Origin of the sequence: Formosa agariphila KMM 3901, assembly GCF_000723205.1 — a bacterium.
Taxonomy (GTDB): Bacteria; Bacteroidota; Bacteroidia; order Flavobacteriales; family Flavobacteriaceae; genus Formosa; species Formosa agariphila.
The window spans coordinates 1,533,407-1,591,077 of record NZ_HG315671.1 but is presented as its reverse complement, the minus strand read 5'-3'; the positions used below and the strand labels follow the sequence as shown (position 1 = coordinate 1,591,077).

Genomic DNA, 57,671 nt, shown 5'->3' with positions numbered 1-57,671 from the left:
TGCCATTTGCACGAATAAACCATTCGGATTTATAGAACCTATTTTAGATACATTAAAGATTAAACAGTTCTTTACCCTTTGGATTGGAGAAGATTCTTTAGATCAGAAAAAACCCGAAGCTGCTCCCCTACTGCATTTGGTGAAGACATTAGATACAACCATAGAAAAATCTATAATGGTAGGAGATTCTAAAAATGATATTCTAGCTGCACAAAACGCGAACATGCAAAGTATTGGTGTAAGCTACGGATATAATTATAACGAAAACATTTCAGATTACAATCCAACACAAGTTGTTGATGATTTTTCAGAACTTCAAGACCTCTTTTAATATGTCAGAAATATATAGTGTTGGTATTATTGGTGGTGGAGTTTCTGGAGTGGTGTCTGCATTACAATTGGCGGAACACAATATCGATTCTATATTATTCGAACAAGAAAATAGTGTTGTAAACGGCCCTCCGTTTTGTCATTTACATGCTGGAGGAAACTTATATCCAGACATTTCTTACGAGCAGTGTAAACTCCTCATGAAGCAATCTATTGAAATGGCTAGGCTGTTCCCTCAATCGATAGACGAACGACCTACATTTATAAGTATTCCTAAAACTGAAAAATACGAAGTCGATAAAATTGAGCAACGTCTAAACTTATTAGTAGATTATTACCAAACGCTAATAGACGAAGATCCTGAAAATGCTATTCTTGGGGATCCTAAAGACTATTACAAAACATATAACAACGACGATTTACAATTTTTAGCAACGCAACCTACTGTGAAGCATCCAAAGACTGCGGACGAATGGATGACCAATGCGATAAAACTTATCGATTACACAAAATTAAAAACGCCAATTATTCTAGTTCAAGAATATGGATGGAACCTCTTTAGATTAGGTGCACAAGCCCAATTGGCTTTAAATAAAACGGAGTATTGTAATTTAAAAACGAATACCGATGTTTTAAGTATTACAGATGTTAGAGATCAAAATTTAGGATACAACTGGAAAATACAGACTAAAGACAACACCTATAAAGTGAATTATTTAGTGAATTCATGTGGTTTTAAAACAGGTAAGTTCGATGAATCGTTACATTTAACCACAGAACGTTTAATAGAGTTTAAAGCAGCTTATGTATCTAAATGGCAACCTATTCCTGGATTAATTCCAGAACTCATTTTTCATGGCGAACGTGGTACTCCGCATGGTATGGTACAGCTTACACCCTATTGCGACGATTACTACCAAATTCATGGTATGACTAACGACATTACATTATTTGAAAACGGATTAGTACAGTCTAAAGACAATAAGTCTCAACCAGAATTTAACGAAGGCATCACAAAAAAATTGAATCATGGTTGGGATAATGATGACATAAAAACCAGAACAGAAAATGCAATCGATTCTGTTGTAAAATTTGTGCCTTCGTTTGAGTCAGCTTCAGTCGGTGGACCGCCATTATTTGGTGCGCAACAAATTCCGGGAGATGACCCTAATTTAAGAGTTGGAGAAGTGAGTTTTCCTTGTAAATCGTATGCTAGAAGTGAAATTGTTAAAGCATCTTCTGCTCTTACGGTAGCAAATCAGATTATAAATAGAATGTTAGAAGAAAGTGTGGTCTCTAAAATTGATACGTCTTTACAACAAAAGACATTACTAGATGCTGTTTCTAAAAATGATATTGATGAATTGGCTCGTGAACTGGCTGTACAACGTGGCTATCCCGAAGCCTTATCTCGATTAGTGATTGAAAAATATTAGTGAAGATTAATTCTTTTAGTAAATCCATGCTAAATTAAATCTTATTTCCATTCATTTTCAATGTAGCTTTACCATATCCTATATCCTTTACATAGGTATTTGTAGTATCATCGTAAACAATATATCCTAAATTTTCATTAAAATTAAGATTAAATAAGGCTGTAGACGTATATAATCCTGGAGTCGCAGCACTTGTTGTAAAAACATTTACCTGACCCTCTTCATTCGGATTTATAATATTAGATGCAGTGGTTAAGGTTGAACTAAAAATATTATTTGCATCCGTTTCAGGTGTGTTTACATCAACATATTCTGTAGTTCTATACGTAAGTCTAATAGGGTAATTTCCAACATTTTTCCAAGTGTCTATATTTAAACCATTGTAATTACTATCCGTTGGAGAGTCTGGAATGGTAATTTCAGAATTGTTAAATAAAATAGGTTGTTCAGTATCAACAATAATCCTATACACTTTAGATTCTGAATCGTTTAATGCTGAGATTTTAAAATCTACAATATTTGGATAACTAAAGTCAATGTTTTCCCCTTCAGATGCCGAGTATTCAATGAATGCTTCGTTATTGATTCGATATAAAATGCTTGAACCTTCAAAATCAACTATTGGACTTATGTTCGCATAGTCTACAGGTGTAGGAAAAAGACACACCACTAATGAATCTACGGAAAAGACATCGGACTGTATTACAGAAAACGTATGGTCTTTCGCTAACATATCGAAACGTGTTAAAGCCACTTTCTCTTCAGTTGGTTGTTCAACATCATCCGTATTAGAATCGTCGGAACTACACCCTAAACATAAAATAAAGATGAAAAGCAAAACGCTAATCGGTGAAAATTTTTCTAAGTATCTCATATCACATACATACTGTGAATAAATAGATATACAAGGTTAATACAATCCCCTTCGCGCTACATTTGAATACACATTACCTAGATTTTAGTATTATATTTACACCCATTACTGACATCTGGATCTATGACTAAACACTCTTCTCATACAAACAAAGCGAAAACACCGTGGCCTACAAAAGCAGCCATGGAACAAGTTTACGAAATGAAACTTTGGGGAGAAAATCAATCTGAATTTTATTCGGGCGATGGATCTCACTTAGACGATTTAGTTCACCCTTATATTGACGTCATTACTTCATTTTTAACTCAATTACCGTCGCCTCCAATAGTCTGCGATTTGGGCTGTGGAGATTTTAATATTGGAAAGCAATTAGTAAAATATACTCAGAAATATATAGCAATAGATATTGTACCAAATCTTATTGCCTACAATAAAGAAAACTTTAATACTGATAATTTAGAATTTCACTGTTTAGATTTAGCTGCAGATCCATTACCAAAGGGAGATTGTGCTATACTCAGACAAGTGCTTCAACATTTGTCTAATTCCGAGATTCAAAATATCTTAAATAAGTTAACGGCGTATAAATATGTTATTATAACAGAACATATTCCGAATAGTGACTTTATCCCAAATGCTGATATTATTTCAGGACAAGGTATTCGTTTAAAGAAACACAGTGGTGTTAACGTATTAGCTACACCATTCAATTTAAAAGCAAAAGATATACATCAATTATTAAGCTTGCCTTTAAATAACGGTAAAGAAGTTATAGTTACCACCTCTTACACCCTTTATTAGAGGTTTAAATTTGAATACTTACCTGAAGACTAATATCAATTGAATATTCCTGAGTGTTATACCTTATATATTTTCTGAAAACAAAAAGGTTGCCAACACCCACAATATAACAGATAATACACCGCCTATAATTGCAAAATGGCGGAAAGAATAAATCCCGAGTCCGTAGATAATTGTATTGGTTTGATAGCCCATTGGGGTGAAAAAGCTAAAGTTTGCAGCAAATAAGACTGATAAAATAAAAAATTTAGGATCTAAATTTAAACCTGCAGCAACAGAAAGTGCAATAGGCGTCATTATAATTGCTGTTGCGTTATTAGAAATAACACCACTAAAAAGCATGGTAATTCCGAACAACGAAGCAATGACAAGCATCGGACTTTGACCTTGGAGCATACCAATTAAATTTTCTGAAAGCCAAGTTTCTGCTCCTGTATTTTTCATGGCAATACCAATAGGAATTAAACACGCTAATAAAAAAATAACTTCCCAATTAATATCTTTATAAACCGTATTTAATTTTAGGCAATTGAATACAAGTAAGAGAAATACGCCAATAATCGTACTTTTAACAATAGGAAATAATCCACTCGCTGCCAACCCGATTGTAATTAATAAAATCGTTAGCGATATATACTTTTTACGGGCATTTGGAAATGTGCTACTCGACAATTGTTGCATAACCACCACATGTTCTATACCTTCTAACTTATCTATATCATCTTCGTCGATTTGAATTAATAAGCGATCGCTTACTTTTAGCCTGATTTTATCCTCACGTTTTCTTATAAGACGTTCCTTGGTATTTCGCATATTAATCCGTTTTTTAATAGCTAGCGGATTGGCTTCCATAATCATGGCCGGTTTAATATCTCCTAGTCTCAACCCCAATAAATTGGAATTTGGGAGTATTAAGAGCTCTACAATGTGAGTGTCTTTATTTACTTCCTGTTTTACCTCTTCTGAATTGTCTTCATCTTCATGTTCTTCCGCTACAACTTCATTAAATAGAGTAATACCTTCTGTTTCCTTGGCTTTTAACAAATTATCCATACTCGCGTTTACCAGCAAAATATCACCCTCTTTTAATGTAATGTATTTTCCTGGCGCGTTTGTAGTGATGCCATCCCGTGTCATTTTTAGCAATTGCACATTTTGATTGGTAAATAAGAATGTTTCGCCTATAGTCTTACCAATTAACGAAGACTCCTTATTAATACATAGCTTTGTTATAAAATCTTGAAGTTCTTTTTGAAAATCTTTCGTCTTTTTAGAATCGTAAGGTAAAACAAACGACAAGGCTGTTACCACCACCACGCCTACTCCTAGAAAAATAAGTCCGTAATTAGTAAACTCGAAAAACGACAATTTTGGCACACCGCTTTGCTCGGCAATGGCATTTACAATTAAGTTGGTAGACGTTCCCATTAAGGTACAACTACCACCCAATATTCCTGCAAAAGAAATAGGCAGTAGTAATTTAGATTGAGAAATCCCATAACGTTGATGTAATTCGTTGGTAAGCTTTACAAATACAATAACCACTGCGGTAGTACTAATAAACGCAGATATACCCGCTACAATAAACATAATAACAGGGATAAGTAGTAATAGAGGCATACCTTTTAACTTGGTCATGGATTTAGATAGCATATTAATTACACCGTTTTGCTCCATAGCTATAGCAATAATCATGAGCATAAGAATGGTAATTGTGGCTGTGTTACTAAATCCAGTAAGTGCTTCTTCTGGCGAAAGAAAACCAGCTAGCAATAGAGAGGCCAATACAAAAATGGAAATTTTGTCTATAGAGAACAGCTCGAGCGCAAAAAAAATAAGGCTTAATCCCAAAATAACAAATATGATAACAATTTCGATGGTCATAAGCTCAATGGTTTTTCATTAAAAAAACTCCGTTCAAAATTTTATAAAAGGCATTCTAAATAAATTAGCCTGTAATCAAGTGTTCAAAGTAGATCGTTTTTTTCTTCAATTTCAAGAATATTTAGTCTACATAACATCTTAAAATAAGAAATTCAATTTTTAACATGTTTTGATACAATCTAAATTAAGTAAAATTTAGATACAGAAATTTCTTTTTATTAACTCAGAAGAAATTTAGGTCTGCTATAATTTTTCTGTTATTCTGAAATATTTACAAATTACAGCGAATTAAAACTTCTTAATATGGAGAATTTACAGCTATTAGATACAAATATTTTTTTTTACGGCAACAGTAACAATCTATGAAGTAAAACAAACACATTTAGTTTGTAGTTATTTGATAAACCGTTAAGTCCCTATTTGGAATCTAAACGGCTTTTAGAGAACAGGAATTTTTTAGTTTAATCAAAAAAAAATCTCTAGAAGAGATTTTTTAGTTTTTATATGGCTTTTATAAGCAACTCCGCTGTAGCTGGATTTGTTGCTAGTGGCACATCGTGCACGTCGCAAATCCGCATTAGCATAAATATATCCGGTTCATGAGGATGTTTTTCTAAAGGATCCCTAAAAAACAAAACCATATGGCATAACCCTTCTGCTACGCGAGCAGCGATTTGAGCATCTCCACCTAGAGGTCCTGATAAATAAGGTGTAACTTGAAACCCTGCTTTTTCTACTTTTGTACCTGTGGTTCCTGTAGAAATTAACGCGATTTGTTTCTGATCTAATACATCGCGGTGTTCGTTTAAAAACTGAACCATTTCAGCTTTTTTACCGTCGTGTGCTATAATTGCTATTTCCATTATTCTATATCCTGAGTATGAAATTTCGCTAAACCTTCTATTGGGCGTCTTGCAAAATTACCTACAGTAAAATTCAATTCTTTTCCAACAGCTAAAATTTCATCTTTAGCAAAATATGCTATCGAACCTGCAAAATGTACTGGCACTGTTTTTAATTCTTCTTTATACTGTAAAATCATGTTTTTAGCAAACAATCTAATACCTTCTTTAATTAAGTTCTGAATGTATTCAGAGTCTTTATTTAAAAACATAAATTCGGCAAAAGACGCCAAAAAGGCATTCGGGTTAGGTTGTTTGTAAATGTTGTATTTTATATAATCTGCTTCCAAATTATACTTATCTGCCATGGCAACTCGAATTGTTTCTGGCATATTATTAAAGTAGTAATCTCTAATTAATTGTTTTCCGTAGTAGTTTCCACTTGCATCGTCCATAAGACTCCAACCCAAAGATTTTACACGTTGGTGAATTTGTGTCCCATCAAAATAACTACAGTTAGAACCTGTACCTAAAATACAAACTACAGCAGCTTCTGTTGGCGTATTAATTGTAGAATACACAGCAGCCATTGTATCTTCGTCTACTGATACTTCAGCATTCTCAAAAAAATCTTCTAATACTGTTGTTAATAGTTTTTTAGGGTTTTCTGTTCCACAACCTGCACCATAAAAGAATACGTGAGTAACTTCTTTTTTATGCTTTTTTAAAACTTTACTGCCTTTAATAATTTTTCTTAATTTCTTTTCAGGAAGTATTGCCGGATTTAAACCGTTTGTTCTAACTTTTTCGAGAAGTTGGTTCCCTTTTTTATCTACCGCAATCCAGTCGGATTTTGTAGACCCACTATCAACTATTAAAATCATATGTTAGTTTTAGATAAAAAAACTCCACAGGATACTGTGCTTTATACACAATAACTCTGTGGAGTTATTATTAATTTGTATAAATTATTTTACAGATGCGATATGTTGTGCTAAGTCAACTAATTTAGTTGAATAACCAAACTCATTATCATACCAAGAAACTAATTTAACAAAACCATCATTTAAAGCCATACTTGCGTTAGCATCGAATGTACTTGTTTTTGGTTCTGATACGAAATCTTGAGATACTACACCTTCTTCAGTATAACCTAATATACCATTTAATTCTCCTTCAGAAGCTTCTTTTAAAGCTGCTTTAATTTCAGCCCATGGTGCTGGTTTTTCAAGACGACAAGTTAAATCTACAACAGATACATCTACAGTTGGTACTCTAAATGCCATACCTGTTAATTTTCCGTTTAATTCAGGAATTACTTTTCCTACAGCTTTAGCAGCTCCAGTTGAAGCAGGTACGATGTTGTTTAAAGATGCACGACCTAATCTGTAATCTTTTTTAGATACACCATCTACAGTAGATTGTGTAGCTGTAGCAGCGTGTACAGTTGTCATTAATCCTTCTGCAATACCAAATTTATCGTTAATTACTTTAGCTAAAGGTGCTAAACAGTTTGTAGTACAAGATGCGTTAGAAACAATAGTATCTGCAGCAGTTACTTGTTTGTGGTTTACACCCATTACAAACATTGGTGCATCTGCTGATGGTGCAGAAATTGCAACTTTTTTAGCTCCAGCAGTAATGTGCTTTTGTGCGCCTTCTAATGTTGTGAAGATACCTGTACAGTCTAAAACAACTTCAGCCTCTACTTCATCCCATTTTAAATCTTCTGGATTACGTTCTGCGGTAATTCTAATAGCATTTCCATTAACTATTAATTTTCCTTCTTCTGTTGAAATTGTTCCATCAAACTGTCCGTGTACAGAATCATACTTTAATAAGTAAGCTAAGTGCTCTACATCTAATAAATCGTTAATACCTACTATTTGAATATCTGGTCTAGCTACCGCTACTCTAAAAGCAATTCTACCTATTCTACCAAATCCGTTAATTCCAATTTTTAATTTTGACATAATCTTATTCTAAATTTAATGTTTAAGTGGTCATGATATCTGACACACGTAATAATTCTAAGTTAATTTTTGATTGACCTTTTATGGCTTGATCTAAAGGTGTTAAAGACATGACATCGTTTAATAAACCGACCATGTAATTAGACTTTCCTTCTAACAAGCTCTCTACTGCTTTTACTCCCATACGACTTGCCAACACTCTGTCAAAGCACGATGGTGAACCTCCACGTTGCATATGTCCTAAAACAGATACACGTACTTCATATTCCGACATATGCTCATCGACATAGTCCTTTAATTCAAATACGTTTTTACCAATTTTATCGCCTTCTGCAACGATTACTATACTTGACGATTTACCAGAATTTTTACTTCTATGTAAAGATTCTAATAATCGATCTAATCCTAAATTTTCTTCTGGTATTAATATTTCTTCTGCACCACCGGCTACACCAACGTTAAGCGCAATATGCCCAACATCTCGCCCCATAACTTCTATAAAGAATAAACGGTCATGAGAACTGGCTGTATCTCTAATTTTATCGATTACTTCTACTACTGTATTTAAAGCAGTATCGTAACCTAAAGTATGTGTAGTTCCAAAAATATCGTTGTCTATTGTTCCTGGTATTCCCATGACAGGCATATCGAATTCTGAGCTAAAAACCATAGCCCCAGTAAAACTACCGTCACCACCAATTACAACTAAAGCATCGACACCTTCTTTTTTTAAATTATCGTAAGCTTTCTTGCGACCTTCTGGCGTTCTGAAGTCTTTAGATCTCGCAGTTTTTAAAATGGTACCTCCTTTATTAATAATACCTTTTACACTACGGGCATCCATAGGGATAAATTCACCACGAATCATACCTTGATAGCCTTGAACAATACCCACACATTCAATATTATGAAAAGCACATGTTCTAACTACCGCACGAATCCCGGCATTCATTCCTGGAGAATCTCCTCCTGATGTTAAAACACCTATTTTTTTAATGGTTTTTGACATGTTCTATTGATTTGCTAGTAAATCTACTAAAGAAAATCAACATATAAAACAGCTTTGAGGACTTTTTAACAGAGGTTTTAAACTATAACGTTTGAATTTGAAAAAAAGTTAAAAACTTATTTATTAATTGAATAAATGCACGTTAACTGCGGAATTATTCCTCTGAAATATCTGTTTTCATAATAATATATGCAGGAAGTGTGCCTGTGGGTTTTGGTGTTTCATTTTCAGAATTTTCACCTTCTGATTTGTTCATTTCACCATAGAATATTTTCTGAATCAATTCTCTAAAAGTATCGAAATCTATATTATAAGAAATTCCTACTCCTTGAGTGTATCCTACCTTATCACCAAAATCTTGTATACTGTTTTCTCTATTAAATACATTTGCTGTTAGCGTCCCTTCTTCATTCAATAAGAAATTAACTTCAATATCTCCTGCTATTACTGTTTGGCTTACACCTCCAACAGGTACGTCTACATTTCCGTTAATCATAACACGTTCGCTAATCTTGGTTTGTAACGTTACACCAAAGCGATCGTCTGTTTGATAATCTGGATTGTTTTCACCCAATTCGTAGTTTAACCCTATATTTAACTTATTATCGCTTTCAGAAAATAAGCCGTTTACAATACCGTTTAAACGTTCGGTTAATGTTCCGTAAGGGTTTAAACTTGTTAAGCCACTAGAAAACGACCCTGTAGTTAATAGGTATAAGGCTTGGTTGTCGCGATCCTCTTTAGATTCTAATCTGTATGTTAACTCAGATTTCACCGTTGAATTTACATTCGGGAATTCGAAACCAAAGTTCACTTCAGGTTTTTCTAATTGTTCGGTTAATTCGATTTCAACATTTACCGGAATACTCTTATTAATTGGGTTATCTAATAAAGGAGAAGGATTTGCTTGTGTTTTATAAATGGCTTTAAGATCTATTCGTGCTCCTAACGGATCTCCATCCCAAGCTAACGTCCCTCCTGGTTCTACCGTAAATTCTTTCTGTACGATTCCACCATACATAAAGTTATACACACCTTGAAATACAGAGAAATCTCCGTAAATATTAAATTTACCATTGGTATTAATTTCGATTAGTAAACCTCCAATTCCACGACCTTTAATGGTACTTCCAGAATCACGGTCCATAACAATTTCAATTTCAGCATTCTTATTAACTTCTAAGTCGAAATCTAATTCTAAACCTTTTATGTCTTTAATAAATAGTTCTTTCCCTTCTAACTTTGCCTGTTTTTCTTCTGGGCTTAAAAAATGAATAAATGTATTGTCTCCAAACGATTCTGAATCATTCATCGGAATTTTAAAAACAGTTCCCGGTTTGGTTTCACCAATTACAGAAATAGAAAGTTCTTCTGTAGGTCCTTTAATAGAAGCCGAGCCACCTATATATCCTGTTCCGTAATAAAGCGCATCTTCTACATAGGGTGTATTTAATACTAAAAGACGGTCTGTTTTAATATCTAACCCTAATACCCACTCAGAAAAATTATTATGTTTAATAAATCCGCCAAGAACACCTTTAGTATTAAAAGCATTATCGGTAATTTTAATATCATCGAAAGTAAACTCTTGATTTTTTAGAAGTACTCGCGAACCATTATCAAAATTAAAATTTGTGTTTAACAAGGGAACCAACAGTCCTGCTTCATTTAAATTCAGGACACCTTCATAAGCCGGTTTATTTAAATCTCCAATTAGTTTGGCATTTCCAGATACAAATCCTCGTATATCACTAATTACATCTTTTCCTAGCGGACTAAATGGTTTTAAGTCGAAATTATCGAATAGTAAATCGACATCGATATACGACTGATTATTTAGAGCATCGATATAACCAATTGCAGAGAATGAATTTGTGGAATCGTTTTTAATTTTCGCATTTACAAAATATCGTGTTAAGTTTTCGTTTCCTGTAATGTTTCCTGAAAACGAACCTAATCTAAAGCCATTTACTTCAAGAAAATCTATAGAAACATCTGAACTTGGAATATAGTTTCCGTTTTTCTGAACAATATCGACTTTACCATTTAATATACCTCCTAAGTTTAAACTGTCGAACTTAGGCGTAACCTTTTCTAAATCGACTTTATCGAACGTTAGTTTTAAATCTTTCGATGTTGAATCTACTAAAAAACCTTCTAAAGAAATCAATTCATCATCTAGAGACATTGCCAGTTTATCTATGCTTATATTTTGTAAATCTCTAGAAAATTCAATTTTATTAAGTGTATCGCGGTCTGCATTAATTAACCACGTATTGTTTTTAAATGTAACGTCGGATTTTTTAAATCCAAACACCGAATTATTTTCGGCATTAATAGTATGGTAAAAGTTTAAGTTAAACACATCGTCATCTCGCGTTCCTCCTTGAAATTCTGTACGCATAAATAAGGTGTCGTTAATTGTTTTGTTTACTAGAGAAAACCTAGACACATCGTAAAACTTAGTGTAAATACTATCAATCTCTATATAGGTATTAAATAAAGGATTGGTATTATTAATATCGATTTCTATATCACTCGCAAAATAATCGTACAGCTTAATCTCTGGCGATTTAAACTTAAAGTTAACAGACTCTTGATTACTTTGTACATGACCGCTTATAAATGTGTTTTTTCCAAGCGCTATATTGGGATAAAAGACTTCTACAATCTTATTATAAATGGTAAAGTTAAAATCTAGATATTGATTTTTTTGTACTGGATAAGAATCGAAATTACTGTAAATTGTTCCAATAGAATTTCTAAACATGGTTTCTATATCTCTAAACCTAAACACACCACTCATTTCTCCTTCTACAATATCTGGAGAATCTACTGTTACATGTCTAATAGAATCTCTAAAAACAGACGTTACCGTAAAATCGTCGAAAATGTAATTGTCGTGTTCGTTTAAATAATTTGCATCAGAAATACTTATTAATCCTTCTACATCGTTTATAGATGTACCTATGGCACGAATTTCAACAATACCTTTAAACATCGATAAGGTATCGCGTTTAACAAAATTAAGCGCTTTTAAATCGGCATATTGTACATCTGCAACGAAATCTACCATTTTGGTGCGGTTAGAAAAATCGGCTGCACCGTTAAAGTCGAGTTTAAAATTAGGGTCGTTACTCACTAAATTCCCATTATATATACTGCTCTTAAAATTCCCTAAAACATTAATATCGTGATACGAATAGTTATTATATACCATATAAAACACTTCTCCATTTACTTTGGTATCTACGCTTTCTTTGGTAAAACCACTACCATCGACATCGATATCTAATGAAGTATTCCCAAACTGAGCTTGATCTATAAACGTTCCTAAATCGAAATCTGTTACCCGTATATTTCCTTTATAAGAAGCAAGATCTATATTATTTATGTTGGTTAACACCAAATCGGACTCGACTAAACCTAAAGCGGTATTAAGTCGTAAATCGGCATTGATTCTAGAAGTTGTTATTTCTGAAGTTCCCGTGATATTAAAATTACCAAACCGTTCGAAATTAGATGGAATGGTTTGTCCTAAAAGTTTAGGTAATACCGTTATTAAATCGCGATAGTTAGAAGACAATCTAGAAAATTGCCCGTTCATATAAAAACTATTATCTGTACGATTAAATAGGTTTTTAAAATTGAAATCTCCAATAATTCGGGAGCCTCTGTTCGTTTTTAAATTTAAACCATCAAGATTTAAATCGTTTAAAGTACCTGTTAATAGTACTGAAAAATCGGCACTCTGATTGACTCCAAATTCATTGTAAAAATAATTTAAATCGTTGAACGCTACATCTGCAGAAGTAATATTGGCATTTACCTGAACTTTATCTGTAAAAGCACTTAAGTCTTCACGATTAAATTCAAACCTAACATCGCCTTTTAAAGTCGACTCTTCGGTTCTTAAATCTAAGTTTGCAAACGTGATATCGTTTAAGGTGTACGCAAAATTAGTACTCATATTTTCTACATGAAGACCGCGACTATCTGTAAATTCTAAAGTATTTATTCGTGTAGATACTTTTGGACCATGAATTAAAAAATTAGAACCATTAATAGTAATGTCATTAAAAACCATGACTTCTGGAGTGTCTAAATTTTCATTTACAAACGTAAATCGGCCATTATAAATCGATACATCGCTAGAAGACAAGAGAAAATTGCTTGGTGTATCGTCGTTATTATCGTTATCAAAACGTGCCACAAACACATCTAAATTAGTTTGTTCTTCGTCTTTATATGTTTTTATATTAAAATCTAAATCGGTTAATTCAATTTCAGAAAACACCAATCTCCCATTGTATAAATTTCTAAAATTTACAATATGTGTTTCTAAAAGCTTCGCACTAATTAAAGTATCTTGTCTATAATCTTCAATATACACGTGCTTTACCTGAACATCGCCGTTAAAATGAAGTCCTACAGCTCCAATATTTATATGCGTATCGAAGGACTCATTTAATTTAGAAGTCGCATATTTTCCTAATCGTGTTTGAACACCTGGAATAGCTAAAATCAGAATTAAAATAATAAAGAGCAGCAAAATGATAGCTGCCAATTTGGATAGTATTTTTAAAAATTTTTTGATACAGTTTAAAGTTATAACTTTGAGCTCAAAAATAACAATACTTCTAATACATTCTAATGCATTCAGAAAATATTTACATTTTAGGAATTGAGTCCTCTTGCGACGATACAGCTGCTTCGGTAATGCTGAACGGTAAAATATTAAGTAATGTTGTGGCTAGCCAAAAAATACATGAAGAATTTGGTGGTGTCGTTCCAGAACTTGCTTCTAGAGCTCACCAACAAAACATTGTTCCTGTTGTGCATCAGGCCTTGGTAAAAGCAGGCATTACTAAAGACCAATTACAAGCTGTAGCCTTTACACGCGGCCCTGGATTAATGGGGTCTCTTCTAGTTGGGACGTCTTTCGCTAAATCTTTAGCTTACGGATTAGATATTCCGTTAATAGATGTAAACCATATGCAAGGTCATATTTTAGCTCATTTTATAGATGAGGACGGCTTTAACAAACCGCCATTTCCATTTCTAGCGATGACAATTTCTGGCGGACATACGCAAATTGTTAAGGTGAATAATTACTTCGACATGGAAGTTATTGGAGAAACTATTGATGATGCTGTTGGAGAAGCTTACGATAAAAGCGGAAAAATTTTAGGTTTAGGCTATCCTGCGGGTCCTGAAATAGACAAACGCGCACAATTAGGAAATCCGAAAGCATTTAAATTTACCAAACCTAAAGTCACTGGTCTAAAGTTCAGTTTTTCTGGTTTAAAAACAGCTATTTTATACTTTATCCAAAAAGAAGTTAAAGCCAATCCTAATTTTATAGAAGAAAACTTAAACGATATCTGTGCATCAATTCAATATACTATTATAGGTATATTAATCGATAAGCTGAAACTTGCTAGTAAAGAAACAGGTATAAAACACATTGCAATTGGTGGTGGTGTTTCGGCAAATTCAGGCATAAGAAAGGCTTTAAAAGATGGCGAACAAAAATTTGGATGGACAACTTACGTCCCTAAATTTGAATTCACGACAGACAATGCCGCTATGATTGCAATAGTTGGCTATTTAAAATATTTAGAGCACGATTTTTCTGAAACAAACATTACAGCCTCTGCCCGATTAAAAATCTAGAAACCCCTTATTTTTTAGTTAAAAAATTAGTATAATTGTATCCCAAATACAATTTAAACTTAACCCCACAATCAGCCTACTTTATGTTAAAAAATCTACTTTTAACAAGCGCCATTTTGAGCGCTGTATTATGTAATGCTCAAGATTCTTTTGATGGTACCATAGACGATGTTGCCACATCTGAACAAGCAAAAATTTTTATTAAACAAAACAAAGACCTTAAAGGAAAGTATTTTGTTTTCAACAAAGAAAAACACAATACTACCCTAGCAAAAGAACTTTTTGAAATGCCTGTTGGACGTTCAAAAGTATATGAAAATGAATTTAACAAGACTACCTATAAAATTATAGACAAACACGAAACTACCTACTACCGTGCTAGCTATATTTTTATTGATAGCGAAGGATTAGATGAAACAGATTTAAAACGCCTTAAGCAAACTATTTATTCTAAATTTAATCAAGGTCAGCATTTTAACGATTTAGTTCAACGTTATTCTATGGATAAAAATGCATCACGTGGTGGCGATACTGGATGGTTTATTAATGGAAAAATGCCAATAGAAGTTGAAGAAGAATTAATTAAGAACAATAAAAATCATTACTTAAACAAACTGTTTACAGTAGATATTCCTGAAAAAAATTGGCACTATATTATTTTAAAAACAGAAGAGCCTAAACCTATTGAAGAAATTCAGGTTATAAAAATTACCGAAGCCTATTAAACTATGCAATTATTTTACAACCCCGATATTACAGAAAGCACCACGCAACTCGCATTTTCTAGAGAAGAAAGCAGACACATAGTAAAGGTACTAAGAAAAAGTACTGGTGATAAACTTTTTGTAACTAATGGTAAAGGGTGGTTGTTTACAGTTGAATTAAATTTAGCTGATATTAAAAATTGTTTAGCGACTATTGTCGATAAACAATTTCAAGATGCTCGAGATTATAAAATTCATCTTGCGGTTGCTCCAACTAAAATGAACGACCGTTACGAATGGTTTTTAGAGAAAGCTACCGAAATTGGTATAGATAGCATTACGCCTATTATTTGCGACCATAGTGAACGTAAGGTTGTAAAACTGGAGCGCTTCGAAAAAATATTACAGGCGGCTATGAAACAATCTTTACACTATTATCTTCCCGTTTTAAACGCTCCAATACCGTTTAAAACTTTTATTGATGACCTACAACATGGCGATTGTTTTATTGCGCATTGTGAAGAAACCAACAAAAAATCTTTAAAACAATGCATAAAACCTAAAACAGAATTGACCATTTTAATTGGTCCTGAAGGTGATTTTAGCACAAAAGAAATAGAATTAGCACTAAAAAACAACTTCATTCCTGTAACTTTGGGACACACCAGATTGCGTACAGAAACGGCTGCTATTGTAGCGTGCCATACTGCCGCATTAATAAACGAATAATTACCTATGAAGTGTTTTTGGGTTCTAGGCTTGTTTTTAGTAACCACTTTTGTTTCGGCTCAAGATGTTGCTGTATTGCATTATAAAGGTGGCGGCGATTGGTATAGTAACCCAACGTCTCTCCCTAATTTGGTTAAATACTGTAATACGCATATTAATACAAGAATAAATACAAACGTTCAAACCGTAGAAACATCAAGCCCAGATATATTTCAATTTCCCTTTATACACATGACAGGGCATGGAAATGTATTTTTTGACGATACAGATAAAACCAATTTAAAAAATTACTTAATTTCTGGCGGATTTCTTCATATCGATGATAATTACGGCTTAAAACCGTACATTACTAAGGCACTTAAAGACATCTTTCCAGAGCAAGATTTTGTAGAACTTCCAACAACACACGATATCTTTCAAAAACCAAATCGTTTTCCAGAAGGTTTACCAAAAATTCATGAACATGATGGAGAACGTCCACAAGCATTTGCTCTGTTTTACGAAGGCAGAATGATTGTGCTTTTTACGTTTGAAAGCGATTTAGGAGATGGCTGGGAAGACCCCGAAGTACATAACGACCCCGAATCGGTACGCGAAAAAGCACTTAAAATGGGTGCGAATATTATATTTTACGTTTTTAATCACTAAGATTTAAATGACTCAACTCAATCATTACAATACCAATTTCAGCAAAAAAAAATTTCCAATAACCTTAGTGTGCGATAATGTAAACAACGCGCCAAACATTGGAAGTTTATTTAGAACCGCTGATGCTTTTGGAGTTGAAAAACTCATTCTTTGTGGCTCATATATACCTTTAGGCAGAAAAATGACTAAAACGTCACGTGCTACAGAAAAAGTAGTACCTTTTGAAATGCAAGCAGATGTAGATGCTGTAATTTCTAATCTAAAATCGGAAGGCTACTTAATTATTGCTTTAGAAATTACAGATTCAAGTATTCCACTTAGAGAAGCTCATTTTAAAACATCGCAACCCATTGCTTTACTTATTGGCGACGAAAATTTCGGAGTTTCTGAAACACTTTTAAAAGCATCCGACATGATTGTACATATCGATATGTTTGGTCAAAATAGCAGCATGAATGTAGTTCAAGCAACTAATATAATTTTATACGAACTAACCAAACAAAGTCTTTAATTGTTTAATTATATTTGTTTTATGAAAGCAAAAACTATTTCAAATGGTATTTTAAGAGCCATCTTTACACTAATAATTATTGCAATTATTCTTTACTTATTATATCAAATACAATCGGTAATTGTTTATATAATAATCGCAGCCGTTATTTCTCTAACCGGAGCACCTCTTGTTCAGTTTTTAAGACATCGTTTCAAGTTTAACGATTCAGTTTCGGTTATAATCACCATGCTTTTAATTGTAGGGTCTTTTGTTGGTTTAATTTTATTATTTATTCCACTAGTTATCGAGCAAGGGCATAACTTATCCCTCTTAAATATTGAAAAACTTCAAGGTAACTTTAATAATGTATATCTAGAAGTCTCGAATTATTTAGAGAGCAAACATATTGTTTTAGAGAAATCTTTAGAAGACTACCATTTATTATCTAAAATTAATTATTCTGCTATCCCCGATTTTCTAAATTCAATTTTAAGTGGATTCGGAACGTTTAGTGTAGCTTTTTTCTCTGTACTGTTTATATCCTTCTTCTTTTTAAAAGACCGCAAATTATTAGAAAATAGTTTTATGGTTGTTGTTCCAGAAAACAAAAAACACCGTGTAAAAAAATCGTTATATACTATTAAGCATTTATTATCTAGATACTTCCTAGGACTGCTCATCCAAATTTTCATTCTATTTGTAATCTATGCTGTAGTGCTTTCAGTTTTCGGAATTGATAATGCCATAGTAATCTCCTTTTTATGTGCCCTTTTAAACCTGATACCTTATATAGGCCCATTAATTAGTGCTATTTTAATGATTGCCTTAACATTGTCTAGTAATATAGAAAATGAGTTTAGTGTAGCCCTTTCAACTACAGTTTATGTGTTAATAGGATTTGTTTTTGCTCAATTTATAGACAATTTTTTCAGTCAGCCGATTATATTCTCTCGAAGTGTAAAATCACATCCTTTAGAAATTTTCCTAGTTATTATTATTGCAGGAATTCTTTTTGGTATTATTGGGATGGTGGTAGCCGTACCAACATATACCGCCATTAAGGTTATTTTGAAAGAGTTTTTATCTGAAAACAAAATTGTGAAACTCCTTACCAAAGACTTATAATTTCTTTTTTGAACACATCTATTTTAAATACTGAAATTCAAAGATTTATAAATGAAAATTTAAAATCGAATATTAGTTCTATTCTCCTAAAAGGAACTCCTTTTGAAGGTGTAGAAACGCGAGAAATTGTGGAACAAATTGAAGCCAAAAGTCGCTGTATTTCTAAGCTAGAAAGTTGGTATAATACACCCAATATTTACTATCCGAATAAATTAAATATAGAACAAACATCTTCAGAACACACAGCAAATTACAAAGCTGCTTTACTATCTGGAGTTTCTATTTTAGATATAACTGGCGGATTTGGAGTCGATTGTTTTGCATTTTCCAAACGTTTTAAACAGGTAACGCATTGCGAAATTAATTCCGATTTAAGCAACATAGTTGCTCATAATTACAAGCAATTACAAATCGATAATATTGAAACTGTTGCCGAAAACGGAATTACATATTTAAAAAACACAACAAAGGTTTTCGATTGGATTTACGTAGATCCTTCTAGGCGTCATGATAGTAAAGGGAAAGTATTTTTCCTTAACGATTGCTTACCAAATGTACCTGAACAATTAGATGTATTATTTAAACACGGAAAGCAAATCCTAGTAAAAACGTCTCCCCTATTAGATATTGCTATTGGTACTCAAGAATTAAAATTTGTAAAATCAGTATATGTCATTGCATTAAACAACGATGTTAAAGAATTACTATGGGTTCTGGATAAAAATGCGACAGAATCTTTTACAATTCACACGGCAAACATTACCAAAACAACTGTAGAAACATTCAATTTTCCTCTAGAATTAGAAGGTAATTTAAATGTCGCTTACAGTAAACCTTTAAACTATCTATATGAGCCTAACTCTGCGATTTTAAAAGCTGGTGCTTTTAATTCTATTGCAGATCAACTTAATCTATTTAAACTTCATAAGCATTCGCATTTATATACTTCTGAAGGAAAAACAGCATTTCCAGGTCGTATATTTCAAATTGTAAAAACCATTCCATTTAACAAAAAAGCAATTCAGAAAGAAGGTATTAAGAAAGCAAACATCACGACACGAAACTTTCAAGACTCCGTTTCCGATTTACGAAAAAAACTAAAAATTAAAGATGGCGGCGATCTATATCTGTTTTTTACAACCGATTTAGACTCCAATAAAATAGTACTGATTTGTAAGAAGGCATAAGTATATCAAATAATATATTATATTACAAGAGTAAGTATATCAATACTTTATCGACTTTTAAATAAATCAACTCCTTTTTTTATGAAACTTAAATTTTTAATTCTATTACTTTTAGCTATGTTTTTAGCAAGCTGTTCTTCTAACGACGATGCTTCTGCCAACAACAGTGACATGGAACAAGAAAACGAAGAAATCACAGAAGTGGTTGGTGATTTTGTAAGTTCGGCACATCCTACTTCAGGAATAGCTACAGTTTCTGCAGATAGAAAAACGCTAACACTCACAAATTTTAAATCGGATAGTGGCCCATTACTAGAACTCTATTTATCAACGAATTTACAAGTAGAAGACTATATTAGTTTAGGAGTATTAAAAGGATTAGATGGTAATTATACGTATCAAATCCCTAATAATACAGATATCGAAACCTATAACTATGTTATTGTTTGGTGTGTCGATTTTTCTGTGAATTTTGGATATGCCGTATTAGAATAGTTATAATCTATATAGCATCAACATAAAACCAACAGTCATTTTCTTTTATAAATCGAGAGTTTTCGTGAATCATTTGTAATTCGCCTTCTTCTTGAAAAATCGCTTTAAATTCTACGGTACCTTCTGTGTCAGGTTCTAAACCTTTGGTTGTATTAATAATATCTAACTTTATCCAATCTACAGATTTCGCCCATTTTACTATGGCCTTTTTTTCTTTTAGTGGTCGTGTTTTTTTATAATGACTTTCCATTAAATACTCACCATTTGCAAATACAAAAGCAGAATATCTAGAACGCATTAATGCTTCGGCTGTTTTAACTTGCAAGATATTATCGTGTGCAAGTTCACAACAATTATTATACATTTTCCCGCTACAACAAGGACATTTCATAACGCTTAAGAATTAGATTGATTTTCTTGAGATTTCTTAACAATAGCTTTTAAACGCTCCTTATGTAATTCTTTTTCTATACGCAGTTTATTCTTCTTACGATCCATTAATTTAGAATGTTTCGCTTTATTCTTAGTATTCTTCTCTTTACCTTTTTTAGCCATTGCTTTAGAATTTCACTTCAAAATTACGATTTAAAAAATGCGTAGATTCTATAAATTCAATAATTAATTCAAATTAATTTTAATGATTTCTTATCACCTAACCTAAAATGCTTTTATATCTTCGTAAACAAAAAGAAGGATATGTTAAAAGCAGTTTTATTCGATATGGATGGTGTTATTGTAAATACCGAACCGTTACATTATAAAGCATATTACGATATGTTTAAAACTGTTAATGTTGAAGTCCCTCTTGAATTATACCAAAGTTACACAGGCCGTTCTACAATTAGTACGTGTCGCGGAATCTGCGAACATTTTGGTTTACAAAATGCTCCCGAAGAATTAGTACAATTAAAACGAAAAGCGTTTCAAAAGTTATTTAAAAACGACCCCGATTTAGATCTTTTACCTGGTGTTCTCGATTTAATTAAGAATTATTATAATAACGGAATTACATTGGTCTTAGCATCGTCGGCATCGCAAATTACAATTCATGATGTTTTTACGCGTTTTGAATTAGACCAATATTTTAAAGGTCGCATTTCTGGAGCAGATTTAGAAGCGTCTAAACCACATCCCGAGATATTTGAACGTGCCGCAGAAATAGCAGGCTTTGCGCCCTCAGAATGTATGGTTATCGAAGACTCTACAAGCGGCATAAAAGCATCGCATACTGCAGGGATTTACTGTGTGGCTTACAAAAGTCCGCATTCTAAAAATCAAGATTATACTTTGGCTAATAAATTGATTTCAGATTTTAACGAGATTAAGTTTGAGCGTATAAAATCGGAATTCGAAAATTAAAATTACTTGATTAATAATGCTTTTAAATCAGGATACGTTCCTTTAAAAACGTTTAAATCTATAAAACCTTCTACACCTTCGATTTGTCCTTGCTCGGTAAATTGCCAGATGCTCCATGGCTTTGTAAATGGTTCTGCATAATTACCGTAATTAGCAATCCAAATGGGATATTTATCAAATTCTGGTGTGTTTAAATGCTTCCTATAAAAGTGGTCGCCAGTGTAGATTATTGGAGTTACACCATAGTGGAGCTCTACGTCGACCAACCATTTTTTGATTCCTTTTTTTAAATTCTCAACCGATTGAATTGTAGATAAATTTTCGATATCTAAAATAGGTGGAAAATCTCCAGGTCTTAAACGTACGTGTGCTTTAAACTGTTTGGACTGGCTTAAAGAGTGTTGGTTTGGTCTGTAATAATGATACGCACCCCGAATAATTCCTTTTTCTTTAATAGTCTCCCACCGTGTTATATACGTACTATCTAAACCATCGATTCCCATGGTTGCTCGTATAATAATAAAGGCAATTGGTATGCTATCGTTAATGTAGTTAACTAATTTCCAATCTATGGTTCCTTGGTAGTGAGATAAGTCTACGCCATATAAAGATCTTGGATAGCGTTTAAATATAGACTCATTTTTTGAATCTGCTGTACTTGACTCCTGACTTAGCCTATGGTACATTATACTTAAGTCTATTCTAAAATAATAAATGGCAAAAATTAGCGCAGAACTACACACTATAATTAAAGCCAAAATTACTTTTTTCGGAATCATGAATACAAAGCTAATGTATTAAATCTGCAAAAAAAAGACACATGGAAAATACCATGTGCCTAATTTGTATTACCGCTTAGTAATACCCCCTAATTAACTAATAGCTGTAACAAATGTAAACTATACTAATTTAATAGACTTACGGTTTTCCCGTAAATTTTCATTCTTTTTTTCAACCCTTTGGTTATCAAAAAGTTTGAGTTGAAATAAATTTCAGAAATTCATCAAAAACATAAAATAAGAGCTATTATTACATCATATTAATGAAATAACATTAAAAATTATATGAAGAATCTATAATTTTATTATTTTTTTTATCAATTCTCCCTGATCTGTTTTTAATTTTAAGTAAAAAGTTTTCTTGTAAATAATAACTCCTACATTGATAAAACACATTTAGTTAAATAATTGATATTTCTAATTCAAAAATCACACGTATACCTTATAATCACCTTTCTATTCACTAATTTTACAAAATGGAAAAATCTAACAGAAAAATAACTTTAAAAGTAATTATTGGTTATGTCATTTTAGCCACAGTTGCTGTTACAACCATTTTTTTAGTCTTTACAGAAATTAAGAACTTCTTAAACCTAAAACGTGAAGATATTAGTGATCGAAATAAAGTTATTGCTGTTGGAAATTTAATTGCCAATATCTATGAGAATGAAAGTATTGCTAGAGCAGCAATACAAAGTGGTTCCCAAGCGCAGTATAATAATTACATATATAAAAATCATTTATTAAACGACGACATAGATAGTTTAAAAACTAAACTAGTTAACGAACATCAAATCCTCTTATTAGATAGTGTTAAGCAGTTAATTGCTGTAAAGTTTGAAAATATTGGAGCCCTTAAGCGTATTAAAGAAGATGATATTTCTGAAAAATCTATAGAAAAAGCGTTACAAAAAATAAATACAATTGAGAGCTCTGTAGGCCGTTTAACTATACATGATTTTGCAGAAGACCCAGATGCTTTAACACCAGAACGTAAAAAAACAATTGAAGAATACATTGCCATTGTAAATAAATACAGACCGAAAGAACAAGACGAACTAAAAAGTGAAAACCGATTAGATTCTATTGTAATTGCTGCAAGAGAAATGCTAAAGGAGGTGAAAAGAGATGCTTTAATTCAGAAAAACAACTTATCTGCTAAAGAAAATTCACTATTAAAAAGTGATTTAAATGTCTCTAAAAGCTTGAGAAACTTGCTCTTTAATTTAGAAAACGAGATCCTATTACATTCAGAAAAACTAAATAAAGAACGTGATTCTGCTTTAAACAAAAGTTCTAAAATTTTAATCCTGTCTACTATAGTAGGTTCAATTCTAATTATTTTATTTTCCTTTATCATTTTAAACGATTTTTGGAAAAGTCAGAAATACAGAAAAGAATTAGAAAAGGCCAATGCCTATACAAACTCTTTACTACAAAGTCGTGAACAATTAATCTCTATGGTTAGTCACGATTTACGAACGCCTTTAAGTACTGTAACGGGTTATACCGATTTACTGGCAAAAATTTCTACCGATAGCAAATCTAAATACTATATAGATAGAATCTCTAAATCGTCTAAATACATGAAAGATTTGGTAGATGACCTTTTAGAATTCTCTAAACTAGAACGCGGCACTATCTCTATAGAGAAGATTCCGTTTTTATTAAATCCTATTATAGACGAAGTCATGGTTAGTGTAAAATCTGTTTATCCAGATAAAGACATTAAACTAAATGTAGAATACACCTCTAACATAGAAAAATCTATTCTTGGAGATCCTTTTCGCGTACGCCAAATTCTGTATAACCTGGTAGGAAATGCATATAAATTCACAGACTCTGGTGAAATTAAGATTGAAACAAAATCTTTTAAAAATGCCGAAAGAAAACAGTTTCTACAAATTCGTGTATCGGATACAGGTATCGGGATTCCGTTAGAAAAACAACCTATTATTTTCCAAGAATTCACTCAAATTGAAGGTGAAAATGAAAAGAAATATGATGGTTTTGGATTAGGTTTAACCATTTCTAAAAAGCTAGCAAACTTATTAGATGGCGAATTATCGTTTATTAGTGAAGAAAAAAAGGGAAGTACTTTTATACTGACACTTCCTGTAGAATACAGCGTTAAACCTATTGCAAAATTAAAACCTAAACACATAAATATAGCAGCTCATTCTCACGTTATTGTTATTGATGACGATGCCACACTTAGACAATTGTTAACAGATATTCTTCAAGATAAAAAACTTAAAGTTACAGCTTTCGAAACAGCTAAAAAAGCGTTAAAAGCAATGGAAAACCTACCTTACGATTTAGTTATTACCGACATACAATTACCTAAAATGAATGGGTTTCATTTTATGGAAATCTTAAAATCTTCAAGTTTTTATAAACAGCAACCTATAATTGCATCTACAGGACGAAAAGATTTAAAAGGTGATATATACAAGGAAAGTGGGTTTTCTGATATCATTTTTAAACCTTACGGAGCAAAAGAATTAATTGCAACTGTGAGTAAATGGTTGCCGAAAGCGGATTTAAAATTAGAAATTGAACCTCCTGCTGCAGTAGACATTCAGAATTTTAAGCATTTTAATTTAGCACCCATTAGTTCGTTTTTAAATAACGATATCGAATCTTTAAAAGATACTCTTCAACTGTTTTTAAACGAAACAGAAATTAATATAGAAACGCTTAAATCTGGTGTAGAAAACAGAGATTTAGAGACCATTCATGCTACAAGTCATAAAATGCTGACCATGTTCAAGCAATTGGAAATTAAAAAGGTTATTCCGTCGTTAACGTATTTAGATAAGTTGAAAGATATTAATGATTCTGAACTGGATTCAACATTTAAAAACCTATTAGAACACACCGCTTTAACCGTAGCGGAAATGGAGAAATTTATAGATTAATACCGTATTCTTTTATTTTGTTATAAAGTGTTTTTCGAGTCACATTTAAAAGTTTAGCTGCGTGAGTTTTATTGTTATTAGCTTGCTCTAAAGCGCGAATAATTAAATCTTTTTCGTTGTCTTTTGTTGAAAAGTTTTTGGACTGCACAGCTGTACTACCCTGGCTTGACCCTAATTTTAACTCAGCAGGCAAAACACTTTGTTCTATAAAATCGCCTGTCGTTAATAAGGTGGCACGCTTAACCACATTTCCAAACTCTCTTAAGTTTCCAGGCCAAGAGTAATTATGAAATATATTTAAAACTTCGTCTGTAAATCCAATAACATTTTTATTTAGCTGCACATTAGCTTTATCTAAAAAGTAATCTGCAAAAATTATAATATCATCTTTACGCTCGCTTAAATTTGGAATCTTGATTGTAAATTCATTCAATCTGTGGTATAAATCTTCACGAAAGTCTCCTGCTTCAACTGCTTTTAACAAATCTTCGTTAGTTGCGGTAACCAATCTAATATCTACTTCTATTTCTTCACTACTTCCAATAGGTTTTACACGACGCTCTTGCAATGCTCTAAGCAGTTGAATTTGATTTTCGTAAGATAAATTTCCAACTTCATCTAAAAACAATGTTCCGAAGTTAGCCGATTCAAAGTGTCCTTTCTTATCGCTAATAGCGCCTGTAAAAGACCCTTTTTTATGCCCGAAAAATTCACTTGCAGCAATTTCATTTGGAATAGCACCACAATCTACAGCCACAAAAGGTTTATTTTTTCTTGAACTTATATTATGAATAGACTTTGCAACAACTTCTTTACCTGTTCCGCTTTCACCAGTAATTAAAACCGACATATCTGTAGGTCCAACAAGTTGAATGTATTCACTTAATTTTTTTGAAGTAGAGCTAATTCCAGTAACAAATTCGGAGTTAGAGAGACTCTCCTTTTTTTCAGTAGGTTTAGGTTTAGACTCTACAATTGGTGCAGAATTTAAAGCGTTATTTATAACGTGTAAAACTTCATCCTGATTAAAGGGTTTAGAGATATAGTCTATAGCGCCTTGCTTCATTGCTTTTACAGCTGTAGACACTTCGGCATAACCGGTCATTAAAATTACAGGTGTTTTTTCTTTGTGCTGTTTTACTATTTCCAACAACTCTAATCCGTCGCCATCTGGCAATCTTAAATCAGTAAAAATTAAATCGAAATCATCTTTTAATATAATGGCTTTGGCATCTTCAAAACCATAACTTATTGATACGCCATAGTTATGCTTCTCTAAAAAACGTTTTAGCATATTAGAGAAAGCAACATCATCTTCTATTAAAAGGATTGACTTCATATATTGTTTAAAAAGTATAAGTATTAAGGTATAAAATTAAGCAAAAAAAAGAGGGCGTTTTAATAAAACGTCCTCTTTATATGGATACGCAATTGAAATTGTATTATTCCTAATTTCAATTGCGTTATTCATTAGATTGTATAGTAAAAAAATGGTTAATTGGTGTTTACTATTTTTTTATCCAATTTCCTTTAGCATCTACATGCACCGTTTCCATAGTACCATCCATAGTAAGTTCTAATTTGTATTCCATAGCTTCATTTACGTAAGCTTTGGCGATTGTAGCTTTAGAAAAATCTGTTGCTACAGCATCTGTTACTGCTTTTGGTAATTCGGTTACTTTAATTTCTTTATACTCATCTTGCAAAACAAACACACCATCTTCAAATTTTAAGACCACCGGAGAAGCCGCGTAAAATGACATGTTACTTAAAACTACTGCTGCAAATACTAATGTTAAAAATACATTTTTCATAATTTAAAAATTTTAATTAATAATCTGGTTACTCTATTTATTCTGGTTACTCAATTTTATTTTTTTATCCAATGTCCGTTTTCATCTTTATAAACGGTTTCAATTTGATCATTAATATTAAGATCAAGTTTATATTCATTTAAATCATTTTTATACACTGCGTCAACATTATCAATACCATAATCCTTGGTTATAGAATCTATAACAGCTATTGGCAAATCTGTTAATGACATAGGTATAAAATCTTCTTGAAATATCGTATCCATAATTCCGTCGTGAAAAAATATGGTTTGTGGAGATGTAGCGTAGGCTCCTCCTCCTACAGCTAATGCCGATGCTATTATTATATTTTTCATATTTCTAAGATTTAAAATCGTTTGTTTATTTGTTCTGATTAGTAATATGAAATAAGCATGCCATGTACAAAACTTTTTAATTCAAACGTTGTAAATGCAGCACACACAAGGGATTTATTAAAATTTAAGATATAATTGTTTATTCTAGGTTTGGGAAATGTGTGTAAAACAGATGTGTTTCCTGTGAAAAAATTACACACTTTTTACACACTATGTATATACAACTTACTGTTGCTTTGATTTTGAATTATTAGAGGAACTCATTTAATTCGAAAAAACACATAAAAAAAGCAGAGACCTAAACTTTAGATATCTGCTTACTTTAAACTTATAATATATGATTTATAACGTAATTTGTACGTTATGCTCTCTTACTTCTTCTAAATATTCTTCAATTTTAAAATCGGTAGAATTAAAATTTTCACTTCGTTTACGCGCCTGTTTTTGCCTTTTTATACTTCTAGCAAATCGTCTTATACTATCTTCTGTATCTAAAATTAAACCAGGGACTTCAACACTATTATAATCTTTATCTTTTGCAACCATAGTAAAATAAGACGAGTTACAGTGTTTAATAACTCCTGTATGTATATCTTCAGATTCTACACGTAAACCTACCACCATAGAAGTTCGTCCCGTATAATTAATGGATGCTTTTAAAGTGACCAACTCGCCTACCGCAATGGTATTTAAAAAATCTACTTTATTTACAGAAGCTGTAACCGAATAATGTTCGGAATGTTTTGAAGCACAAGCAAACGCAATTTGATCCATCAAATTTAAAATAAATCCTCCATGAATATTTCCTCTAAAATTAGAGTGGGAAGGCAACATTAATTGAGTCATTGTAATTTGAGATTCTTCTATATGCTTAAATTTCATAATTTTTGATTTCTAGTATTTTAACGTTTAAATGTAATTATTTTTCTGTTAACCAAACACATCGGCTTTAATTACTATTAAATTTAGAACACTTTTAGCGATTTACTAATAATTACATCAGCTAAAACCCATAAAACAAATAATTTAACAATAAAAACTAAGTAATAAACCAACTAAATCTAAGTAAAAAAACTTGTTTTTTAAGTAATAGTACTTACAAAAGTATTAAAATCTACGTGAACTAGTAACGCAATACACACAGATTTTAGTACTTCTTTTTACGTTGGATATTTTTTTCTGATTTTACTTTACTTAAAACATAAACATAGTATTTTAGCATAGGTTTACAGCTTATAAATTTTGTTTAAACTTTAAATCGTTACAATTTAACAAAACTAGTATTTAACTCACACAAAACACATATCAATGGCTTCAGGTTTTTTTGCATTATTAGATGATATCGCCGCTTTAATGGACGATGTAGCAACTATGGGAAAAGTAGCAACTAAAAAAACCGCAGGAATATTAGGCGACGATTTAGCTGTAAATGCAGAAAAGGCTTCTGGATTTTTATCCTCTAGAGAAATACCTGTATTATGGGCCATTACCAAGGGGTCTTTAAAAAACAAAGCTATAATTTTACCTTTTGCCTTTTTATTGAGTGCTTTATTACCTGTATCGATACCCATAATTTTAACACTAGGAGGACTATACCTTGCATACGAAGGTGCCGAAAAAATATACGAATATATTGTACCTCATGAGCATGATATAACACCTATAGTAGAAGCAAAATCTGAAACCGATTTATTAAAACTTGAAAAGGAAAAGATAAATGCTGCAATAGTTACAGACTTTATTCTTTCGGTTGAAATTGTAATTATGGCTTTAGGAACTGTTGTAGGTCATCCCTTAACTACTCAAATAATCGTAGTCTCTTTAGTCGCACTTTTAGCTACTGTAGGTGTGTATGGTATTGTTGCACTTATTGTAAGAATGGACGACATTGGTTTAAAATTAATTAACTTAAACGAAGAAGATAATAGCATCTCGGATAAGTTTGGCCGATTTTTAGTACGTGCACTTCCATGGGTAATTAAAGGCCTAGGCGTGGTTGGTACTATTGCTTTACTCCTAGTTTCTGGAGGTATCTTTTTACACAACATACCATATTTACACGATTTATTTCATGCATTACCAAGTATGATTTCTGAATTTATTTCAGGTACAGTAATTGGTTTTATAGTTTTACTTATCGTTATTTTAATAAAAAAGATATTGCCTAAAAAAGTATAGAACAAGACTCTAAGACTGAAGCTATTGGTATTATATTTAATATTTCAATGTAAAATGGCCGCGATATTCTCTACCGTTTGGTAAAACTAAGTGGTACCAATAATCATCGGGAAGAAGTTTTGTACCATTTAAAGTCCCATCCCAACCTTCGGAATTTAATGCATCGAACCTTGTTATAATTTTGCCATACCTATCGAAAACATAAACATCAATTGGTTGCGTAAATAGACTTGGATCTAACCCTTCTACCTTCCAAATATCGTGTATACCATCTCCATTTGGTGTAAAATATTTTGGGAGACCAAATACATAGAATGTTTCTTCTATAAGATTACATCTAAATTTATCGCGAACATAAAATTTATGTTCGCCTGCAGATAAATTTCTAAACACATTACTGTCTTGAAATCCATTTAAATAGTCTACTGCATATTCAAAATTATTACCCGGGTTTAATAAATTAATGGTTAAATTATAATTATCTACTTTAAAATCTTTTAACATGGGAGCTGGAAATTCAACCACACTAACCCTAACTGTTGCATCACAATTCAAGGCTGTATCATAAATTGTTACATAATATTCTCCTGCTGCATGCACTTCTAATTCATCATTTGTACTGGGTATTCTAGTACCTGTACCATCCCAACTATAGGTATAAGAATTAGTATTATAAGTAGAACTTCTTATCCCTGAATCTATAGTTATAGGAAATTCTGATGGACATACATTATATACTCGATCTGCTAAAATCGGAAAATAATTCACCCTTAAATTTACCTTTCCAACATCGTAACACGCACTGCTACTCTCTGCCTTTATATAAATTGTTGTATCTGCCGATTCATAATTAGGAGGCAAAGGATTTGCTCCGTTTTGAGCATCTACTCGACTTGAATGAAAAGAAATTGCTACATCATTTGAAAAACCAGACGCGGTTCTAATACTATTTATAAACGTTTCAGACAAATCGAAAAGCGCTATACCTTCTGTTATTGTTTGACAAGCTTTAAGAGTAAACTCTCCTACAGAAACTGGATCTTTTGTGGTTAACTTAACTTCGACAGTTTGAAAACAATCTGAATGATCTGCATAAACATTTGCGTATACTATTTGATTTTCCACTGAATTTTGAAACGAACCATTAATAGCATCTAATTTATTTGCAATTGTAGCTTCTACTAGGGTTTCATAAAAATAGACTTGTACTAAATCTGTAGTAAAAATAGTGCTATTCGCACTTAAGTTTTGTAAATTAAAGTATGTTAAACCATCGTTAGCATCTGCATCAAAAGCATCGCAAGCAATTAATTCATAGTTGGTATCTAAAGTTGGTTCTTCGGCAATAGTTATTGTTTTTTTATACGTTTGTATTTCTCCATTTATACTTAATTCCATACTAACTTCATAGTCTCCAGGAACAGCATAATAATGAGTAGCGCTCGATGTAGACGTTTCTCCATCTCCAAAATCCCAAGACATTTTATAATCTGGATCTTCTTCGCTTGGATCAGGCAGAATATTAAACGTAGCTTCAAATCCAGAACCTGCACAGGTATACGTATAATTAAATCTGTACTTAAATATAGACTGTACAAAGGGTGGCAAGCCTAATTTAGCACGACCGTAGTCTAAATGTATTCTACCATGTCTATAGTTACAATCTGTTCCAATTGTATTCGGGTTATCTATAAGAGATAATGTATTTAAACCTGCTGTACCCGTGTATCCGGTACGATAAATTTTACCATCTATGGCCAACTGCAAAGCACCTGCATAATAATTAGATGTATTAATTAAAACTTCTGACCCAGGTATATCACTACTTTTCACATCATATTGATACAAATAACCTTCACGAAATGAATCATCAGTATTATAATGTCCAACCGTTGTATATAAAAGTTTTGAATTGGGTGAAAATTCTAAACCGTAAGGATAAAGCCCATCACTTAATAATAATTCACTTGTAACTGTCCCTGTAATAGTATTGAAATCGTACAAGAATACTTTTCCATTTCTTTTAGTTCCCGTTCTAGGGCTTCCTAATGCTGTAGAACTATGTGCTATAGCTATATTTTTTCCGTTAGGAGATACTTTTAAATACCCAATGGCTGTTACATTTATACTATCTGAATTAACTCTAGGAATAATATTTGTTGAAACTGTTGATGTTACAGGATTTTCATTGACACCTAGTTCGTCAATTAAAAATGAATAAAAAGTATTTCCTAAATGTGTAATTACCCAAATTGAAATTTCATCATCATGGGTAACTGCTGTAATTTTTTCAGATGACTTAAAATAACGTTCTGTTTCATTATTTACATCATACGTAATTAAAGGTTGATTTTTTAAAATAACATCGCCATAGCCACTATTTAAAGTCATATCAACTTCAGAATAATTTACACCATTAATTTTACCATCATCAAAATTCTCTTTAGATTTTCCTGGTTCATCAATAGTAAATACATAATACCTATTAATAGTTCCTGGTTTAGGAATAATTAAAGCAGACATTGTACTTGATTTATTTCCAAATAAATTATAACCATTTGGCATCGCTCTATTTCGCTTATCCCAAATGGTTACACCATCTGTATAAAACAATAAATTACCTTGTTCGTCGGAAATTGTTGCACTTCCTTCATGAGTTTCTAAACTACTATTTGCAATAGAAACAGGCGAATTGCTATTAAAACTTAATGCTGCTTTTTCGCCAAAAAACCAATTTGCAGATTCTTGCTGGGAGTGGGCCTGAGTTACTACAATTAAGCATATAACAAACAGACACTGTTTGAGGAGGAGGTTTAATTTTGCTATCAATTTTACTTATTTAGGATTATAAATATAAAACTTAAATATCTAATGGTTTCGCTATAAAAGAGAAAGTTCTTTATTTATACATTTTACAATTTATTAAACTGTTAATGTTTAATCTTTATTTTTTAACAGCTTTTAGTTAAGAATTCGCTCTTATTTATCTAATATAAAACATTTTGATTAAAAAAATCGTACTCTATATCTCTTGAATTGAGCCTAGAATCTATAATTCACTCCATAATTTAATCTTTTTTTATTTCAATTTAAAACTAGACTCCCAATTTAAGTTTCAACATAAAAACAACTGATTATTAGTCTGAAGCCTTTAAATTTGAATCTTAAAACAAATGAAGTATGAAATCTACTCTTTACTTATTATTATTTCTAATATCTAATATGTTTTACGGACAACAAGCGCCAGCTTTTCAAGTCGTTCCACTAGGGGTTAAAGGCGGCGTTGATGAAACTAATTTATCATCATACTTAGTTGCTCCTATTCACACCAATGATTTTGTAGCTTTAGATGCTGGAACCATTCATGCAGGAATAGAAAAGTCTATTGAAAACAACATCTTTAACGTATCTGCAAGCGAAGTCTTAAAACGTTATATAAAAGGTTATTTTATTTCGCATGCCCATTTAGATCACGTCTCTGGCTTAATAATAAATTCGCCTGCAGATTCTTCTAAAACTGTGTATGCCACACAGAAGTGTATGACGATGATGCAAAATCATTATTTTAACGGACAAACATGGGCGAATTTCGGTGATGAAGGTCCAGGATTTCAAATAAAACGATATCACTTTGAAACTTTAAATGTCAAGCAAGAAATACCAATTTCAAATACAGATATGCATGTCACAGCGTTTCCTTTAAGTCATGTAAATCCGTTTGAAAGTACAGCATTCCTTGTAAGGCATCACAACGATTATATCCTTTATTTAGGAGATACAGGTCCAGATGCTATTGAAAACAGTCAGGATTTAAAACACTTATGGACTACGATTGCACCTTTAATTAAAAGGAATCAACTACGCGCTATGTTTATTGAAGTTTCCTTTCCTAACGAGCAAGCAGACACTGCATTGTTTGGACATTTAACTCCAAATTGGTTTTATAAAGAATTAAGCGTATTACAGAAATTAACAGGAGACAAAGCCTTAACAGGTTTTAAAACAATAATTACGCACCAGAAACCGCCAAAAGAAAATATGGTTAAAATTAAAGCGCAATTAGAAAAACAGAATAATTTAGGCTTAGATTTAATCTTTCCAGAACAAGGTGTAAAGTTAGAATTTTAAAAAGACAGCAGAGTTATATCCACAAAAAAAGCCTTTCGAAAAATCGAAAGGCTTTTACTTTTTGGGTGGAAGACCGGATTCGAACCGGCGACCCTTGGTACCACAAACCAATGCTCTAACCAACTGAGCTACAACCACCATGTAACTGCATTTTTGTAATGCGTGTGCAAATTTAAGCGATTTTATAGATATTCCAAATGTTTTTTAAAAAAATTTTCATTTTAATTTAAATAAATTTTCGACCGCCACATAACGCTCTGATGTAAAGCCCTCTGCGTATTCCACTCCAATTAGACGTCCTAAATCTTTTGCGCGATAATTTACACTATCGGTAAAATTCTTACTCGAAATTGGAGTTTGTGGTTCTTTACTATTCGGATCAAAAAACTGTGTTTTATACGCTAAAACTGCCTGTTCTTTAATTTCTATATATCCTGTAACATCTACAACAAAATCTGGTTCAATAGTTTTCCATTGTATATAATGGTACACATGCTTTGGTCGCCATTGTACTTGCTCCTCTCCTCCTAGTTCTGTTTCTATCTTTTTTAATCCACTTAAAAAACAAGCATCGCTCACTAGCTTACTCCCTTTTCCATGGTCGATATGCCTATCATCTATAGCGTTACAAAGCACAATTTCTGGCTGATATTTACGTATCATTTTAATAACCTCTAATTGATGTGCTTTATCATTTACAAAAAAGGCATCATCAAAACCTAGGTTTTCACGTACCGACACACCTAATAGCTCTGCTGCTGCTTTGGCTTCTGCTTTTCGTGTTTCTGCTGTTCCTCGTGTTCCTAATTCACCACGTGTTAAATCTATTATCCCAACCGTTTTTCCGTTGGCTATTTCTTTTGCAATGGTTGCTCCGCATCCCAATTCTACATCGTCTGGGTGTGCGCCTATTGCAAGTATATCTAATTTCATTTATTTAAATTTTGCTTAAAGACACCTGCTATCTTTATATATTAAGCTTCTACTTGAGCTTGTTTTTTAACTGCTTTAATAGCCTGTTCTATATCTTGAATTAAATCGTCTTTAGTTTCTATTCCAACTGAAAAACGTATCAAACCATTTGTAACACCAATACTATCGCGTTCTTCCTGACTTAATAATCCATGAGACGTTTTGTAAGGCGATAACATCGTACTTTCTACACCAGCCAAACTCATAGATGGTTTTATTAATTTCAGTTCTTTTTGAAATGCCGTAGCATCTAATTCATCATTCAATTCGAACGACAACATTCCACCAAATCCTTTCATTTGAGATTTTGCTAGTTTGTATTGTGGATGACTTTTTAACCCTGGATAATACACGTTTTTAATATCGGAATGTGTATTTAGATACTTTGCCAATTTCTTCGCATTTCTATTCTGAGCTTTTACACGAAGGACTAATGTTTTAATACTACGCTCTAACATCCAGACCATAAAATCGCTTAAACTACCGCCTAAATTTTTGGCGACATTCCAGATAATGTTCATGTGCTCGTTAGAACATGCTACAGCTCCGGCCAAAATATCGCTATGCCCACCTAGATATTTAGTTGCTGAATGCAATACGATGTCGATACCAAAATCTATTGGGTTTTGGTTTACGGGACTGGCAAATGTATTGTCTATAATAGATAATAATCCTTTATCTTTTGCTAAAGCGGCCACTCCTTTTATATCGGTAATAGTTAATAATGGATTTGAAGGCGTTTCAATATAGATTACCTTTGTATTGTCTTGTATAGCTGCTTCAAAATCTGAGACTTCGTAACCGTCTGTAAAACTAAATTCGATACCATATTTAGGAAATTCTTCACGAATAAAGTTACTTGTTCCACCATACAATGTGTTTTGCACAATAATGTGGTCGCCTGTTTTCAAGAAAGCTAGCAAAGTTGTACTAATAGCTGCCATCCCTGAACCAAAAATCATTCCAGCTTCGGCATGTTCTAAAGCTGCTATTTTTTTAGATAACATTTCTTGATTTGGCGTATTAAAATAACGCGGGTACCGTTTTACATCTACATCTTCGAACTGATACGATGTAGATATATAAATTGGAGATACAGCACCTTTAAACTGTTCGTCTTTAACTTCCCCAACATGGGTGCATATTGTTTGTAATCCTAGTTTTTTAGTCATGACATTAGTTTTTTATCCAAGAAATTATTGATTCGTCTGTCGGTAATGTTTTAGGTGAAACTACACGAACAACATACCCGTTTTCATCTATTAAATATTTCTGAAAATTCCATTCTACTTCAGAATCTTCAAATCCGTTTTTATTTTTTTGAGTTAAGAATTTGTAAACAGCATCCATATCATCTCCTTTTACAGAAATTTTACTCATCATTGGAAAAGACACGCCATAATTTGCTTCGCAAAATGCAGCAATCTCTGTGTTAGTACCAGGTTCCTGTCCTTTAAAATTATTAGCAGGGAAGCCAATAATTACAAAACTATCGTCTTTATAGGTTTTATAAATCTCCTCTAATTGTTCGTATTGAGGTGTTAAACCGCATTTACTCGCTGTATTAACAATCATGATTTTATGCCCTTTTAAGCTTGAAAAATCGAAAGGATTACCATATAAATCGTTTACTTTAAATTGATAAATAGTTTCTTTCTCCATAACATTATTTTCTTCTACAGTGACCTTATTATTGTTACTTGCTAAAACTGACGTTTCTTTTGAGTTTTGCTTACAACTACACATTATAATTGCTAGCACTATTATTAATGTATTTTTCATGACATAAAGGTATAAAATAATTCAGTCCTAACTATTAATCTTAGATTACCATATAAAGCAAAAAATACCCAATTTAGGGTATTTTTTATTTTAAAAGTTAAAGCTACATTTGAATATACAATTCAACTATGATATCTTTTAGCTCTGAAGCTGAAGATTTACCATATAAAAATGCTATTAATTCCTTTTGGAAAACCACTATAACCAGATTTTGTTATGGTGGTTTTATTATTATTTCGATTTAGTTTTTAATAACGTGTTTTGTTCTTCTAGCAATTCAGTTATCCCAGACAACAATTGAATATCTTTTGGAGTTACAACGGTTTTATCTTTTGGATCTTGCGATTTGTTACGCAGTCTGTTCATAAACTTTACAACGATAAATACAGTAAATCCAATAATTAAAAAATCTATTAAAGCCTCTATTAACGCACCATAACCTATAACAACTTTTTCTACTATTACTGTTCCGCTCGCATCCTTTATAGCATCTCTAAGCACCCAAACTTTATCTTGAAAATGAATCCCTTCTGATAGTAAAGATAATGGTGGCATAAAAACTTGTTTCACCATAACATCGATAACTTTATTAAACGACGCTCCAATTATAATACCAACAGCCATATCGATCATATTCCCTTTAATCGCAAACTCTTTAAATTCTTGTATTAATTTCATAACTCCTTTTTTTGAGCAAATATATTTTTAATCTCTAGTTTCTCAAAAAGAATTACTCTCTTAATATTAGACTTAAAACTAATAAACTAAAATATTAGCTTTTAAGCTTATAATTTATATTATTAGTTTTTTAGCTAATAATTTTGAATTCCATATGAAATCGAATATATTTGAAACAAAGCTATTTACGAATGACGAGTATAATTACAGGAGATATTATAAATTCTAGAGGACAAGATGCTAACGATTGGTTAACAGAATTAAAATCGCAACTCGCTCTTTATGGAGAAACTCCAAAACAATGGGAAGTATATAGAGGTGATAGTTTTCAAATAGAACTTCCTCTTAAAGATGCTTTAAAAGCGGCAATTTTAATAAAAGCAAGTTTAAAACAATTTAAAACTATAGATGTTAGATTGGCCATTGGAATTGGAGAAAAAACATACGATGCAGACCATATAACCGAATCCAATGGGAGTGCTTTTATTAATTCTGGCGAATGCTTTGAACAATTAAAGAAAACAAATTTAGCAGTAAAATCTGGACGTACAGAATTTGATATTCCAATAAACATCATGCTCGAATTGGCTTTAATAACCATGAATACATGGACACCAACTACAGCGTCTTTAGTAAAACTAGCACTTACAAAACCTGAAGCAAACCAAATAGAATTGGCAGAACTAACACAAAGTACTCAGGGTAATATTAGCCAAGGACTAAAACGTGCGGGTTACGACGAAATATTAAAAATGATTCAGTATTACACTAAAAACGTTCAACCATGATTGTACTTTTTATAAAACTACTTCTTGCCCACTTAGTTGGTGACTTTTTATTACAACCTAGTAAATGGGTGGCAGATAAAGAAAAACACAAAATAAAATCGAAGTACCTATATGCACATATAGCAATTCATTTTATAGCGCTTTTATTTGTCCTTCAATTTAGCTTTAAATACATCTGGGGCATTGTAATTCTTACTGTATCGCATTTTATAATTGATGCCATAAAACTACACCTAAACGGTGTTGTAAATTCGCGTTGGTTATTTTGCTTAGATCAATTGGCACATCTTACTTTAATAGCTATAGTTGTTCGTATTTACGAACCATTTACCATAACTATAGACACCATATACGATCCTAAAATATTACTCGCCATATGCTGTATTATTTTTGTTACTGTAGTCTCTTCTATAATTATGAAAATTATAATTTCTAAATGGCAATTGGAGGAAACCAATGAAGCTTCACTTAAAGATGCAGGTGCTTACATAGGCATGTTAGAGCGATTGTTTGTGTTTACTTTTATCGTTTTAAATTATTGGGCCGGTATTGGGTTTTTAATTACAGCAAAATCGGTATTTAGGTTTGGAGATTTATCTAAAGCAAAAGACCGAAAGTTAACAGAATACATTTTAATTGGTACCCTACTAAGTTTCGGTCTAGCTATTGGTTGCGGATTACTATTTAATTACATACTTCCGCTTCTATAAATCTTTATTTTCCTTTTTTATAAAACTTAGCATATTTGGCATAAGCAAATCCTGCTATAACAGCTATAATTCCTAAGGTGATAAGAATGAATTTTACACTTACAATTTGATCTCCACTAGCATACGAGTGTAATCCAGCTAAGTAGAAATTCACACCAAAATAAGTCATCATAATACTAGAAAATGCTAGAACAGATGCTAAGTTAAAGCCGAAACGCCCTCTTAAACCTGGCACTAAACGCATATGGATAACAAATGCATACACCATAATACTAATTAAAGCCCAAGTTTCTTTAGGGTCCCACCCCCAGTAACGTCCCCAACTTTCGTTAGCCCACATTCCTCCTAAAAAGTTACCTATAGTTAACAGAACTAAACCAACAGTTAGCGCCATTTCGTTAATTACAGTTAACTCTTCTATATTAACAAGCATTCTCTGCTTATTGTTTTTATTTGTAAAAATCATAAGGAACAGTACCGTTAAGCCTAAAACCATCCCTATAGTAAATGGTCCATAACTACCCACAATAATTGCAACGTGAATCATTAACCAATAACTATCTAATACAGGCTGAAGGTTTGCAATTGCAGGATCCATCCAATTCCAATGTGCAACCATTAAAATCATTGATGTTACTAATGCTGTTGAAGCAATGGTTAAATCACTTTTTCTTCCAAAAAGTAATCCAAATAACATGGTCGCCCAGGCTACATAAATCATCGATTCATAAGCATCACTCCAAGGTGCGTGTCCTGAAATATACCAACGTGCAATTAACCCTAAAGTATGTAACAAAAACAAGCCTACAATAACCCATTTAAAAACAGTTACACTTACATCTATTGCTTTACTTTTACTCTTAAATATTTGAACTATTAAAACAATAAACATTAAAGCGCCTGCGTACAAATACCAACTAAAAAGATTTTTAAAAATATCGTAATGGTTATAAAGTATTTCAGTTTTTACTTTTTCATCAGATAGCATGACACTTCCACCGTACTGTAATTGTGTTTTATGAAATGCTTCTAACAACTTATTAGCATCGGTAAAATCGTTAGTTTTCTTGGCTTGATTTAGCGTCATTAAATAAGCTGAAAAACCACTATTTATAAAGTTTGCGTATAGAGTATCTTCAACTTTAGTTACACCATTTTTATATTCTATAGAAGATATCCATTTGTTGTTTTCATCGTCTGGAAGCGGAAAAATACGTAATGAACGCCCTTCAATAGTATTATATAATAAATTTACACGTTGATCAGTTTCCTTAAATTCTTTTTGAAAACCATTAGGAATTGGCGCCTTATAAGCTTCCTCTAAATATGGGCCTAACTTATAAGCACCACGATCTGTAAAGAAATCGGCTAGTGTTGCAAATTTCTGATCTTTAGGAATACCAATTAAAGAACGAATAGAATCTGCTTTCTTATATTTTAAATAAACAATAGGTACATTGTACCAGAGCAACGGACTTTCGTGCATAGATAAAAACACCTGATCTGCATCTAGTCCTGCATATGTATCGGTCTTTGTTAACTTACGTAACAACTCTGATGCGTAGGTATTAACAGGCATCATTCGTCCTCCAACATCCTGAATAACCATATGTCCGAATTTATCGGCATGCTCTAACGGCACTTTATTTGCAATTAAAACAGAGTCTATTTGAGCTTTGGTAGGCTTAGGGCCATGAGCATGTCCATCGTTTTCTGAGTGTCCTTGCGCAAATCCGTTAAGAGCAAAACACAATAATACAACTGGTAATAATTTTGCTTTCTTCGATTTAATTTTATCTAATTTTCTACGTAAATCTCCAAAACGTGTACCTTTTACAACAAGGGTTGCTAACATTCCGAAATACAATAAGAAGTAACCGATGTAGGTAAATAATGTTCCATAATAATCGTGATTTACAGAAAGAATAGTTCCTTTTTCATCAGGATCAAAACCCGATTGAAAGAAACGGTAACCACGATGGTCTAAAATGTGGTTCATAAAAATCTTATAATCAAAATCGCCTTCTTCTTCATCTATCACGGTAACTTGGCTAGAAAATGCAGAATAACTATTCTCTGTTCCTGGGTAACGCTCGGCTTCAAAATCATTTAATTTTACACTAAATGGAAGTTCCATTACTTTAGAACCATATTTAAATGCGAAATCTAATCCGCCTACTTGTATTTGTTTAAAATCTCCATTAGTACCTTTCCCGCCTAATAAACCAACTCGTTTTGTTTCTCCATTAGTGGTTACTTTTAAAACAACACCATCTTCGCTATTTTTAAGAAATTCTGCTTTTTTAACGATATCGAATTTACCTTTAACCACAGGCTTAGGAAAAACAATTTGCATATCTCCAATAATATAGCGCGAGCGCAATACTAACGGCTGTAAACTATCTTTTACTAAAGTTCCTGATGCCATAGTGGCCATGGTTAAATATTCACCTTCGAATGGCGAATCAATAAAAATACCATCTTCGTTAGATGTAATATTTATAGCACCTTCTGTAGGTTTATTTAAAGAAATTAACAGACTATGAATGCTCTGAACTTCTCCTGCTTTTAAAAAGTGATTATGTGGCTGACCGTTTCCTGCTTCAACTAATTTTAAATATTCTTCTCCAGATTCATCTGGAATAATATCTTCTTCAGCACCACCAATAAACGATTCCAACTCAATACTAATGTCTTGCTGGTCGTATGCTGTGTGTATACTAAACTCATTTTCTAAACGTGGTGAAAAATCTACTTCACGCTCTAAAGGCAAACGCTGTGGTACACCGTCAATCATATAATCACCATCTATAAAAGCTGTAATATATGTTTTCTGAGATAGAAACGTATTTTCTGTAGCGCCTTCACGAATGGCCATCATACCTTCAAAACCTATATATCTAGTTATAAATGCACCTAATAAAATAAGTATAAAAGATAAGTGAAGTACTAAAGATGCCCATTTCTCTTTTTTATATAATCTGTAACGTTTAATGTTTCCAATAAAATTAATCACAAAAACTACCATAATGGCTTCAAACCACCAGGTATTATAGATTAAATTTCTTGAGTATGGTGTTGGAGATGTGTCTTGTCCCGCATCCATAAACGTACCGATAGCCATAGCTGCAGCAAAAACGATAAATAAGATTGATGTTAACCGGGTAGAAAAAAGAATTTTGGCAAGTTTATTTTGCATGATGGTTTCTCTAGATTTTAAGTGCGCAAATTTAGCCTTTTTTGTTCGGTTGGTTGGTACGTATTAAACGCAAAGATTGTTAAAATTAACCTAATTTTAAGAGTGCAAAATTGTGTCGTGTTAATTTTTACGGGCTTGAAATATATTTAAATACAAAAAGGTACTCATTTTACGCGCACGTTGTTTGGCATTATCTGCGGTGTCGCCTTCAAAAAGTTCATCTACGGTTTGTACCCAATAATTTAACCACGCGCCAAAATGCTTTTCGGATATAGTATTGTTATTTTCCTGATCTACCTTAATATGTACATCTAAAGGATTCCCGTAATATTTTGTTTTTAAAAATAAACTCGATTCCCAAAACGTGGTTAATCGCTCTATATGTGCTGGCCAATCTGTAATAACAGTATTAAAAAAAGGACCTAGAAAATCGTCTGCTCTAATTTTATCATAAAATATTGAAACAAGTTTATTTACATCGTTTCGGTCTTTAATATCATGTTTAACCGTATCCATATTTTTCAGAATTTGATTCATTTAAAGTGCATTACAAATATAGTTTACCTAAAATTAAAGCACCCAATATTTGGTTTAAACTTAAAGGCATTCACCTTTGTCACTGAAATTCTTTTGCGATACTGAAAAATTATTTTTAAAAATGTATTTTAGCAGGATGATTTCAGTAATATTACTTGGGGCAGGAAATGTGGCCTCTCATTTATATAAAGTGTTTCATAATTCGGATACAATTACGGTAACACAATGGTACAATAGACATATTGATAAAATTTCAACGTTTAAGAATGAAGTTGAAATCACAGACGATTTATCCGCTCTAAAACGTGCCGATATTTACATTATTGCAGTAAGCGACGATGCGATTGCTACGGTGTCTGAAGCACTACCCTTTCAAGACCGTTTCGTGGTTCATACTTCGGGTACCGCTAGCCTTTACGATATTGATGCAAAACACAGACGTGGTGTATTTTATCCGTTACAAACCTTTACTAAAGGTGCAGAAGTAGACTTTAGTAATATCCCATTATGTATTGAAGGTCTAAAAAAATCAGATTTTAAACTTCTAAAACGTTTAGCTGAAGGTATTGGTAGTAAAGATTACAAAGTCTCTACAGAGCAACGTAAACGTTTACATATCGCAGCTGTTTTTGCCAACAACTTTACGAATCAGATGTATCGTATTGCACATGAAATTACAGAAGCTAATCAGATAGAATTCGAGATTTTAAAACCCCTAATTCTAGAAACAGCTAAAAAAATTCAGACCATGTCTCCATATATGGCACAAACTGGACCGGCTGTTCGCGGCGATAAAAAGACCGCCAAACAACATTTAAATTTAATAGAAAATCCGCAACATAAAGCAATTTACAAGCTATTAACAGAATCAATAAACGACACACATGGAAGAAAAAAGCTATAAAGAATACCTAGAACATATTACCACTTTTATTTTTGATGTGGATGGCGTTTTAACAGATGGTACTGTAACTGTAACCACCGAAGGAGAAATGTTAAGAGTTATGAGCATAAAAGATGGTTATGCCGTAAAAACGGCAATAGATGCGGGTTATAAAATTTGTATTATTTCTGGTGGATCTAACGAAGGTGTTAGAAAACGTTTAGAAGGTTTAGGCGTAACCGATATTTATTTGGGCGCTCATAATAAAATTGACCAACTCGACGAATACGTACAAAAGCATAATATTAAAACAGAGAATATACTATACATGGGCGACGATATCCCTGATTTCCCAGTAATGCTTATTGTAGGTTTACCAACTTGTCCGCAAGATGCTGTACCTGAGATTAAAAACATATCTAAATATGTGTCTCATAAAAATGGTGGAGCTGGTGCTGTAAGAGATGTTATCGAACAAGTTCTAAAAGTACAAGAAAAATGGAGCGGTAATTTTGATGCGCAATACGATTAGCATGAAGGTGTTAAACCTAATACGTTGGAAAAATCTTTTACTTATTATTCTTGTTCAAACACTAATTAAATTTGCTTTATTCCCAGTATTTCATGTGGACACTGCTTTACAAGATTGGCAATTTGCTATTTTAGTATTAATTACCTTATGCTTAGCATCGGCAGGAAATATTATTAATGATATTTATGATGTTGAAACCGACCAGATAAATAAGCCAAACCGAGTAATTATAGGCAAATCAATTTCAGAACAAACGGCCTATATACTTTTTATCATATTTAACGTTATCGGTGTAGGTTTGGGGTTCTATTTATCTCAAGCTGTTGGTCAAAACAGTTTCTTTGCTCTTTTTGTAATTATTTCTGCCCTACTCTATTTATATGCAAGTTATTTAAAGCGCATGTGTTTAATAGGTAATATTATTATCTCTATTTTGGTAGCTTTAAGTCTTGTTATAATTGGGTTATTCGATTTAATTCCAGCTATTACTTTCGAGAATCAATACAGTCAGCGTATGGTTTTTAAACTGATTTTAGGATATGCAGGCATGGCATTTTTACTCAATTTTATCAGAGAAATTGTAAAAGATATTGAAGACATAGACGGCGATTATGCTTCTGGAATGCATACGCTACCTATATTAATTGGCAGAAGTCGAGCTACAAAAGTCGCATTTGTATTCGCATGTTTCCCACTTGGAATTGTTATTTATTATGTGATTACCTATTTATATAGTAAACCTCTAGAAGTCGGTTATTTTACGTTTTTAATTATCGGTCCCTTAATTTTTATTGTCTTTGAACTTTTTGGAGCTAAAACAAAAAAAGACCACCGCAGAATAAGCAATGCCCTCAAATTAGTTATGTTAACAGGTGTATTATCATTACTTTTATATTCCATATAACGCGGTAAACATGTTACACGAAAATATAAGTCAATATAATATCATTTTAGCATCAGGCTCTCCTAGACGCCAACAGTTTTTTAAAGATTTAGGACTAAACTTTTCAATTGAATTAAAGCCTGTCGACGAGGTTTATCCACCACGTTTACGTCATTTCGAAATCAGTGATTACCTCGCTCAACTTAAAGCCCTGCCTTTTAAAGCTAATTTAAAACCTAATGATATTTTAATTACTAGCGACACCATTGTATGGCATAATAAAACAGCATTAGGAAAACCAAAGACAGCTGCTGAAGCTTTCCAAATGTTAAAATCGTTAAGCAACACAACGCACGAAGTAATTACCTCGGTTTGTTTTACATCGTCTCAGTTTGAAAAGACTGTAAGTTCGGTAACCAAAGTTACTTTTAAAGCACTTACAGACGACGAAATTAATTACTACATAAACACCTATAAACCTTTCGATAAAGCTGGAGGATATGGCATTCAAGAATGGATTGGTTATATTGGAGTAACCAAATTAGAAGGGTCTTATTTTAATGTTATGGGACTTCCTACAGATGTTGTTTATCGTATTTTAAACGACATAGTCTCTTAAAAAAAACTATTTAAACTTCGTAAATAGATATATAAATTGTAGTTTCCTTAATCTATATTTGTGGCACTAAATTCATGTATATTTTATGTTTTTTGAAACTCATTTTAAAGTCATCATTTCCTGTGTAATATTACTTGTTGTACTGCTTATCATTCGTTACATCGTATTAATTTTAGTAAAAAAAATTGGACGAAAAAGCGGAATTAATGAAGCACGTATTCACCTGATTCAAAGGTATTCTACAGTTACATTATTTCTAATCGGGCTACTATTCCTTTCTGTAATTCTGGGGGCTAAACCTCAGGATTTAGCTTTAGTTTTCTCTTCGGTTTTTGCCGTAATTGGTATTGCTTTATTCGCCATTTGGTCTATTTTAAGCAATATTACGTCTGGAGTTATTATGTTTTTTTCATTCCCATATAAGGTAGGAGATAAAATAAGCATTCACGATAAAGATTTCCCTATAGAAGCGGTTATTGAAGATATTCGTGCATTTCAACTCCACTTAAGATTGGATAACGGTAACTTGGTAACCTATCCGAATAATTTAATACTTCAAAAAGCTGTAACTTTAGTTCAGAAAGACGCAATAGACGATGGACACGACGCTATTTAAGTCGTAAACATTTTAAAATATGGCTAAAAAACCACGGATTAAAAAGCATAAACAAAAACCAGGATTAGCGCCAGGAACCATTGTATATACCGGACAGAAATCTTCGCAGTCTTTATATATCGAGATTTTTAATTACAGTGCAAATCATATCACCGAAAAAGAACTCACTTCTATCGATGAAGCACTAACTTATAAATCGGAATCTTCCAACGAAGTGACGTGGATTAACATAAACGGATTAAATCACACCGATGCCATTGAAAAGGTCGGAAATCATTATAACATTCATGCGCTTATTTTAGAAGATATTGCTAATATTTCGCAACGTCCAAAAATCGATGAATTTGAAAACTATCTAGCCATTAGTATGAAAATGCTGTATTACGATGCTAGTAATGGTTTAACTTCAGAACAAGTGAGCTTTATTTTGGGTCATAATTATGTCTTAACATTTCAAGAAGCCGAAGGCGATGTTTTCGATGGATTACGCGAACGTCTTCGCCATGGTAAGGGCCGGATAAAATCTTTAGGTTCCGATTATTTATTATATGCTTTAATAGATAGTGTGGTCGATCATTATTATATAGTAATTGAATCTATTGGTGAAAAAATTGAAGATTTAGAAGACGACTTATTTAATGGCTCTGCAAAAGAACAAGTTACTAACCAAATTCAGGATTTAAAACGAGAAATTTTAAGAATCCGTCGTGCTGTTTTTCCACTTCGTGATATTATAAATCGAATCGAAAAAAGCGAGCATAAACTAATAAGCGAACGTACCATCCCCTACTTTCAAGATGTTTACGACCATACAGTTCAGGTTAACGAAAACATAGAAATATACCGTGAAATGGTTTGGGGTTTAATGGATATGTATATGACAAGTATTAGCAATAAAATGAACGAAGTAATGAAGGTTTTAACCATTATGTCTTCCATTTTTATACCACTTACATTTATCGCAGGAATTTATGGTATGAACTTCGAAAATATGCCCGAGTTACATCATAAAAACGGCTACCCTATTCTACTAGTTGTCATGCTTTTCATGTTTATTTTAATGCTTATTTACTTCAAACGTAAAAAATGGCTTTAATATTTTAACTCTAAAATTTTAATTTTTTTCTGAAATTATTTGAATTGGGTTACGTCTATATTAGTGTTTAAGTTAAAGAAACCTTAAAACACTCTAAAACCCAAGGCGACTTTTTATATTTGAAGTGAAAGCCCAAAATTCAAATTCATATTAATGAAAAACCAAGTTCTAGCAGCGCTTACAATCCTGTTATCTTTATCTGTAAGTTTCGCGCAACAGCCAAAAAAGCCAAACGCGGCTGAAATTCACGAATCAATTAAAAAACTGAACTTTTTAGGTTCCGTTTTATATTTAGCTGCACATCCAGACGATGAAAACACCAATATGATTTCGTATATGGCGAATCATGTAAAAGCCAGAACAGCATACTTATCGTTAACCCGAGGTGATGGCGGACAAAATTTAATCGGACCAGAAATTAGAGAACTTTTAGGTGTTATTCGTACCGAAGAATTATTAGCGGCAAGACGCACCGATGGCGGCGAACAATTTTTTACACGTGCTAACGATTTCGGGTATTCTAAACACCCAGATGAAACCTTATCGATTTGGAATAAAGACGAAGTATTAAGCGATGTGGTTCTAGCCATAAGAAAATTTCAACCCGATGTAATTATTAATCGATTCGACCACCGCTCGCCAGGAACAACGCATGGACACCATACCAGTTCTGCCATGTTAAGTGTAGAAGCGTTCGACTTAACAAACAATGCCTCAAAATATCCAGAACAATTATATAGTACCTCTACGTGGCAACCAAAACGTATGTTTTTTAATACATCGTACTGGTTTTATGGCTCTCAAGAAAAATTTGATGCCGCAGACAAATCAAATTTACTAGCCATAGATACAGGGGTTTATTTTCCGTCAAGCGGATTATCGAACACAGAAATTTCATCTTTAAGTAGAAGTCAGCATAAATCTCAAGGGTTTGGAAACACCGGAACTCGAGGTTCTAGTATGGAATATATAGAACTTATAAAAGGAGATATGCCTACCGATAAATCTAATATTTTTGAAGGTATAGATACCACTTGGAACCGTGTTAAAGGCGGAGAACCTATTGGAACACTTTTAGCTGAAGTAGAACAAGAATACGATTTTAAAAACCCTTCGGCAAGTATTCCTAAATTGGTAAAGGCGTATACAATGATTCAGAAATTAGATGAAACCCATTGGAAAACCTTAAAAACTGAAGATTTAAAAAGTGTTATCGCTGCCTGTGCCGGACTGTATTTAGAAGCTGCAGCAACTCATAACTGGGCAACTGCAAACGAGGATGTCGATTTAAATATTGAAGTTATAAACCGTAGTGGAGAGCCTATCACTTTACAAAGTATTGTAAACCCAAATACCGTTTCTATATCTAAAAACATTAAACTTGAAAACAATATTAAATATAATTTTGATGAGCATTATAAGGTAAATTCAAATACTAAAATTACAACTCCATATTGGTTAACCGAGCAAGGTAGTTTGGGCATGTACTATGTAGAAGATAAATCGTTAATAGGACAACCTGAAACACCCAGAAGTCAGAACATCACTTTTAATCTTAGCATCGAAAATATTACTATCCCATTTACCAAACCCATTGTTTACAAGACAAACGACCCTGTAAAAGGCGAAGTGTATAAACCTTTCGATATTGTCCCTGTAGTGGCTTCTCAACTATCAGAGCCTGTACTTATTTTTGAAAACGAAATACCAAAACAAGTAGCTGTTATTGTAACTGCTGGAAAGGATAATGTAGAAGGTTCGGTTAGTCTTAATACACCAACAGATTGGACCATCTCTCCAAAATCATTACCTATTTCTATTGCGCATCGCGGAGAAACTAAAACGGTATTTTTCACCGTTACACCACCTAAAACACAAAGTGAAGTTAAGATTACATCTTCTGTAACCGTTAAGGGAACATCATATAAAAAATCGATTATAGAAATTGATTACGACCATATTCCTTTTCAAACGGTTGTAATGCCACAGCCGAGTAAATTTGTTCGTTTAGACATAATAAAGAAAGGTCAAAACATTGGATATATTCAAGGTGCTGGAGATGTCGTTCCTGAAAGTTTAAGACAGATTGGTTACAATGTAGCCATTATAAATCCTGAAGCTATTACACCTTCAAACTTAACGCATTTCGATGCTATTGTTGTTGGTATTAGAGCATATAACACAGTAGATGATTTAGCATACAAACAACAAACTTTATTCGATTATATTAAAGGAGGAGGTAATTTAATTGTGCAGTATAATACCAGTCGTGGTTTAAAAGTGGACACTTTAGCACCTTACAAATTAGAATTATCTAGAGACCGTGTTACCGATGAAGAGGCCAAAGTTACTTTTTTAGACCCAACAAATGAATTGTTAAACGTCCCAAATAAAATAACTCAAAAAGATTTTGAAGGATGGACTCAAGAACGTGGCTTATACTTCCCTAATGTTTGGGGAGATGAGTTTACGCCTGTTTTAGGCATGCATGATAAAAATGAATCTGAAAAAAGTGGAAGTTTATTAGTCGCGAAATATGGTAAAGGCCATTACATCTATACCGGACTAAGTTTCTTTAGAGAGTTTCCTGCAGGAGTTTCTGGTGCTTACAGATTGTTTGCAAACATGCTATCTATTGGAAAAGAAAATATAAATACAGAATCTAAACTAGTCGATTAATATGCAAGAGAATGAACCTATTAAACAACATTGGAAACGCTCGTATACTTGGGTGTTAATCGCCAATGCAGTCTATATAATAATATTTTATTTAATTATGAAAGCCTTTTAAAATGGAGAGTTTAGACTGGATAATATTAATAGGAACACTATTGGCAATTGTTGGCTACGGCACCTGGAAAACACGCGGAAGCCAAAATGTTCAAGATTATATTCGTGGCGGAAACCAAGCACAATGGTGGACCATTGGATTATCGGTAATGGCAACACAAGCCAGCGCCATAACCTTTTTATCGACACCCGGACAAGCCTTTAACGACGGTATGGGATTTGTGCAATTTTACTTTGGGTTACCAATAGCCATGATTATTATTTGTATGGTATTTATCCCTTTATATCATCGACTTAAAGTATATACAGCATACGAGTTTTTAGAAAACAGGTTCGATTTAAAAACCAGAAGTTTAACTGCTGGATTGTTCTTAGTACAACGCGGATTGGCTGCAGGAATTACCATCTATGCTCCTGCTATTATTTTATCGGCCGTGTTAGGTTGGTCTTTAAACCAATTAAACATTATTATTGGTGTACTCGTAATTATATACACCGTTTCTGGAGGGACTAAGGCTGTGAGTGTAACTCAAAAGCATCAAATGGCAGTAATATTCACAGGAATGTTTATCGCTTTCTTTTTAATTTTAAGTTATCTGCCCGACAATATTAATTTCTCGAACGCTTTAGAAATTGCAACTGTAAACGATAAAATGAACATCTTAGATTTCTCTTTCGATTTCGAGAACAGATATACCTTTTGGAGTGGAATTATTGGTGGAACGTTTTTAATGCTCTCTTATTTTGGAACAGACCAAAGTCAGGTACAACGCTATCTTTCAGGGAAATCGCTTAGAGAAATGCAGTTGGGTTTAATTTTTAATGGCCTTTTAAAAGTACCCATGCAGTTTTTCATTCTATTTGTAGGTGTAATGGTTTTTGTGTTTTATCAGTTTAACGAATCCCCTATTCATTTTAATCCGCATGCCCAAGAGGTCGTTGCTGCATCCTCATATTCAGATGAATTTAAAGCCTTAGAATCTGAACAACATCAATTATTCGAAAAGAAAAAAACACTATTAGACGCTTATGTTTTAGCACCAAATGAATCATTGAAATCAGAAATAACAACTATTAATTCAGCAGAAAAAACCAATCGAAATGAAGCCAAATTGGTCCTAGAAAAGGCTGCGGATGAACATCAAACAAAGATTGAAACCAACGATAAAGATTACGTTTTTATTCATTTTATTTTAAATAATCTACCACGAGGGTTAATCGGACTTTTGCTCGCTGTTATTTTAAGCGCTGCCATGTCTAGTACAGCCAGTGAATTAAATGCATTGGCATCTACAACAACTATCGATATTTACAAACGTAGTTTAGCGCCAGATAAAGACGATATGCATTACGTGAAGGCTACGAAGTGGTTTACTTTTGGTTGGGGAATATTAGCCATTTGTATTGCTTGCATTGCATATTTAGCCGATAATTTAATCCAATTGGTAAACATTATTGGATCTATATTTTACGGTAATGTGCTAGGAATATTTTTACTTGCATTCTTCTTTAAACACGTGAAAGCAAATGCTGTTTTCATAGCAGCTATCATCACTCAATCGGTTGTTATACTTGGCTGGTGGCAAGATTGGATGCCATATTTATGGCTTAACCTTTTTGGGTGTACATTAGTCATTATTGTCGCATTATGTATTCAACTTTTTATACCAAAACAAGATGTCATTACAACAGAATAAAACCATAAGATGGGGAATTATTGGATTGGGTAAAATTGCTCGTAAATTTGCCACAGATTTATTAACCATAGAGGATGCTCAATTACAAGCTGTCGCTTCTAGATCTATAGAAAATGCCAATGCTTTTGCAAAGACATTTAAGGCTACAAAAGCATACGACTCTTACGAAGCTTTAGCACAAGACCCCGATGTTGATGCCATATATATTGCGACACCACACAGCTTTCATAAATCACATGCTATATTGTGTTTAAAACACGGCAAAGCGGTGTTATGCGAGAAACCTTTCGCGATGAATACAGAAGAGGTTAAAGAAATGATTTCGGTAGCCAAAGCTAATAATGTGCTTTTAATGGAAGCGCTTTGGACGTATTTTCTGCCTCATTATCAGTTTGCATTAAACTACATAAAAAATGAAACCTACGGCAAACTATTAAAAATTGAAGCCGATTTTGGATTTACACGACCTTTTAACGAGTCTTCTAGATTATTCGACAAAAGTGTGGGTGGCGGAAGTTTATTAGACATTGGTATCTACCCTATTTTCGCAACGCTATCAACTTTAGGTGAACCAGACGATATTGAAGCTTCGTGTACATTGTTTAAAAATGGAGCTGACTCGTCTTGCGATATGATTTTTAAATATTCTAATGGTACTGAAGCCCTATTAAAAAGCACTCTAATTGCCGATACGCCTACAATCTGTAAATTTACCTGTGAAGATGCAACAATCACTTTAAACACCCAGTTTCATGCACCTACAACCGTTACGATTGCAAAAAACGGTAAAGAAGAAATTTTAGATTATACAGGAACTACCATTGGCTATAATTTTGAAACAGAACATTTCAACCAATTGTTAAGAGATGGTAAAATAGAAAGTAATATTATGACTTACGATTTTAGTCTAAAACTCATTAACACATTAGACAAAATACGTGAACGTATTAATCTTCAATATTAAAAAAAGCCGCCATCAATAGATATTATATTGATAGCGGCTTTTTTAAAAAACACTTGTATTAATTTATAGTGCTCCCCATTCTTTTAAAGAATCGGTATTCATTTTAATATAATCTGCATTTCCAGCAGCCTCTGCACCTGCTAAAGATTTTTTAGCTGTTTCTATAGCGCCTGCTTTATCACCCGTTTTAGCGTGAATTAAGGCTTGTTTACGTAACTGCCAAAATGCTGGAGTTTCTGTCATTTCAATAGACTTATCAATCCAAGTTTGCGCTTGCTTAATATCTTTTCCAGACTCATAGTAGTACACCGCAGACGCATAATAATCGTTAGCTGTTGGGTTTCCTTTCATCGTTGCATCGATATTTTTCATTACAGTTTTATCTGTAGGCACTACAAACTTCACACCTGCATATACTTTCCCCCATAGCATACCTATAACAGCAGAATCGCTTGTTAAATCATCTAATGTTATGGTAAATGTTTCAATATCTACTGGCATTGGATAAACTTGAGCTTTAGCTTTTAAAGCAACTTTACTATCGTCCCAAGTTTTAGGTAAACCACTATTATTCGAATCTGTGTAGAACATCACATCCCAAGAAGATTTATTCGGAACAGTATAAATAGCATATGTTCCAGACTTCAATGTTTTTCCATCAATAACAACATCATCAGAAAAAGTAACTTTAGTATTGGCATTTGCTCCTGTTCTCCATGTTTTTCCATATGGCACAAGGTTTCCAAAAACTTCGCGCCCTCGCATATTTGGTCTTGAATATTCTATGCTTACATCTGTTAATCCTACAACTTGTTCTATTTTACTTAACGGACTTGGTTGCGGTGTCTTTAATTGCGCTTGAACGCTAAAGGTCATAGCTAAAGCCATAAGACCTAACATTAGGTATTTCTTCATCTTGTTTATTTTTAGTTTGAAGTAAAATTACAAAGGTCCATACCTTGTAATAGTTAACAAAAACTTAAATTACATAATAAAACAATATACTTTCAAAATAAATCTCAAAAAAAAAGGCTTACAAAACTGTTTAATTAATTATATTTTACTATATTTCAAGTGTTTACGAATAAATTGTTATTCTAACACACCTCCCTCAGAAACGTAATTAATAGGTTAATTTATTAATCTAAACTTATAGTTACGTGAAAATTTTCACTCAAAATATCTTTTTATTCCCACTACTTTTTTTAAGTATACTAACGCCTTTTGTATTCTTACTACAAGAAAACACCTTTTTGTTTAGTTCTAAACCTCCATTATTTTGGGCATTAACTTTTATAAATATAACCGTTCCGTCTATACTTCTAGAAACTGATTTTGTCATATTCATATTCTTTATTGTTCTAATTATCTGTTCTATTGTAATAACGTTGATATTAAAACACCAGGTAAAATCGAATTCATTTTTAATTGAAATTGCAAACGAAGTAAATCAACAAGACCACTATTTAAAGTCGTTTAAACACACCGCATTAAACGACAGTTTTCCAATTATTAATCAAGCAATTCCAGAAGATTACACTTTAAGCATTACACAAGACGCCAAATTTAAAGCAAAGGTTTTAATTGTTGAAGACCATGATAAAATGCTAAAATTTATTACTAAATCCTTAGAAGAACATTACGATATATATACCGCTACAGATGGTAAAGAAGGTATAAAAAAAGCTAAATCTATTTTACCCGATGTTATAGTAAGTGATTTAAGAATGCCGGTAATTGATGGTTTAAAACTTTGTAGCGTTTTAAAAGCAGATGAGAATACAGCCCACATTCCTATACTTGTTTTAACTGCTAGTATTGATGATGATATTGAGCTTGAAGGTTTAAAATGTGGAGCAAACGATTTTGTCTACAAACCTTTTAGTGTAGATGTATTAAAAAGACGTATAATAAATTTAATCAATTCTAATAAAATTGTGACTCCTAACATAGCCTTAGCAAATAGCGAAGTTCCAATACAAGACTCAAATAGCATCTTTTTAGAGAACGTTAAAAACACTTTAAACAAACACCTAGACAATCCTGATTTTAACGTTAAAACATTTAGTAAAGAAATAGGTATGAGTCGTATGCAATTGCATCGTAAAATATACCAATGTACTAATTTAAGCACGTCTGCATTTATTAGAAAACAACGCTTATATAAAGCTAAGAAAATACTTAAAAATAAGCAAAACCTTTTAGTGAATGAAGTTGCCTATGAAGCAGGATTTAATACACCATCATATTTTATAAAATGCTTTAAAAAAGAATATAAAATAACACCCACAGAATATCGTGAACTAGAGTTAATGTCTATAAAATAGTATGATGTATTGTAGTGTCATTCAATAAAAAAATGTCAATAATCTTAAAAAAAATATTATGAAAACAAAAAATTTATTATTTGTATTAGCATTGTTAATGTGTACCACATCTATGCATAGCCAGTTTTTAAGGAAATTAAAAAACAAATTAGAACAAGTTACCGAAGATGTGGTAATAAATAAAACATCAGAAAAAGCAGGCCAAAGTCTAGATAAAACTTTAGACAATATTTTAGGATTAGACGGCGCATCTTACGATGGAAATATTGGTGATATCTCGTTTGGTAGTATATCTGTAGGTGACCCAGCACTATTACCCGATTCATATACTTTTGAATGGAAATATAGGTTACTTATTGAAGGGAGTAGCTCCGACCCGATGGAAATCATTTACTATTTAAAACCCGATGAAAAGTATTTTGGAATGCAACCACAACTTGAAGAGATAAAAAAGAATCAAGATATGTTTATGGTAATGGATGTAGAAAACAACTTGAATGCCATATTCATGACCAATAAAAAAACTAAAACTGGAATGGTCATGAAAACCAACAATACTTTAGATAATCTAAACACCGACGAGTCTCTAGAAAACGATTATACCTTTACAGAAATAGAAGACAAAGTTATTAACGGGAAAACATGTAAAGGATTTAGAATGGAAAATAAAGACGCTGTAATGACTATGTATAACGACATGAACGCTCCTGTAAGTTTTGTTAGCATATTTGGTATAAATACTAAAAATGCACCTAAAGGATTTAATCCAAAATGGTTAAATAAAGTAGAAAACAGTATGGTCATGGAAATTAATTATACAAATAAATCGAACAACGAATCTACAACAATGCGATGTTTAGAACTCGTAGAACAACATCTAGAAATTAGAAAAAATGATTATGAATTTACGGCTTTTGGGCAATAATTCAAGATTAATGTTTAAAGCGAAAGAAATGCCAAGTATAGCTTTTTTAAAATAGCCAGCCCATATTAGATAAGCCGTAAAATAATGAGTTTTTGAATTTCGATTCAGAAACTCATTTTCATGTTAACATAAATTGTAATACATCTCACTTTTTTTTAACTTAACTTGTAAATTATTATCTAAACTAAACATATGATTTTTGTAGGTATAGCCTTCGTTATTCTAATTGGGTTCGCAATCTTTGCATTACGTAAATTAAAGACAAAAAAAGCTGATAAATGTCCTAAACATTGGCATGATTTATTACTTAAGCATGTCGATTTTTACACCAATTTATCATCAAAACAGCAAAACCAATTTCAAAAACGTATGATGTTGTTTTTAAGTGAAGTAAACATAGAAGGCATTCAATTAGAATTACAAGAATTAGATTCCGTATTAATTGCGGCAAGTGCGGTAATTCCTGTATTTGGATTCCCAGAGTGGCATTATACAAATTTAAGTGGCGTTCTTTTATATCCGGATAATTTTAATTCAGATTATGAATTTGGCTCTAAAAAAGAGAATCGGATTATTGCCGGAATGGTTGGCACTGGGCGTTTAGAAAAACAAATGATACTTTCTAAAAAAGCATTATATCACGGATTTTCGAATGCTCATGATAAAAGTAATACCGCAATTCACGAATTTGTTCATCTTATAGATAAAATGGATGGAGAAACAGATGGTGTTCCCGAATACATTATGAAACACGCATACACCATTCCATGGTTAAAATTAATTCATAAAGAAATAGAAGCTATTCATAATAATAAATCGGATATTAGAAGTTACGGAGGAACTAATCAAGCTGAATTTTTTGCTGTAGCTTCAGAATATTTTTTTGAAAACCCAAAACTGATGAAAAGAAAACATCCTGAATTATTTAATATGCTTCAGAAAAGTTTTCAACTGACTCCAAACACCCTAAGAACATAACCCAATGAAACTGAAATCATTTTTATTAACCTTAACACTAATCGTATTTAGTGCTGCTATATCTCACGCACAAGGTTTTAGAGTACGCTTAAAAGTACCAAGCGAAGCTTTAAAAAACAATTTAATAAACAATCCTTCTAACAGAGATATTACGGTTTACCTACCACCTTCTTATCAGACTAATTTAGATAAAAAATATCCGGTGTTATATTTCCTACATGGATTTACAGATAGTGACAGTAAATGGTTTGGTTGGGAACATCATTGGATTAATTTATACGAGTTACTAAATAAGAACATGACTAATGGTACAGTAAAAGAGATGATTGTCGTTATGCCAAATGCATACACTACTTTTAAGGGAAGCTTTTATGGTAAGTCTGAAACTATGGGCGATTGGGAAACCTTTATTACTAAAGAACTAGTAAATTTTATTGATTTAAAATACAGAACATTACCCAATGCAGAAAGTCGCGGTTTGGCAGGTCATTCTATGGGTGGTTACGGAACCCTGCGTTTGGGTATGAAATACCCTGAAGTTTATTCGGCAATGTATGCTTTAAGTCCGTGTTGTATGGAAGAAAGTTTTATTCCGAGTGCAGAAAACATAAAAAACATGGAGGCTGTAAATTCTAAATCAGGTGTTGCAGATGTTTCTTTTGTAGAAAGTATAAATATGGCTTTTTCTGCAGCTTGGGCTTCCAACCCTAAGAAATTCCCATTGTACATAGACTTAGCCTATAAAGATGGTAAACCCAGACCTGAGATACTAGAAAAATTTAAAAACAATCAAATTTTGTATACCGTAGATCAGTATATAGATAATTTAAAAACATACAAAGCCATTGCCATTGATGCAGGAACAGACGACACAGCAATTTTTGAAGCCTCAAATAAACTTCACACGCTACTGTCTAATCATCAGGTAGAGCACACTTATGAGAGCTATAAAGG

The 57,671-nt window shown here is 32.6% G+C and carries 53 protein-coding genes and 1 tRNA gene (2 of these 54 running past the window's edge); 30 read left to right on the top strand and 24 right to left on the bottom strand.

Annotated elements, in window-relative coordinates; all coding sequences use genetic code 11:
- A protein-coding gene (locus tag BN863_RS06760; RefSeq protein WP_038528903.1) for a phosphoglycolate phosphatase crosses the window boundary here: on the top strand, nucleotides 1-331 show its end. Its footprint begins 341 nt before the window's first position; the window shows 331 of its 672 coding nt (coding positions 342-672); the start codon falls outside the window, past its left edge; it ends in the stop codon at nucleotides 329-331.
- Between the two features lies 1 nt (nucleotide 332).
- Entirely contained in the window at nucleotides 333-1,766 is a 1,434-nt protein-coding gene (locus tag BN863_RS06755; protein ID WP_038528900.1) for an FAD-dependent oxidoreductase, read from the top strand.
- 34 nt (nucleotides 1,767-1,800) lie between these two features.
- Here BN863_RS06755 and BN863_RS06750 read toward each other — a convergent pair whose 3' ends face one another.
- A complete protein-coding gene (locus BN863_RS06750) occupies nucleotides 1,801-2,640 on the bottom strand; it encodes a hypothetical protein (protein WP_038528896.1) in 840 nt (279 codons plus the stop codon).
- Nucleotides 2,641-2,763: 123 nt separating this feature from the next.
- On the opposite strand from BN863_RS06750, the gene BN863_RS06745 reads away from it, so the two are divergent.
- A complete protein-coding gene (locus BN863_RS06745) occupies nucleotides 2,764-3,441 on the top strand; it encodes a class I SAM-dependent methyltransferase (protein WP_038528893.1) in 678 nt (225 codons plus the stop codon).
- A 63-nt stretch (nucleotides 3,442-3,504) separates the two neighbouring features.
- Here the strand turns inward: BN863_RS06745 and BN863_RS06740 are convergent, their stop codons facing one another.
- The 6 genes from BN863_RS06740 to BN863_RS06715 all read right to left on the bottom strand — a co-directional run bounded on the left by BN863_RS06740 (nucleotide 3,505) and on the right by BN863_RS06715 (nucleotide 13,716).
- Nucleotides 3,505-5,325: an SLC13 family permease gene (locus BN863_RS06740; protein ID WP_038528890.1), complete on the bottom strand. Its 1,821-nt coding sequence runs from the start codon at nucleotides 5,323-5,325 to the stop codon at nucleotides 3,505-3,507.
- A gap of 500 nt (nucleotides 5,326-5,825) precedes the next feature.
- Nucleotides 5,826-6,188: a methylglyoxal synthase gene (locus BN863_RS06735; protein ID WP_038528888.1), complete on the bottom strand. Its 363-nt coding sequence runs from the start codon at nucleotides 6,186-6,188 to the stop codon at nucleotides 5,826-5,828.
- Nucleotides 6,188-7,051 (bottom strand): BadF/BadG/BcrA/BcrD ATPase family protein, encoded by an 864-nt coding sequence (locus tag BN863_RS06730; RefSeq protein ID WP_038528886.1) that lies wholly within the window; start codon nucleotides 7,049-7,051, stop codon nucleotides 6,188-6,190. The genes BN863_RS06735 and BN863_RS06730 overlap by 1 nt, the downstream gene beginning before the upstream one ends.
- An 84-nt stretch (nucleotides 7,052-7,135) precedes the next feature.
- On the bottom strand, nucleotides 7,136-8,140 hold the full coding sequence (gap, locus tag BN863_RS06725) for a type I glyceraldehyde-3-phosphate dehydrogenase (protein WP_038528882.1): 1,005 nt from the start codon (nucleotides 8,138-8,140) through the stop codon (nucleotides 7,136-7,138).
- Nucleotides 8,141-8,162: 22 nt separating this feature from the next.
- Nucleotides 8,163-9,149: a 6-phosphofructokinase gene (pfkA, locus tag BN863_RS06720; RefSeq protein WP_038528879.1), complete on the bottom strand. Its 987-nt coding sequence runs from the start codon at nucleotides 9,147-9,149 to the stop codon at nucleotides 8,163-8,165.
- A 154-nt stretch (nucleotides 9,150-9,303) separates the two neighbouring features.
- Nucleotides 9,304-13,716 (bottom strand): translocation/assembly module TamB domain-containing protein, encoded by a 4,413-nt coding sequence (locus tag BN863_RS06715; protein WP_242404077.1) that lies wholly within the window; start codon nucleotides 13,714-13,716, stop codon nucleotides 9,304-9,306.
- Nucleotides 13,717-13,802: 86 nt separating this feature from the next.
- Between BN863_RS06715 and tsaD the strand changes: the two genes are divergently transcribed.
- The 8 genes from tsaD to BN863_RS06675 all read left to right on the top strand — a co-directional run bounded on the left by tsaD (nucleotide 13,803) and on the right by BN863_RS06675 (nucleotide 20,206).
- The gene (tsaD, locus tag BN863_RS06710; RefSeq protein ID WP_038528876.1) at nucleotides 13,803-14,825 is read left to right on the top strand and encodes a tRNA (adenosine(37)-N6)-threonylcarbamoyltransferase complex transferase subunit TsaD; all 1,023 of its coding nucleotides are present in this window, start codon (nucleotides 13,803-13,805) and stop codon (nucleotides 14,823-14,825) included.
- Nucleotides 14,826-14,941: 116 nt separating this feature from the next.
- A complete protein-coding gene (locus BN863_RS06705) occupies nucleotides 14,942-15,550 on the top strand; it encodes a peptidylprolyl isomerase (RefSeq protein ID WP_158408973.1) in 609 nt (202 codons plus the stop codon).
- Nucleotides 15,551-15,553: 3 nt separating this feature from the next.
- Nucleotides 15,554-16,258, top strand: coding sequence for a 16S rRNA (uracil(1498)-N(3))-methyltransferase (locus BN863_RS06700; protein WP_038528870.1), 705 nt, complete (start codon nucleotides 15,554-15,556; stop codon nucleotides 16,256-16,258).
- A gap of 6 nt (nucleotides 16,259-16,264) precedes the next feature.
- Entirely contained in the window at nucleotides 16,265-16,906 is a 642-nt protein-coding gene (locus tag BN863_RS06695) for a DUF4159 domain-containing protein (protein WP_038528867.1), read from the top strand.
- 7 nt (nucleotides 16,907-16,913) lie between these two features.
- The gene (locus tag BN863_RS06690; RefSeq protein ID WP_038528865.1) at nucleotides 16,914-17,417 is read left to right on the top strand and encodes a TrmH family RNA methyltransferase; all 504 of its coding nucleotides are present in this window, start codon (nucleotides 16,914-16,916) and stop codon (nucleotides 17,415-17,417) included.
- Nucleotides 17,418-17,438: 21 nt separating this feature from the next.
- On the top strand, nucleotides 17,439-18,524 hold the full coding sequence (locus tag BN863_RS06685) for an AI-2E family transporter (RefSeq protein WP_038528863.1): 1,086 nt from the start codon (nucleotides 17,439-17,441) through the stop codon (nucleotides 18,522-18,524).
- A gap of 8 nt (nucleotides 18,525-18,532) precedes the next feature.
- A complete protein-coding gene (locus BN863_RS06680) occupies nucleotides 18,533-19,711 on the top strand; it encodes a THUMP-like domain-containing protein (RefSeq protein WP_038528861.1) in 1,179 nt (392 codons plus the stop codon).
- An 81-nt stretch (nucleotides 19,712-19,792) separates the two neighbouring features.
- Nucleotides 19,793-20,206 (top strand): DM13 domain-containing protein, encoded by a 414-nt coding sequence (locus tag BN863_RS06675; protein ID WP_038528859.1) that lies wholly within the window; start codon nucleotides 19,793-19,795, stop codon nucleotides 20,204-20,206.
- Nucleotides 20,207-20,213: 7 nt separating this feature from the next.
- Here the strand turns inward: BN863_RS06675 and BN863_RS06670 are convergent, their stop codons facing one another.
- Together BN863_RS06670 and BN863_RS18590 are read right to left on the bottom strand one after the other, a co-directional pair.
- Nucleotides 20,214-20,597, bottom strand: coding sequence for a YchJ family protein (locus BN863_RS06670; protein WP_038528857.1), 384 nt, complete (start codon nucleotides 20,595-20,597; stop codon nucleotides 20,214-20,216).
- Nucleotides 20,598-20,602: 5 nt separating this feature from the next.
- Nucleotides 20,603-20,761 carry a hypothetical protein gene (locus BN863_RS18590; protein ID WP_169740918.1) on the bottom strand — a complete coding sequence of 53 codons (159 nt, stop codon included), beginning with the start codon at nucleotides 20,759-20,761 and terminating at the stop codon, nucleotides 20,603-20,605.
- Nucleotides 20,762-20,902: 141 nt separating this feature from the next.
- Here BN863_RS18590 and BN863_RS06665 point away from each other — a divergent pair, with 141 nt between their 5' ends.
- Nucleotides 20,903-21,565: an HAD family hydrolase gene (locus BN863_RS06665; RefSeq protein WP_038528854.1), complete on the top strand. Its 663-nt coding sequence runs from the start codon at nucleotides 20,903-20,905 to the stop codon at nucleotides 21,563-21,565.
- Between the two features lie 2 nt (nucleotides 21,566-21,567).
- Here the strand turns inward: BN863_RS06665 and BN863_RS06660 are convergent, their stop codons facing one another.
- Complete coding sequence (locus BN863_RS06660; protein WP_038528851.1) at nucleotides 21,568-22,344, bottom strand: GH25 family lysozyme; 777 nt, start codon at nucleotides 22,342-22,344, stop codon at nucleotides 21,568-21,570.
- A 476-nt stretch (nucleotides 22,345-22,820) separates the two neighbouring features.
- Between BN863_RS06660 and BN863_RS06655 the strand changes: the two genes are divergently transcribed.
- Entirely contained in the window at nucleotides 22,821-25,265 is a 2,445-nt protein-coding gene (locus BN863_RS06655) for a hybrid sensor histidine kinase/response regulator (RefSeq protein ID WP_038528848.1), read from the top strand.
- Here the strand turns inward: BN863_RS06655 and BN863_RS06650 are convergent.
- From BN863_RS06650 to BN863_RS06635, 4 genes are all read right to left on the bottom strand, one after another.
- Nucleotides 25,255-26,604: a sigma-54-dependent transcriptional regulator gene (locus BN863_RS06650; RefSeq protein ID WP_038528845.1), complete on the bottom strand. Its 1,350-nt coding sequence runs from the start codon at nucleotides 26,602-26,604 to the stop codon at nucleotides 25,255-25,257. The genes BN863_RS06655 and BN863_RS06650 overlap by 11 nt on opposite strands.
- A 169-nt stretch (nucleotides 26,605-26,773) precedes the next feature.
- Nucleotides 26,774-27,079 (bottom strand): hypothetical protein, encoded by a 306-nt coding sequence (locus tag BN863_RS06645; protein WP_038528842.1) that lies wholly within the window; start codon nucleotides 27,077-27,079, stop codon nucleotides 26,774-26,776.
- Between the two features lie 56 nt (nucleotides 27,080-27,135).
- Nucleotides 27,136-27,435 carry a hypothetical protein gene (locus BN863_RS06640; protein WP_038528839.1) on the bottom strand — a complete coding sequence of 100 codons (300 nt, stop codon included), beginning with the start codon at nucleotides 27,433-27,435 and terminating at the stop codon, nucleotides 27,136-27,138.
- Between the two features lie 342 nt (nucleotides 27,436-27,777).
- Nucleotides 27,778-28,317 (bottom strand): acyl-CoA thioesterase, encoded by a 540-nt coding sequence (locus BN863_RS06635; protein ID WP_038528836.1) that lies wholly within the window; start codon nucleotides 28,315-28,317, stop codon nucleotides 27,778-27,780.
- 426 nt (nucleotides 28,318-28,743) lie between these two features.
- Between BN863_RS06635 and BN863_RS06630 the strand changes: the two genes are divergently transcribed.
- Nucleotides 28,744-29,613 carry a DUF808 domain-containing protein gene (locus BN863_RS06630; RefSeq protein WP_038528833.1) on the top strand — a complete coding sequence of 290 codons (870 nt, stop codon included), beginning with the start codon at nucleotides 28,744-28,746 and terminating at the stop codon, nucleotides 29,611-29,613.
- Between the two features lie 36 nt (nucleotides 29,614-29,649).
- Here BN863_RS06630 and BN863_RS17960 read toward each other — a convergent pair whose 3' ends face one another.
- Nucleotides 29,650-32,442 carry a T9SS type B sorting domain-containing protein gene (locus BN863_RS17960; protein ID WP_051774579.1) on the bottom strand — a complete coding sequence of 931 codons (2,793 nt, stop codon included), beginning with the start codon at nucleotides 32,440-32,442 and terminating at the stop codon, nucleotides 29,650-29,652.
- Between the two features lie 351 nt (nucleotides 32,443-32,793).
- On the opposite strand from BN863_RS17960, the gene BN863_RS06620 reads away from it, so the two are divergent.
- Complete coding sequence (locus BN863_RS06620) at nucleotides 32,794-33,741, top strand: MBL fold metallo-hydrolase (RefSeq protein ID WP_038528830.1); 948 nt, start codon at nucleotides 32,794-32,796, stop codon at nucleotides 33,739-33,741.
- 63 nt (nucleotides 33,742-33,804) lie between these two features.
- Here BN863_RS06620 and BN863_RS06615 read toward each other — a convergent pair.
- From BN863_RS06615 to mscL, 5 genes are all read right to left on the bottom strand, one after another.
- A tRNA-His gene (locus tag BN863_RS06615) sits at nucleotides 33,805-33,880 on the bottom strand.
- Between the two features lie 77 nt (nucleotides 33,881-33,957).
- Nucleotides 33,958-34,674: a bacillithiol biosynthesis deacetylase BshB1 gene (gene bshB1 / locus BN863_RS06610; RefSeq protein ID WP_038528827.1), complete on the bottom strand. Its 717-nt coding sequence runs from the start codon at nucleotides 34,672-34,674 to the stop codon at nucleotides 33,958-33,960.
- Between the two features lie 41 nt (nucleotides 34,675-34,715).
- The gene (locus tag BN863_RS06605) at nucleotides 34,716-35,885 is read right to left on the bottom strand and encodes a trans-sulfuration enzyme family protein (RefSeq protein WP_038528824.1); all 1,170 of its coding nucleotides are present in this window, start codon (nucleotides 35,883-35,885) and stop codon (nucleotides 34,716-34,718) included.
- A 4-nt stretch (nucleotides 35,886-35,889) separates the two neighbouring features.
- On the bottom strand, nucleotides 35,890-36,495 hold the full coding sequence (locus BN863_RS06600) for a glutathione peroxidase (protein ID WP_038528821.1): 606 nt from the start codon (nucleotides 36,493-36,495) through the stop codon (nucleotides 35,890-35,892).
- A gap of 231 nt (nucleotides 36,496-36,726) precedes the next feature.
- Nucleotides 36,727-37,173, bottom strand: a complete 447-nt coding sequence (mscL, locus tag BN863_RS06595) for a large conductance mechanosensitive channel protein MscL (protein WP_038528818.1) — start codon at nucleotides 37,171-37,173, stop codon at nucleotides 36,727-36,729.
- A gap of 191 nt (nucleotides 37,174-37,364) precedes the next feature.
- Here mscL and BN863_RS06590 point away from each other — a divergent pair, with 191 nt between their 5' ends.
- Together BN863_RS06590 and BN863_RS06585 are read left to right on the top strand one after the other, a co-directional pair.
- Nucleotides 37,365-37,961 (top strand): hypothetical protein, encoded by a 597-nt coding sequence (locus BN863_RS06590; protein ID WP_038528815.1) that lies wholly within the window; start codon nucleotides 37,365-37,367, stop codon nucleotides 37,959-37,961.
- Nucleotides 37,958-38,671, top strand: coding sequence for a DUF3307 domain-containing protein (locus tag BN863_RS06585; RefSeq protein ID WP_038528812.1), 714 nt, complete (start codon nucleotides 37,958-37,960; stop codon nucleotides 38,669-38,671). The genes BN863_RS06590 and BN863_RS06585 overlap by 4 nt, the downstream gene beginning before the upstream one ends.
- A gap of 4 nt (nucleotides 38,672-38,675) precedes the next feature.
- On the opposite strand, the gene ccsA is transcribed toward BN863_RS06585, so the two are convergent.
- Nucleotides 38,676-41,870, bottom strand: a complete 3,195-nt coding sequence (ccsA, locus tag BN863_RS06580) for a cytochrome c biogenesis protein CcsA (RefSeq protein WP_038528809.1) — start codon at nucleotides 41,868-41,870, stop codon at nucleotides 38,676-38,678.
- Nucleotides 41,871-41,990: 120 nt separating this feature from the next.
- Complete coding sequence (locus tag BN863_RS06575) at nucleotides 41,991-42,386, bottom strand: group III truncated hemoglobin (RefSeq protein WP_038528806.1); 396 nt, start codon at nucleotides 42,384-42,386, stop codon at nucleotides 41,991-41,993.
- A gap of 157 nt (nucleotides 42,387-42,543) precedes the next feature.
- Here BN863_RS06575 and BN863_RS06570 point away from each other — a divergent pair, with 157 nt between their 5' ends.
- The 9 genes from BN863_RS06570 to BN863_RS06530 all read left to right on the top strand — a co-directional run bounded on the left by BN863_RS06570 (nucleotide 42,544) and on the right by BN863_RS06530 (nucleotide 52,487).
- A complete protein-coding gene (locus tag BN863_RS06570) occupies nucleotides 42,544-43,311 on the top strand; it encodes a Rossmann-like and DUF2520 domain-containing protein (protein ID WP_038528803.1) in 768 nt (255 codons plus the stop codon).
- Entirely contained in the window at nucleotides 43,292-43,822 is a 531-nt protein-coding gene (locus BN863_RS06565) for a KdsC family phosphatase (RefSeq protein WP_038528800.1), read from the top strand. The genes BN863_RS06570 and BN863_RS06565 overlap by 20 nt, the downstream gene beginning before the upstream one ends.
- A gap of 1 nt (nucleotide 43,823) precedes the next feature.
- Nucleotides 43,824-44,726 carry a geranylgeranylglycerol-phosphate geranylgeranyltransferase gene (locus BN863_RS06560; RefSeq protein ID WP_038528797.1) on the top strand — a complete coding sequence of 301 codons (903 nt, stop codon included), beginning with the start codon at nucleotides 43,824-43,826 and terminating at the stop codon, nucleotides 44,724-44,726.
- A 10-nt stretch (nucleotides 44,727-44,736) separates the two neighbouring features.
- Nucleotides 44,737-45,324, top strand: a complete 588-nt coding sequence (locus BN863_RS06555; RefSeq protein ID WP_038528794.1) for a Maf-like protein — start codon at nucleotides 44,737-44,739, stop codon at nucleotides 45,322-45,324.
- Between the two features lie 85 nt (nucleotides 45,325-45,409).
- Nucleotides 45,410-45,940, top strand: coding sequence for a mechanosensitive ion channel domain-containing protein (locus BN863_RS06550; protein ID WP_038528791.1), 531 nt, complete (start codon nucleotides 45,410-45,412; stop codon nucleotides 45,938-45,940).
- Between the two features lie 19 nt (nucleotides 45,941-45,959).
- The gene (corA, locus tag BN863_RS06545; protein WP_038528788.1) at nucleotides 45,960-47,036 is read left to right on the top strand and encodes a magnesium/cobalt transporter CorA; all 1,077 of its coding nucleotides are present in this window, start codon (nucleotides 45,960-45,962) and stop codon (nucleotides 47,034-47,036) included.
- A gap of 153 nt (nucleotides 47,037-47,189) precedes the next feature.
- The gene (locus BN863_RS06540; protein ID WP_038528785.1) at nucleotides 47,190-49,715 is read left to right on the top strand and encodes a PIG-L family deacetylase; all 2,526 of its coding nucleotides are present in this window, start codon (nucleotides 47,190-47,192) and stop codon (nucleotides 49,713-49,715) included.
- Nucleotides 49,716-49,828: 113 nt separating this feature from the next.
- The gene (locus BN863_RS06535) at nucleotides 49,829-51,523 is read left to right on the top strand and encodes a sodium:solute symporter (protein ID WP_038528782.1); all 1,695 of its coding nucleotides are present in this window, start codon (nucleotides 49,829-49,831) and stop codon (nucleotides 51,521-51,523) included.
- Nucleotides 51,504-52,487 carry a Gfo/Idh/MocA family protein gene (locus BN863_RS06530; RefSeq protein WP_038528779.1) on the top strand — a complete coding sequence of 328 codons (984 nt, stop codon included), beginning with the start codon at nucleotides 51,504-51,506 and terminating at the stop codon, nucleotides 52,485-52,487. Before BN863_RS06535 ends, BN863_RS06530 begins: the two co-directional genes overlap by 20 nt.
- A gap of 63 nt (nucleotides 52,488-52,550) precedes the next feature.
- Here BN863_RS06530 and BN863_RS06525 read toward each other — a convergent pair whose 3' ends face one another.
- Nucleotides 52,551-53,402 carry a DUF2911 domain-containing protein gene (locus BN863_RS06525; RefSeq protein WP_038528776.1) on the bottom strand — a complete coding sequence of 284 codons (852 nt, stop codon included), beginning with the start codon at nucleotides 53,400-53,402 and terminating at the stop codon, nucleotides 52,551-52,553.
- Nucleotides 53,403-53,661: 259 nt separating this feature from the next.
- Nucleotides 53,662-53,829, bottom strand: coding sequence for a hypothetical protein (locus BN863_RS18455; RefSeq protein ID WP_158408971.1), 168 nt, complete (start codon nucleotides 53,827-53,829; stop codon nucleotides 53,662-53,664).
- A 46-nt stretch (nucleotides 53,830-53,875) separates the two neighbouring features.
- Between BN863_RS18455 and BN863_RS06520 the strand changes: the two genes are divergently transcribed.
- From BN863_RS06520 to BN863_RS06505, 4 genes are all read left to right on the top strand, one after another.
- On the top strand, nucleotides 53,876-54,814 hold the full coding sequence (locus BN863_RS06520; RefSeq protein WP_038528773.1) for a response regulator transcription factor: 939 nt from the start codon (nucleotides 53,876-53,878) through the stop codon (nucleotides 54,812-54,814).
- A 58-nt stretch (nucleotides 54,815-54,872) separates the two neighbouring features.
- Complete coding sequence (locus tag BN863_RS17955; RefSeq protein WP_084817482.1) at nucleotides 54,873-55,739, top strand: DUF4412 domain-containing protein; 867 nt, start codon at nucleotides 54,873-54,875, stop codon at nucleotides 55,737-55,739.
- A gap of 192 nt (nucleotides 55,740-55,931) precedes the next feature.
- Entirely contained in the window at nucleotides 55,932-56,717 is a 786-nt protein-coding gene (locus tag BN863_RS06510; protein WP_038528771.1) for a M90 family metallopeptidase, read from the top strand.
- 4 nt (nucleotides 56,718-56,721) lie between these two features.
- Nucleotides 56,722-57,671, top strand: partial view of an alpha/beta hydrolase gene (locus BN863_RS06505; RefSeq protein ID WP_038528768.1) — the 5' portion only. 85 nt of this gene lie beyond the right edge of the window; only the first 950 of its 1,035 coding nucleotides appear in the window; its start codon is at nucleotides 56,722-56,724; its stop codon lies beyond the right edge, outside the window.

Bases quoted from the DNA above. Each gene is read 5' to 3' on its own strand.
- BN863_RS06755 (WP_038528900.1), top strand. From the start codon at position 333: ATGTCAGAAATATATAGTGTTGGTATTATTGGTGGTGGAGTTTCTGGA.
- BN863_RS06750 (WP_038528896.1), bottom strand. From the start codon at position 2,640: ATGAGATACTTAGAAAAATTTTCACCGATTAGCGTTTTGCTTTTCATC.
- BN863_RS06745 (WP_038528893.1), top strand. From the start codon at position 2,764: ATGACTAAACACTCTTCTCATACAAACAAAGCGAAAACACCGTGGCCT.
- BN863_RS06740 (WP_038528890.1), bottom strand. From the start codon at position 5,325: ATGACCATCGAAATTGTTATCATATTTGTTATTTTGGGATTAAGCCTT.
- BN863_RS06735 (WP_038528888.1), bottom strand. From the start codon at position 6,188: ATGGAAATAGCAATTATAGCACACGACGGTAAAAAAGCTGAAATGGTT.
- BN863_RS06730 (WP_038528886.1), bottom strand. From the start codon at position 7,051: ATGATTTTAATAGTTGATAGTGGGTCTACAAAATCCGACTGGATTGCG.
- gap (WP_038528882.1), bottom strand. From the start codon at position 8,140: ATGTCAAAATTAAAAATTGGAATTAACGGATTTGGTAGAATAGGTAGA.
- pfkA (WP_038528879.1), bottom strand. From the start codon at position 9,149: ATGTCAAAAACCATTAAAAAAATAGGTGTTTTAACATCAGGAGGAGAT.
- tsaD (WP_038528876.1), top strand. From the start codon at position 13,803: ATGCATTCAGAAAATATTTACATTTTAGGAATTGAGTCCTCTTGCGAC.
- BN863_RS06700 (WP_038528870.1), top strand. From the start codon at position 15,554: ATGCAATTATTTTACAACCCCGATATTACAGAAAGCACCACGCAACTC.
- BN863_RS06695 (WP_038528867.1), top strand. From the start codon at position 16,265: ATGAAGTGTTTTTGGGTTCTAGGCTTGTTTTTAGTAACCACTTTTGTT.
- BN863_RS06690 (WP_038528865.1), top strand. From the start codon at position 16,914: ATGACTCAACTCAATCATTACAATACCAATTTCAGCAAAAAAAAATTT.
- BN863_RS06685 (WP_038528863.1), top strand. From the start codon at position 17,439: ATGAAAGCAAAAACTATTTCAAATGGTATTTTAAGAGCCATCTTTACA.
- BN863_RS06675 (WP_038528859.1), top strand. From the start codon at position 19,793: ATGAAACTTAAATTTTTAATTCTATTACTTTTAGCTATGTTTTTAGCA.
- BN863_RS06670 (WP_038528857.1), bottom strand. From the start codon at position 20,597: ATGAAATGTCCTTGTTGTAGCGGGAAAATGTATAATAATTGTTGTGAA.
- BN863_RS18590 (WP_169740918.1), bottom strand. From the start codon at position 20,761: ATGGCTAAAAAAGGTAAAGAGAAGAATACTAAGAATAAAGCGAAACAT.
- BN863_RS06665 (WP_038528854.1), top strand. From the start codon at position 20,903: ATGTTAAAAGCAGTTTTATTCGATATGGATGGTGTTATTGTAAATACC.
- BN863_RS06660 (WP_038528851.1), bottom strand. From the start codon at position 22,344: ATGATTCCGAAAAAAGTAATTTTGGCTTTAATTATAGTGTGTAGTTCT.
- BN863_RS06655 (WP_038528848.1), top strand. From the start codon at position 22,821: ATGGAAAAATCTAACAGAAAAATAACTTTAAAAGTAATTATTGGTTAT.
- BN863_RS06650 (WP_038528845.1), bottom strand. From the start codon at position 26,604: ATGAAGTCAATCCTTTTAATAGAAGATGATGTTGCTTTCTCTAATATG.
- BN863_RS06645 (WP_038528842.1), bottom strand. From the start codon at position 27,079: ATGAAAAATGTATTTTTAACATTAGTATTTGCAGCAGTAGTTTTAAGT.
- BN863_RS06640 (WP_038528839.1), bottom strand. From the start codon at position 27,435: ATGAAAAATATAATAATAGCATCGGCATTAGCTGTAGGAGGAGGAGCC.
- BN863_RS06635 (WP_038528836.1), bottom strand. From the start codon at position 28,317: ATGAAATTTAAGCATATAGAAGAATCTCAAATTACAATGACTCAATTA.
- BN863_RS06630 (WP_038528833.1), top strand. From the start codon at position 28,744: ATGGCTTCAGGTTTTTTTGCATTATTAGATGATATCGCCGCTTTAATG.
- BN863_RS06620 (WP_038528830.1), top strand. From the start codon at position 32,794: ATGAAATCTACTCTTTACTTATTATTATTTCTAATATCTAATATGTTT.
- bshB1 (WP_038528827.1), bottom strand. From the start codon at position 34,674: ATGAAATTAGATATACTTGCAATAGGCGCACACCCAGACGATGTAGAA.
- BN863_RS06605 (WP_038528824.1), bottom strand. From the start codon at position 35,885: ATGACTAAAAAACTAGGATTACAAACAATATGCACCCATGTTGGGGAA.
- BN863_RS06600 (WP_038528821.1), bottom strand. From the start codon at position 36,495: ATGAAAAATACATTAATAATAGTGCTAGCAATTATAATGTGTAGTTGT.
- mscL (WP_038528818.1), bottom strand. From the start codon at position 37,173: ATGAAATTAATACAAGAATTTAAAGAGTTTGCGATTAAAGGGAATATG.
- BN863_RS06590 (WP_038528815.1), top strand. From the start codon at position 37,365: ATGACGAGTATAATTACAGGAGATATTATAAATTCTAGAGGACAAGAT.
- BN863_RS06585 (WP_038528812.1), top strand. From the start codon at position 37,958: ATGATTGTACTTTTTATAAAACTACTTCTTGCCCACTTAGTTGGTGAC.
- ccsA (WP_038528809.1), bottom strand. From the start codon at position 41,870: ATGCAAAATAAACTTGCCAAAATTCTTTTTTCTACCCGGTTAACATCA.
- BN863_RS06575 (WP_038528806.1), bottom strand. From the start codon at position 42,386: ATGGATACGGTTAAACATGATATTAAAGACCGAAACGATGTAAATAAA.
- BN863_RS06570 (WP_038528803.1), top strand. From the start codon at position 42,544: ATGATTTCAGTAATATTACTTGGGGCAGGAAATGTGGCCTCTCATTTA.
- BN863_RS06565 (WP_038528800.1), top strand. From the start codon at position 43,292: ATGGAAGAAAAAAGCTATAAAGAATACCTAGAACATATTACCACTTTT.
- BN863_RS06560 (WP_038528797.1), top strand. From the start codon at position 43,824: ATGAAGGTGTTAAACCTAATACGTTGGAAAAATCTTTTACTTATTATT.
- BN863_RS06555 (WP_038528794.1), top strand. From the start codon at position 44,737: ATGTTACACGAAAATATAAGTCAATATAATATCATTTTAGCATCAGGC.
- BN863_RS06550 (WP_038528791.1), top strand. From the start codon at position 45,410: ATGTTTTTTGAAACTCATTTTAAAGTCATCATTTCCTGTGTAATATTA.
- corA (WP_038528788.1), top strand. From the start codon at position 45,960: ATGGCTAAAAAACCACGGATTAAAAAGCATAAACAAAAACCAGGATTA.
- BN863_RS06540 (WP_038528785.1), top strand. From the start codon at position 47,190: ATGAAAAACCAAGTTCTAGCAGCGCTTACAATCCTGTTATCTTTATCT.
- BN863_RS06535 (WP_038528782.1), top strand. From the start codon at position 49,829: ATGGAGAGTTTAGACTGGATAATATTAATAGGAACACTATTGGCAATT.
- BN863_RS06530 (WP_038528779.1), top strand. From the start codon at position 51,504: ATGTCATTACAACAGAATAAAACCATAAGATGGGGAATTATTGGATTG.
- BN863_RS06525 (WP_038528776.1), bottom strand. From the start codon at position 53,402: ATGAAGAAATACCTAATGTTAGGTCTTATGGCTTTAGCTATGACCTTT.
- BN863_RS18455 (WP_158408971.1), bottom strand. From the start codon at position 53,829: ATGACAAAATCAGTTTCTAGAAGTATAGACGGAACGGTTATATTTATA.
- BN863_RS17955 (WP_084817482.1), top strand. From the start codon at position 54,873: ATGAAAACAAAAAATTTATTATTTGTATTAGCATTGTTAATGTGTACC.
- BN863_RS06510 (WP_038528771.1), top strand. From the start codon at position 55,932: ATGATTTTTGTAGGTATAGCCTTCGTTATTCTAATTGGGTTCGCAATC.